The organism is Leucobacter massiliensis (assembly GCF_002982315.1).
Taxonomy (GTDB): Bacteria; Actinomycetota; Actinomycetes; order Actinomycetales; family Microbacteriaceae; genus Leucobacter; species Leucobacter massiliensis.
The window spans coordinates 1-57,006 of sequence record NZ_MWZD01000023.1; the positions used below are offsets into that span (position 1 = coordinate 1).

The window sequence follows — 57,006 nt, forward strand, 5'->3', positions numbered from 1 at the left end:
GGGGGCGGGGCCTTTTAAAAAAAAAAAAAATAAGGTAGAGAGAGGGGACGTCAGTGGGAGAACACGAAAATCAAATCCGTAGTTATGGCATAGTGAGCATGTAGGATCGCGGCGCGGAGCCCCGCTACCCGGCCTCGCCGCCGAGGTGCGAGGGTGCCAGCCGGTAGAGCACCTCGGGCCGCCCGCGGCGGCCGTAGCGGTGGGCGAGGTCGATGGCGCCCTCGCCCACGAGATAGTCCAGGTAGCGGCGGGCCGGCGCCCGGGGGATCTCGCAGGCCCCGGCGAGTTCGACGGCCGAGCGCGCGGCGACCGGATCCAGCGTGGCGAGGACGCGCGCCAGCGTGACCGCCGAGAGCCCTTTGGGGAGCGTCGGGGCGCTCGCCGCGGCGGCCGGCGGCGGTGCGGTCCCCGGCCTCCGCGCCCCCGGCGCCGAGACGGCGGACGCCGCGCTCCCGCCGGGCAGCCGGATCCTCCCCGTCGACAGCAGCCGGTCGATCTCACCCTGCGCGAGCGGCCGATCCCGCGCATTCTGCTCGCGCGCACGCCGCTCCGCGCGGTACACGCCCAGCCGCTCCCGCAGCGCCTCCTGCGTGAACGGCTTCACCAGGTAGCCCACGATGTGCGCCGCCAGCGCCTGCCGCACCGTCACCTGATCGCGGGAGGAACTGATCACGAGCACATCGGGGGAGCGGGCGCCGAGTGTGCGCAAGCGGTGCAGCACCTCGATGCCGCTGATATCGGGCAGCCGCATGTCGAGCAGGATCAGATCCACCCCGCCGCGCTGCCCGCGCAGCACAGCCGCCTCGCCCGTGGCCGCCGTGCCCACCAGTGCGAAACCCGGCGTCCCCGAGACGAAGCGGCCGTGCAGCGCACGCGCCCCCGCGTCGTCATCGACCACGAGCACCCTGATGTGTTCCCCGCTCACCCCGCCACCCCCATCTCGAAGGAGAATCGTGCCCCGCCCAGCTCGGAGGTTTTTTGTTTCACGAGCGCCGCCGCCCCCCGGGATCCCCCGCATATCGTCGGCGGCGTCAGATGTGTAAGGGAGCCAGCCAGGTCCAGGCCCACGCCCCGCCCCGTGCCGGCCGGATCCGGCTTCGAGCTGAAACCGCGCGTGAAGATCCGCTCCGCCGCGCGCGGGTCGACGCCCGGCCCGTCGTCCTCCACGGCGCCCCGCAGCCGCTCGCCGTGCTGCCGCAGCGTGCAGCGCACCCGCGTCGCGCCCGCCTCGCCCGCGTTGCGGCACAGATTCGCCAGCACCAGCAGCGTCTCCTCGTCCACCTCGTCGTCCACCTCGATTTCGGCCTCGAGCCGCGCGCCCAGCGCGCCCAGCTCGGCACGCAGCGCCTCCACGGTGGCCCGCAGCAGCGGCTGCGCCGGCAGCTCGGCGTCGCCGCCGCCGGTGAGCACCGGAGCGACGCCGTCGATGTAGCCGAGCGCCTCGCGGGTGTCACCGTGCGCGACCAGACCGCGGATCACGTGCAGGCGCGTGCTGAACTCGTGCGACTGCTCGCGCAGCGCCGTCGCCGTGCGGCGCAGCTGCTCATGCTCGCGCGCGGCCTCGTCGAGCCGGCGGAGGCGCCGCTCGATCGCGGCCGCGAGCACCGAGGAACTGAGCGTGCCGAAGAGCAGCGCCCCCGCCGCCCAGGGCAGCAGCTGCGCGAGCGCCTCGTCGTAGTCCGAGGCGATCTGCGACTCCAGGATGCCCACCGACAGCGTGCCGATCACGCGCCCGCCGTCCCGCACCGGCACCTTCGCGCGCAGCGTCGGACCGAGCGTGCCCGTCTCGGTGCCCAGGAACTCCTCGCCCGCCAGCACCTCGCCCGGGTCCGTCGACACGCGCTGTCCACGCTCGCCCGGGGTCGGGTGGGTGACCCGGACCCCCGCGGCGTCGGTGATCACGAGGAAGTCGACGCCCGCCGCACCCTCCACCACCGTCGCAAGCGGCTGCAGCTCCGCCGTCGCCCGAGCCCGGGCCGCATCGAGCGCCGCAGTTCCGCCTAGGCCCGCCGCCGCGCCCTCGGCCGCGTCCACCCGCCGCAGCGCCTCGCGCACCTGGCTCAGCTCGGCGAAGGTGCTCGCGACCTCCTGCACCCGCTCGGCCGTCGCGCTGCGCACGCTGCGCTCCTGCACGGTGATCGCGATCCACGCCGTCACCCCCACCGAGAGCAGCACGATCAGGCTCGGCAGCAGCAGGACCGCCAGTCGCACGGCGAACGGCCTCGTGCGCATCCCCACCCCCTCGCGATCCTGCCGCCCGGCCACCCGGCTCGGGCACGCGCCCGGCGCGGCCCCGAGCCGTGAGCATCTAAGAGCACAAATGCGCGCGGGGGCTCGTCCCTTCCCATCAGTTGCCATTCTATGAGTCGCGACCCGATGGACACGGAGTCGACACAAAGGAGTGATCATGACCTCATCAGGAGCTGAAGCCGGCGCGCGTCCACCCGCCCGGAGCAGGACCAGGCGCGCGGCGGCCCGCATCATCGGCGGCGCGGTCATGGTGGCTGCGATCGCCACGGCGTCCTTCGGATCGATCAGCTCGGCCGCGCAGGGGGACGACATCCGCTCGTCCATGACGATCATCGCCCCCGCTGCTGCCGGAGGCGGCTGGGACGGCGTGGCCCGTGAGATGCAGCAGGCGCAGAAGGCGAACGGCCTCATCAACAACGTGCAGGTCGTCAACATGCCCGGCGCGGGAGGCACCATCGCGCTCGGCAACGTCTCGGTGCTCTCGGGCCAGCCGAACAACATCCTCGTCGGCGGCACGGGCCTGCTCGCGGCCACCATCCAGTTCGACTCGGCGGCGACCCTCGACGACGTCACCCCGCTCGCCGTGATCGTCGAGGAGTACAACGTCATCGTCGTCCCCGCCGACTCCCCGTACCAGACGCTGGAAGAGCTGATGGCCGCGTGGAAGGCGGACCCGCGGGCGATGCCCTGGTCCGGCGGCGGCTCCTTCGACCAGCTCGTCGTCACCGACCTCGCGCTCGCAGCGGGCATCGACCCCGTCGACACCACCTACATCCCCTCCGACGGCGGCGGCGAGGCCATCCAGGCGATGCTCAACGGCACCGTCGCCGCGGCTGCCGGCGGCTACCCCGACAACATCGACCAGATCGAGTCGGGCCGCCTGCGCGCCCTCGCGCTCGTCGCGCCCGAGCGCGTCGACGGCATCGACATCCCCACCGCGCGTGAGCAGGGCTACGACATCACGCTCACGAACTGGCGCTCGCTCTCGGCGCCGGCCGGGCTGACCGGCGAGCAGCGCGACGGCCTCGTCGAACTCGTGCTCGAAACGCTCGACACCCCCGAGTGGCAGGACGCCATCGGGCGCTACCACTGGACCGAGAAGGTGATCACCGGCAAGGAGCTCGACCGCTTCCTCGCCGAGGAGCACACGCGCATCACACGACTGTACGAGGAGATGGGCTGATGACACCCCCGAACAACCCCACCTCGCTCGCCTCCGTGGTGGGTGAGGAGATCGCCGAGGAGCGGGCGAGCCACCCCACCTCGACCATGCTCAAGCAGCTCGTCATGCCCGCGATCCTCGCGGCCTTCGCGAGCTACCTGCTCTTCGGCATCGTCACCATGCGGGTGCCCGAGGGCGTCGCATTCCCCGGTCCGCGCTTCTTCCCCCTCATCATCATGGGCGGGCTGTACCTCTTCGCGGTGCTGCTCGCGATCCAGGCGTTCCGTGACCGCAGCTCGGCCCGCGCCGCGCTCGAGGGCACCGCGGGCGACGCAGGAGCCTCGAACGGGCCGGGAAGCGCGGATCGGATCGCGCTCGTCGCCGACGAGGGCGAGGCGGCGGCGGCTCCGCACACTGCCGACGCATCCGATGACGATCCCGCCGATGGCGCGGCACCGCAGCCCGGCATCGACTGGAGGTCGATGGCCTGGATCGTCGGCGCCTTCATCGGCTTCGCGCTGACCCTGCCCTGGCTCGGCTGGATCATCGCCGCCGCGCTGCTCTTCTGGTGCGTCGCTCGCGCCTTCGGCGCCGGGCGACCCCTGTTCAACCTGCTGGTCGGGCTCACCGCGAGCTCGATCGCCTACATCGTGTTCAACATGCTGCTGGGGCTCCCGCTGCCCTCGGGCATCCTGGGCTGGGGGTTCTGAGATGGATACGCTGCAACTGCTTGCCGAGGGCTTCGCCGGAGCGCTGACCTGGCAGAACCTGCTCTGGGTGGTCGTCGGCTGCCTGCTCGGCACCGCCGTCGGCGTGATGCCCGGCCTCGGCTCCTCCATGGCGGTGGCGCTCCTGCTGCCCGTCACCTTCGCGCTCGAACCCACCGCCGCGTTCATCATGTTCTCCGGCGTCTACTTCGGCGGCCTCTTCGGCGACTCGACCATGAGCATCCTCATGAACATGCCGGGCCAGGCCTCCGCCATCGCCTCCACCTTCGAGGGGCACAAGATGGCGCTCGACGGGCGAGCCGCGCAGGCGCTCGCCACCGCAGCGATCGGTGCCTTCACCGGCGGCTTCATCGCCTCCATCGTGGTCGTCTTCATGGCGCCCGCCCTCGCCGAGTTCTCCACCCAGTTCGGCCCCGCCGAGTTCTTCGCGCTCGCGCTCTTCGCCTTCGTGGCCACCTCATCGGTCGTCACGGACCACCCCACGAAGGGGCTCGCCTCGCTCTTCATCGGGCTCGGGATCGCGGTCATCGGCGTCGACGGCATCTCGGGCGCCCCGCGCTTCACGCTCGACTCGCCCAACCTCTTCGATGGCGTCTCGCTCGTCACCGTCACTGTCGCGATCCTCGCGCTCGGCGAGGTGATCTACGTGGCCTGCCTCGACCGCCACATCAGCGGCGGCAAGCTGATCCGCCCCAAGGGCCGTCCGTGGCTCTCCGGGCGCGAGTTCCGTGAGGCGCTGCCCGCCTGGCTGCGCGGCACCGCCATCGGCATGCCCTTCGGCGTCGTGCCCGCGGGCGGATCCGAGATCCCCACCTTCCTCGCCTACGGGCTGGAGAAGAAGCTCGACGCACGCCGCAGGAACCCGCAGTTCGGCAAGGGTGCGATCCGCGGTCTGGCCGCCCCTGAGGCGGCCGGCAACTCGACCACCGGCATGGCGATGGGGGCGCTGCTCGCGCTCGGCCTGCCCGTCTCGGCGACCGCCGCGATCATGCTCGCCGCCTTCCGTCAGTACGGGCTGCAGCCCGGGCCGCTGCTCTTCGAACGCTCCTCCGAGCTGGTCTGGGCGCTGCTGGCGAGCTTCTTCATCGCCATGGTCGTGCTGCTGATCCTCAACCTGCCCTTCGCGATGCTGTGGGCGAAGCTGCTGCTCATCCCGAGGCCGCAGCTCTACGCCGGCATCACGATGGTGTGCGCGCTCGGCATCTACGCGACCTCGGGCAAGACCTTCGACCTGCTCCTGCTCCTCGGCGTCGGTCTCGTCGGCTTCGTGATGCGCGCCTTCGACTACCCGCTCGCGCCGCTCATCATCGGCATGGTGCTCGGCCCGCTCGCCGAGACCAGCCTGCGCGACGCCGCGCTCAGCGCCAACGGCGACTTCGCCGTGCTCGTCCAGGGACCGATCCCGATCGTGCTCTACGCGCTGCTGCTCATCGTCATCGGCATCTCGCTGCGCGGCAAGCTCGTCGAGCGGCGCCGGGCGAAGCGCGAGCGGGAGGCCGTGCCGGCCGGCCGCTGAGCCGCCACCGACCCTCGGGTGATCCCGCGTCCGGCAGCGCGGGATCACCCGAGCTCTTTCCGCGGGGATCAGCCGCTCGCAGGGCGCGGGCGGGATCGCGGCACACGGGCGGCGGTGAGTGCGCTGCTCGCTACGCTGGACGCATGAGCGAGCAGCCGAGCCGCGTGCGGCCCACACACCTGGTGGCCGCGCTGCTCGTCTGCCTGGCCGCCCCCGCCTTCTTCGTCGCCGAGCAGCCCGTGCTCGGCTTCGCCCTGCTCCTCGCGGGGCTCGCCGTCGCCTGGGGCGTCGAGCAAGATCCCGCCCGCGCCGCCCGCCGCACCCCCTCCCTGCTGCGCGACCTCTCGCTCATCGCCATCGGCCTCGCCATCGTCCGCTCCATCCCGCTCGCCGCCGAGCTCGACAACCGGTCCATGCTCGCCTTCACCCTCGCCCTCGGCGGAGCGGTCGCGGTGCCCTACCTCGTGTCGCGCTACCTGTACCGAGACCGCGCCACCGCGTTCCCCTGGTTCGGCTCGGGCCGCTGGGGCCGCCTGCACTGGGGCTGGCTCCTCAGCGTGCTCGTGCTCGGCTGGCTCATCCTGCCCTGGTATTTCATCAGCTCGGGCGTCTACCAGAACTGGCCCGCCGTCGACGATGCGAACCTCATCGCGCGGCTCTTCGTCGGCGTCGGGGCCGTCGGCATCTGGGACGAGCTCTTCTTCATCTGCACCGTGTTCACGGTGCTGCTGCGGCACTTCCCGCCGTGGCTCGCGAACCTGCTCCAGGCGATCGTCTTCGTGTCTTTCCTCTGGGAACTCGGCTACCGCTCCTGGGGGCCCCTGCTCACCATCCCCTTCGCGCTCATGCAGGGCACCATCTACCTGCGCACCCACTCGCTCGCCTACGTGGTGACCGTGCACCTGCTGTTCGACGCGGTGGTGTTCGCGGTGTTGGTCCACGCCCACAATCCGCACCTCTTCGACGTCTTCGTGACGGTCCCGTAGCGGATCGCGGGCGTAGGCGGCCTCGCCCGCCCGCTCAGCCGGCGAGGACGGCGGCGAGGCGGCGCACGGCGAAGTCGTAGCCCTGCACGCCGCAGCCGACGATCACGCAGGACGCGATGCCGGAGATGTAGGAGTGGTGGCGGAACTCCTCGCGGGCGTGCACATTCGAGATGTGCACCTCGGCCACGGGCAGCGCCACACCCGTCAGGGCATCCCGCAGGGCGACCGAGGTGTGCGTGAAGGCGCCCGGGTTGATCACGATCCCGAGGCAGTCCTCGCGTGCGGCGTGGATCGCGTCGATCAGCGCCCCCTCGTGGTTGCTCTGCACCGCGCGCACCTCCAGCCCGTAGTCGCCCGCCACGCGCTCCACCAGCGCCTCGACGTCCGCGAGCGTCTCCGGGCCGTAGATCTCGGGCTCGCGGGTGCCCAGCAGATTGAGGTTCGGGCCGTTCACCAGCAGGATCCGTCTGGTCATGGTGCGTTCCCTCCGCCTTGAATGCCGTGCTCCCATGCTACCGAGCCGGGAGGTGCCGCGCGCGGGCAGGCCCGAGCCGGACGCGCAGGCGGCATGCGAGCCCTCTCCCGCGCCACGGGTGGGCTACCGTAGACGGGTGAGTCACCAGCAGCCCCTGCCGCACAAGAGCTTCGACCCAGGCACCTTCCGCGACAAGCCCGTCTCCTTCGTGCGCCGCAGCGGACGCATGACCCCCTCGCAGGAGCGGGCATGGGAGCAGCATCACGCGAAGTACGTGCTCGACATCCCGCACGGCCGGGCCGCGACGAGCGTCGCGGACGGGGCGAGCGGAGATCCCGAGCGCATCTTCGGGCGCACGGCGCCGCTCGTAGTGGAGGTCGGCACCGGCCAGGGGCACGCGATCCTGCACGCCGCCGAGCAGCAACCCGACACGAACTTCCTGGGAGTCGAGGTGTTCCGCGCGGGCCTGGCGCGTACCATCATCCGCGCCGAGCTCGCGGGCCTCCGCAATCTGCGGCTCGCCGAGGTGAACGCGCCGGAACTGCTCGAGAACTACCTCCCCGCGGGGTCCGTCGACGAGGTCTGGGTGTTCTTCCCCGACCCCTGGGCGAAGGCCCGGCACCACAAGCGACGGCTCGTCAGCGCCGACTTCGCGCGCATCGTCGCGACAGCGCTGCGCCCCGGCGGCGTGCTGCGGCTCGCCACCGACTGGGAGGACTACGCCGAGCACATGCGCGAGGTCCTCGACGCCGCCCCCGGATTCGCCCGCGACTTCGACGGCGAGTGGGCGCCGCGCTTCGCGGGCCGCGTCCTCACCGCCTTCGAGAAGAAGGGCGCCGACAAGGGCCGAGCGATCCGCGACCTCGCCTACCGCCGCGCCTGAGCAGCCCCGCAGCCCGGGCCCGCCCGTGAGGCTTCCGGGCGCGGCCCGCAGCGCGGAGTACGGTGGGGTCATGAGCGAGACGGCGCAGACGGACTGGGCGCGAGATCTGGGGCTCACCGCCCCGCTGGTGTGCGCCCCGATGGGCGGCGTCGCGGGCGGGGTGCTCGCGAGCGCCGTGTCGCGGGCCGGGGCCCTGGGCATGATCGGAATGGGCAGCGCGGGATCGGCTGCGGCGCTGGAGCGCGAGCTCGCGCGGCTCGACACCGGCGGGGCGCCGTTCGGGATCGGGCTCGTCGACTGGGGGATCGCGCGCGACCCGGACATGTTCGAGCGCGCGCTCGCTGCGGGCGCGGCGCTGGTCTCGGTGAGCTTCGGCGACTGGGAGGGCGCGGATCCGCCCCCGTCCTGGATCGAGGCGGTGCGCGCGAGCGGTGCGCTTGCCGTGACCCAGGTGGCCACCGCCGAGGAGGCCCGCCGTGCCGCGGACGCCGGCGTGGACGCGGTCGTGGCGCGCGGCCTGGAGGGCGGCGGCCACGGAGACCACCGGGAGCCTCGGGACGCGCTGCTCGCGGAGGTGCTCTCCGCCGTCGAGGTGCCCGTACTGGCCGCCGGGGCGGTGAGCGGCCCGGAGGAGCTGCGCCGCGTGCTCGACGCCGGAGCGGCTGCCGCCTGGGTGGGGACCGCATTCGCCGCCTGCACGGAGGCGCTCACCGCCGACGCCGCCCGCGACGCGCTGCTCGCCGCCGACGGGACGCAGACGCTCGTCTCCCGCGTGCTCGACGTCGCCCTCGAACGGCCCTGGCCGAGTCGCTTCCCCGAGCGGCTGCTGCGCACCCCCTTCGTGGAATGCTGGCACGGCCGGGAAGCGGAGCTGGCCGCCGACGCCGAGGCCCGCGCCGAGTTCCGGGCCGCCGTCGCGGCCGCCGACTACGCGACCGTGCCCCTCGACGCGGGGCAGGGCGTTGGCGCCCTCACCGCGGTGCGAACAGCGGCGGAGGTGGTCGCGGAGCTCGCCGGCCCCCGCTGATCCGCCCCCGCGGCAGGGTGTGGCCGGTGTCACGTCGGAGGAGGAGGAAGGGCAGTCGGGTCCCCCCAGCCCCTCGGCATACGGTTCTCAGGGGAGGGCGACATGGATGCCGATCTGGCCGGTGCTGCGCACCAGCAGACCGCGGCCGGGTGGGAAGTCCGCCCGCTTGGCGTGCGCAAAGGGGGTGGTGAACACGCTCGGCTGATCGTTCGAGTCCGGCTGGAGGGCGAGTGCCCATCGCGCTCCGCGCAGCGGGCTCGCGAGCTCCCACACGGAATTGATGGTGGCGTTCTCTCCCTCGATCACGGTGGTCAGCTCGCTCCGGCGCAGGAGTTTGAGCAGTGCGGCGAGACGCTGTTCATCACCGGTGCCGTCGAAGCCGCCGATGTCCTCGATCACCACGACGCCGCGACGGCCGGGAATCGGGAACGGCTCCGCCGGAGTGGCCGCGGGCTCCTCCTGAACCGCAACCGGATCGGTGCCGATGAGGGGGAGCAGCGGGAGCCCCGCAGCTTTGGCCGGTTGTCCGCCGAGGGCGACCGTAAGCCGGCCGATGGCGCTTTCGCGCGATGCCGGGCTGTCTGCGACCTCGCTCCATATCGGTAGCTCGCGCAGCGTCGAGCGACGCGGGGAGATGAGCACCGCGTCGAGTCCGTCGCGCTGATCGGCCTGCTCCTCGAACGCGGCGAGCAGCGAGCGAATCGCGGTGGAACGGCCCGAGCCAGCCGGACCGGTGACGAGCAGGAACCCCTGTTCCGGAGCCGGAATCGCTGCCAGGTGTATCGTGTCGATCGCGAAGGGTGCCGCGGTCCCCGACGACCGAGAGAGCTCGTCGCGGCTCAAGGTCTCGGGTACGGGGGGCACCCCGGTTGGCCTGACGGTTCCGGCCCGTCGCTGCGCCTCGGCGAGATCCGCGATCGCGCTGTCGGTGTCGGTGGGCTCGGCTCCTGCGCCGGGCACGGCGAGCTGGATCTCCTCGTCACTGCCGATGCGGAGCGCTCGGCCCGGTGCCGCCTCGTCGAGGACGTCACGTGGAACGCCGAGGAGATTGTAGTCGTTCTCAGAGGGAAGGCGGAGCACGAGCCGCTCTGAGATCGTGGATGCGAGCGACATCGGCATACCGGCCGAGCGTTCCGATGTGAGCAGGACATGCACGCCTGCGGTGCGCCCGCGCTGCGCGATCTCGACCAGGTCCGCGAAGGGGTCGACCCCGCCGCCGGCGTGCTCGTAACTGTCGCGGAAGGCCGAGAAGCCGTCGAGCAGCAGCAGCAGCGGGGGCTCCGAGGAACCGCCGGCCGTGCGTTCCGCCACTACCGACTTCAGCAGGCCGAGGAGCCGCAGCATCCGGTCCCGCTCGTCGAGCAGCACGACGTCACCGGTGTTCGGCAGCTCGGCGAGGGCCGTCAGCCGACCTCCCGCGCAGTCGAGACCGTACAGCTGCACCTCGGGGAAGTCCCTGACGGCGGCGCACGCCGCAGTGATGAGGGCAGTCGTCTTCCCGGATCCGGCGCCCCCGAAGATCGCCAGGTTTCCCGCTTCCGCCAGAGGAAGCAGGTAGGGGGACTGGCGCTGCAGCTGCGGTTCGTCGCGAAGGCCGACGGTGAGTGCGAAATCCTTCTCGGCCGCGCTCGAGCGCGCCGCGGCGCTCGCGACGGCATCGAGCGGGAGCACCTCCGGAAGCTGATCGACCCACGGCTTGCGCGGAGGCCGCGTGGACGCGGCTTCCGCAGCGGAGCGGATGTTCGCGGCCAGCACCTCGATGTCGCGCGGTCCCTTGCGGGCCCGGCGCGAGCCGCGCTGCACCTCCGGCGTCATCGCCCAGGGCGTGTGCTCTCCGAAGCCCAGATCCCGGATCTCCACCGGCTCCCGGTGATCCGACTCCGAGCGCCCGCCGAGATAGCCCGACTGCAGATGGCTCAAGCGCCCGGCACCCACCTTCAGTGCCGCGCGGCCGGGAACCTCCGGTGAGAACTCCGCAGCGTCGGCAACGCCGATGACGTCGCTGCTGTCGGCATGGTCAGCCATGCGCAGTGCGACTCTCAGATTCGTATTCGCGCGCAGATTGTCCTTGATGACTCCAGCGGGTCGCTGGGTGGCCATCACGAGATGCAGGCCGAGGGAGCGGCCGCGCTGGGCCACGTCGATGACGCCGTCGACGAAATCGGGAATCTCGTTCACGAGCGCGGCGAACTCGTCGATCACGATGACGAGCGCCGGCGGTGTGTCTGGGTCACCGCGTCGTTCGAGCGCGATCAGATCTTTCGCACCCTTCTCGGCCAGCAGTTCCTCGCGGTACCGAAGTTCGGCCCGCAGAGAGGTCAGGGCCCGGCGCACGAGGTGCGTGTTGAGGTCGGTGACGAGCCCGACCGTGTGCGGCAGCTCGACGCAGTCCGCGAAGGCCGCCCCGCCCTTGTAGTCGACGAGCAGGAAGGTGAGCCGGTCGGGCGCATAGTTCGCGGCGAGCGAGAAGATCCACGCCTGCAAGAACTCCGACTTGCCCGATCCGGTGGTGCCGCCGACGAGCGCGTGGGGCCCGTGGGTGCGGAGGTCGATCTCGACCGGTCCGGCACTGCCCTGGCCCACGATCGCGGCGAGGCGGCCCGCATCGCGTTCGACGCCCGGACGCCAGCCCGCCACCAGGCTGTCGGTCCCGTGCCAGTTGCGCAGGATCGACTCGGCCCCGCCGAGGATGTCGCCGGGCACGATCTGAGCGAGCGCCACGCTGCGCGGCAGATCGCTTTCGTCGAGCACCCGTGCGCCCGCGTCGACGATGGGCGCCATCGCGCGGCCGAAGCGTTCCGCGACGGGTCGAGGCAGCGATTCGATGCCGCTCATCGCGACGATCTCCCCCTCGCGCACGAAGTGAGCGCGCCAGCCGTCGGCGAGCGCCTCTACGACCGTGCGGCACGCCGCGGGCACCTCTCCGAGTTCGCGGGCGACCCACACGACGTGTACTCCGACGTCCGGCCCATCCTCCGCGAGGCCGACGAGCCGAGTGCGATCCACGATGCGATCTGAGAGCACGAACACGACGACCGCAGGCGTGATCGGTGCGTCCGAGGCGGGGGCGAGACGCTCCTTCGCATCCGCCGCGCTGCCCTCGATCCGCGAGCGCACGACGGCGCGGCGAGCCGCCTCCTGACGACGCTGGATGAGTCCTTCGAGCGCGGTGAGCAGCACGCTGGCGCTCCGCTCGTCCGCCGCGAGGTGCGGTGCACCGAGCGGGCTGTAGGGCGAATCGGCGTGCGGCACCCACTTCAGCCAGGACCAGTCCTGCTCGGCCTGATGCGGCTCCGCGAAGGCGGTGAACACGAGCCCCGCGGGGGAGTGCTGCGCGAGCAGCTGCACGATCATCGCGCGGGCGATTTCCTCTGCCCAGAATAGATCGCCCGCGACTCCGATCGAGCCACTGCGATCGAGCCGTTCGAGCAGGGGGACTTCGGGAATCGTGCGGTAGCGCTCGAACACCTCGCTGAGCCGGTCCCACTCCTCCGCGGGGATCTGCCCGCGCGGGGGAAGCGAGACCTCTTTCCGGCTGGGGAGCTCGGCACTGCCGAGCCGGAGCTCGAGGAAGGCGCGATGCTCCGGACGTCGCGACCAGAGGCGGATGGAGCGCTGCTCAGGCAGTGCGGCGAGCTCGTGGCTGGCAGGCGTCTCCGTGGCGCGAGCCTTCTGTTCCTGCTCGCGGTTCTCTTCCAGTTCGGCGACGGCGAGATCCATGCCGGCCTCGAACTCTCGCTGCTTGGTGCGCTTGGTCTTTCGTCGAGTGAGCCGGTTGTCGAGCCAGGACCCGATCATGATGATCGGAGAGAGACCGATGAAGACCAGGCTGAGCACCGACTGGGTGACGAGATACAGTACGGTCCCCATCAGCAGGGGGGCGGCCATCGCGACCAAGGGGAAGCGGGTCGGCTCACCGGAGTCGGGCGGTGCGGGAAGCTCGATCGGCTCAGGACGGTACACCGGGTCGACCTGCGGCGCCTGCAGATGCGGGATCGTGCTCCGACGCGGCGGGTCGCCCTGCGCGGGAGCTCCGAATTCTATTCGGGCTGAGACCGTGCCGAACTCGACCACGCCCGGCCTCTCGAGGCGGATCACGCCGTCCCGTGTCTCTCGGCGGTTGCCGCGTTCGTCGATGACCGCGATGCCGTTCGCGGAGCCGAGGTCCTCGATCTCCAAGCCGTCACCGCTGGTCCGGATCACCGCGTGCCGTCGGGAGACCCCCGGGTCGTGGAGCTCGACACGATTCCCGCGATCACGCCCGACGGTCGTCTCGCCAGCCACGAGCAGAAACGGGACCCCCTCCTGCTCTCCTCCCAGCACCGTGAGGTAGCCGATCGGGGCTCGTGCCCGCGGTGCTCCGTCGACCACGGAGGCCTCCAGCACCGGCTCGGTGCTGCTGCCCGACTGCAGGCCCGAGTCCCCGATCGCATCGCCCGCATCCAGGAGCAGTCGCGAGCCGTCCGGGTAGGTCACGAGCAGGGTGATCGGGGCGCGCCGGTGCACGGCAAAGGCGTGCAGACGGGGATGCCCGGCACCGGCGCGCACGAGACTGCGTGCCACCTCGCCCACGGTCGCCGTGACGTCGACGGTGAGCGTGATGTCGTGCAGCTCACGGTCCACGTCGTTCGTGTATTTCACCGTGCTGACGCGAAGCTTCACCCTGCCACCGTTCCGTTCCCCCGAGCGGACCTATCGTCCCTGTGCCTGAGGACAACCGTAGTCCTGAATGGGTGCGAGCGCTTGGAGGAAGCCGAAAGACAATTGCGCTTTCCGGCCGACCTGGAATAGGTTCTTGTATGTCGTTCGGTGGGGGGACCGTTCGTGCGGGCCGCATGATCCAGTTTCTGGAGTTCTTCTCGTCGGAGCCGACTGGACCTGCCACGCGAGTGTACGAGGAGAGTACCGATGTCGAATATCAAGGTGAGCTACGGCGAGATCGAGACCGCTGCGACCCAGCTGGGTGCGGGTCGCGAGGAGATCACGACGAAGCTGCAGAGCATGCAGACGCAGATCCAGAACCTGGTGTCTTCGGGGTTCGTGACGGATCAGGCTTCGGGCAAGTTCAATGACGCGTACACGAAGTACACCACGAGCGCGAACACGCTGATCGCGCAGCTCAATGAGATCCAGGCGTTCCTCACGAGCACCGCGAACGCGATGCGCGATCTCGACTCGCAGATCGCCTCCAAGATCAACTGAGGGCCTCAGGGTCACGCGTGAGCCCGGGTCGGGGACGGCTGGGGGAGTGAGCGCCGGCGCGCATCCCCGGCCTCGGGCTCACGGCACATCACAGCTTCGGTGAGGACACAGTGCAAGTCGATTACGGTTCGCTCGAGAGCGCGGCTTCGTCGTTGAAGGCGGCGGCCTCGCAGCTCCGCTCGGATGCGGCGCTCCCCGGCGAGCTCGGGTCCGGGGCCGCCGCACCGGATGGCGCGTACGGCACCGCGGTCGCGGATCGTGGTTCGACGAAGCAACGACTCGCCGAGCTCATGGACGCACAGAGTGCCTCCTGCACCGAAATGGTGACGCTCTTCCAGGTGCTCGACGCGCAAATCGCGTCGCAGCTGAACACGTGACAGAGAGGCGGGGGTCGTGACCGCGGGCCAGGCAGCACTTGCCGGGGATCCCGATGCCGTGCGGCAGGCGGGGTCGCAGTTGCAGTGGCGCACCGTCGGAACCGGTGTGTACACCCAGCTCAATGCCGCCGCGGGTGGTCTCGGCGGTCAGTCGGGCAATGCGATCGCGGTCGAGCGGGTGCTCACCATGATCCAGGCAACCTCCGCGCCTGCGAATCTCATGCAGAGCGCGGACGGCGCCCTGGGCGGCGAGATCGCCTCCTACGGCGGCCAGATGCACGGAATCGCCGAACGTGCTCGCCGCGCACAGCAGGACCTCGCCAGCGCCGAGGGGGCCGTCACCGCCGCGCAGCGCAATCTCCGGGACTTCGACCGCGCCGACACGGATGAGGACGACGCCTGGCACCGGAGATTGCTCGTGAGCTCGGTCACGGGAGCGCAGGAGCGGGTGAGCGCGGCCAAGCTGCGGCTGCAGGAGCTCGACGAAGAGCGCCGGGGCGCCGACTCCTCTGCTTCCTCCTCCATCTCCGCGCAGCGCTCCGTGTACGTTTCGGCGCGCAATGCGATGCCCGAACCGCCGCGTGTCTCGGCGAACGTGCGCGTCTCTGCGACGATGCCGGATGGCTCGGTGCGCTCGGTCACGGCGCTGGAACTCGCGAAGCTCGGTGATCCAGCGCAGATCCGCGCCGTGTGGGACGCACTCAGTGCGGAGCAGCGCGCGCAGCTGATCGGCGACGCGCCACTGCTGCTCGGAAACCTTGAGGGCATCCCTTTGCGGGATCGCAACACCGCGAACGTGATCACAGCGCAGAGCTACCGTGATGAGCTCGAACAGCAGATCAAGATGCTCAAGCTGCTGCAAAAGCAGCAGGGCATGTCGGACGTGTTCGCGGATAAGATCACCGATCTGCAGAGTGAGGTGAAGAGCATCGACGCGATGCTCGGTGATCGCAACTGGAAGTACCGGGGCGAGAACGGCGCTGACGGGCAGCCCTTCGGCACCTACAAGATTTTCGACGAGAACGGCGTCGACACGGACCAGAACGGCCTGGTCCTTGTGGGCTTCAACCCCTGGCGGGACAGCTACATCACCTTCCAAGGCGCCCTCGATCCGCAGACCGGGGACGTGCCGGCATGGATGGAACAGGTCGGAGTGGTCGTGCCGGGCACCAACTCGCGTCTCGCGGGCTTCACCGCCGACCTCGACCGCGGTCAGGATCTCTACAAGTCCTCCGGAACCCGGTCCGGGTACTTCACCTGGCACGGGGCACCGATGCCGCGATTCGATCCGCCCGGCCACATTACCGACGCCGCCCAGCGCGGCTTCGCGGACACCGCCGCTCCTCGCCTCGCCTCCTTCGTGAACAGTCTTTCCCTGCCCGCCAACGTCGATGTCGTGCCCATTGCGCACAGCTACGGGGCAGCGGTGCTCGGCGGAGCGGAGTATCTCGGGCTGCGGGCGGACCGCGTCGTGTACGTCGCGCCCGCCGGTCTTGGCCACAACGTCAGCGGTATCGACGAGTTCCCGAACACCAAGGACGTGCCGCACTTCGTGCTGCAAGCCCGCAACGACCTGGTGGTGGGCTGGAACCAGGGCAAGGCGGGCTTCGGGCTCGGTCACGGCCCGACCAATCCGCTGGAGGCCGACGGCGTAGTGCGCCTGGAGACCGGGTTCCTCAAGCACGGCGACCCCGGCAGCGGGACCATCGAGAGCCCTGGCGGGATGGAGACTCACTCGACGCCGTTCCGCCCCGACAGCACCTCGATGCGTAACATCACGAACGTGGTCACGGGCGATCCGGTGTCGATCTACCATGAGAACGACACCGAGAGGGTGCGCACCGGAGGCCGCGTGCCACGGAGCATCGTGGTGGAGGTCCAGGACAGCGGTGCGGCCAAGCCGGAGGAACTGATCTCGCCCATCGACCTGGAGCGCGTGCCGTGACGAGTCGGGCTGGCGTGCTCTTGGCAGGCATCCTGGCCGCGGGGCTGCTCTCGGGTGTGCTCAGCGGGTGCGCGACGGAACAGAGAGAGGCGGAGCAGGTGGCGACTCAGGAGGCCCAGTTGCGGGGGTACATCGATCAGGCGAACGCGTGGGGGGAGGAGATCGTCGCGCAGCTCCCCGAGGCGGACGTCGAGGAGCTGAGCCCCAATTCGGGCGGCACTCGTCAGTCGAGCGCTCTCTACGAGGACTGGCCTCAGTATTACTACTGGGAGCAGCGGGTTCGGCTCAAGCCCGAGGGTGCGCGCACGCCCGAGCAGCTCGCGGACGAGCTGCAGCCGTGGCTGGAGCAGCAGGGCTGGCAGCGGGCGACGGCGGGGGAGCTTCCTGCGGGCAAGGAGAGCTTCACGCGCGACTACCGGCGGGGCGGCTACTCCCTTGCGGTGGAGGTGTTCACCGAGCCGCCGCCGCGAGCGCAGACGATCAGCTTCCGGATCGTGACCCCGGACACGGTGACACCGGACGCCGGAATCCCCGACGACGACGCTTCCTGAAGGGTGAGGGCGCGCCGTTCCTGGAGCGCCTGTGCGCTGTGCGGACGGCGTATGGCCTGTCCTTCGGGCCGTCCTGCGGGCATCGCTCCGGGGTGCGCTCAGCCACCGATCCGAGCCGTGTGAATGGAGTCTGGTATGTCAGCGTTGATCGTCGATCAGTCGGCCCGGGGTTCGGGCGGCCGGTACGTGCCCGAGGGGTTCTGGCCGGGGTATGCGGACGCGGGGTATTGCGGGGCATCGTTCAACGGGGGTCTGATCCGCTTCCACGACGATGTCACGGGGCCGATGTATCGCAGATTCCTGCTCGGGGCGTTCCCGCAGCTGGCCGCCGGCACGGACGTGCTGGCGTTCGACTGGCACGGGCGGCAGATCGCGACGCAGGGCGGTTCGGATCGTCTGCTGCTCGCCGACCCGGGCACCGGTGAGGTCGTGCAGTTCACCACGGTCGAGGAGTTCAGCACTGCGTTGCGCCTGGATGCCGGCCATGCGGCGCTCGACGGGGCCCTCTTCGATGCGTGGCGGGAGCACGTGGGGCGGCCGGGCGGGCAGCTGCCGTGGGACGGGGCGGTCGCGTACACGGTGCCGCTGTATGCGGGCGGTCAGCCGGGGGTGGAGCAGCTGGAGTTCGCTGATCTCGAGGTGCTGTGGGACTTCACCGAGCAGCTGCTCGATCAGGTCCGGGATCTCCCTCCGGGCACCCCGATCCGCATCAGCATGTGAGCGCAGCAGCGTGGCGAGTTTCGAGTTGACGGCGCGCGTAGCCTCTGCTGAGGAGTTTCGTGCGGTGTTCTCCCCGGAGCAGGCGAACAGTCTTGACAGTATCGGGACGCCGGTTCTGGCGCACGCGCTGGCGAACACGTCTCCCCGGGATCGGTACGAGATCGCGAATCTGCTGCTGGATCACGGGGCGCGGGCAGATTTCGCGTCCGGGGAGGAGCGGGAGCCCGCGTTGCGGATCCTGCTGGGGGCAGTGCGGCACGAGCCCGCGAAGACGACGGCGCTGGTCCGTCGTCTGATCGAGGCGGGTGCCGATGTGAACGCGCGTTCGGCGCGCGGTGACGGGGTGCTCGACAGTCTGGTGGTGCTGGGCGGTGACGAGGGCAGTTGGCGGGAGCTGTACGATCTGGTGTTCGCGCAGGGGCTGACGGGGCTGGACACCCCGAATCGGGCGGGAGTGCGCCCCCTGGATCGCGCCCGGAACCGGGAGCGGACGGAGTTGGCTACGAGGATCGAGGCGGCCCTTGGACGGTAAGCGCACCGAGTTCGTGACGGATGCCGGCGGGGTGATCGTGTCGCGCCGGATCATGTCGGGGGAGAGCCCGTTGAAGTGGGCGTTCCGGGAGACGCCCACGAATCCTGCGGACAACGGCTGGCGGTTTTTCGCCGAGGGCGACGATGACGCGTTCATCAACACGCCGGGCAATCTGGAGGTGGTGGACTTCAACACGGTGGCCGCGGTCGAGCCGGCGATCATCGGCATCTCCCTCTTCCCGGTCGGCTCCGATCTGCAGCTCGTGAGGGAAGCCGATGGGCGACTCGTGTTCTACGACAACGAAACCGGGCGCCCCGTCCCGCTGTGACCATCGTTCCGCTTGTGCGAGAGATGAGCTTTCGAGTCATATGAATCTTGCCGTTGTCCGCCGGATGATCTGCGCGTATGGGCCGGCGGGGGCGGTTCCCGCGTCGGTGCGGGTGGTTCGGGCTGCGTCGCCGCCCGCGAGTGACGCGTACCGGGTCCGTGTCCGGATCCGGGATGAGGAGTTCGAGGGTGCCGGGGTGGATGCGTTCTGGGCGCTGTATGCCGCGCGCGAGCAATTCGAGCCGCTCGGGTGGTTGCTGGGCGTGCAGGGCTGCTCTCGGGTGACCCGGATCAGCGGCATGCTGGGCGAGGCCGGTGAGGGGATGCGCATGTACCGTCCGGAGCCTTGCGGCGATGGGTCGTTGCCACCGCTCGTCGACACCTTCGCTCCCGCTCCGCGAGATGAACTCGTCTCCGCCGACGAACAGCTCGCGCTCTGGCGTTCCGGGGCCCGCGGATTCCGCGGGTGAGCTGTTGGGCGGCATCGTCCCGTGGGGGCATGATCCCGGCACGCGGTATCGTGTCGATATCGATTGGGGTGGCTGATGAGTGATCGTCCGTCGATTCCTGCGAGGGAGTGGCGTGAGCTGAGCGGGCGGATCAGTCCGGAGATGGTCGCTGGCTTCGATGTGGCGGGCTTGTCGGGCCTGTCGAAGCAGCAGGAGCGGCTGCTCTCACTGCCGAAGAACTTCCGGATTCACAAGGTCCAGGATAACTATCGTGTGATCACGACCTCGATGGCGCTGTCAGTGTACGGCGAGCTGGATCGTGCGGTGGCCGGGCTGCTGCCGCTCAAGCAAGTCCCCATCTGGGAATACAACGTCCCAGACTATGGTTCCACGCTGTACGCGATTCACGGCGGCCGGTACGTGCCCGAGGGGTTCTGGCCTGGGTATGCGGACGCGGGGACCTGCGGATCGCAGACCCGGCAACCGGTGCGGTCGAGCTGGAACTGGGGTGGAAAAGTCGGCTCCCTCACCGTCGGCACGAGTTCACTGGACTATATGGGCAAGGTCCTGGCAGGTGATGTCCCGTGAGAGGATGGCTGACCCGGATAGGTGTCGCGGTGGTTATGGCGGTGACGATGCTCGCACTGTGCATGTCGGGATGTTCTGGAATGAAAGGCGAAGCAGTGGACGCTGCAGGCATGACACGGGAAGAGGTGCAGCGCCTCACCCAGGAGGAGCGGTTCGTGGCGCTCGGAGAGCGTTACAGCCGCATGCAGGAGCTCCTGGCGGAAGCTCAGAGGAAGATCAGCGACGAGGAGTGGGTCTGGGGAGACAAGGGCCTGACGCCGAATCGCGGCGGGCCCGGCCAGCGCTGGGCGATGCCGGGATCGACCGCCCGGAACAGCTACCTGCTCACCACCTCTCGCAACATCCGGCCCGCGGGGGCCACGGGCGAGCGGGCGGATGCCGAGCAAATGCGCGAGTACTTCGCGTCGCAAGGCTGGGAGACGAGCGTGGAGGACGGCGTGGCCGGCGACCTCACGGTGCGCGCGAGCACCGATGACGGCTACGGCCTGGAATACCAGGTGAGACGGAACGGCCAGTACTCGCTGCGGGTGATCAGCAGGGTGTTTTGGGGTGATCCGGCTGAGCTCGCCGAGGAGGTCATCGGCCGCATCCCGGAGGAGCGGCTGATGGTCGAAGCCTCACGGCCCGGCGACTACATCGAGTTTCCGAGATGGGATGACCCGATCGTCACCGTCGTCGACTGAGCGCCCCGGGGCGGACGGCGGACGGCGGCACGGTCCGAGCGGCTCCGCCGCGCGGACGCCTCAGCGGGAGGAGAGGAAGCCGCGCAGCAGCGCGGTGGAGCCCTCGATGTGCTCGAGCATGGCTTCGGCCGCGGACTCGGCGCGGCCCGCGAGGATCGCGGCGACGATCGCCTCGTGCTGCTGATGCGAGTGGGTGAGGTTGGGTGCGAGCACCGGGATCGCATCGAGCAGGGCGTTGACGCGCATGCGCAGATTGGCCACGAGCGGCACGAGGCTCGGGGAGCCGGACAACTCGGCGATGAGCAGGTGCAACCGGGAGTCGAGGCGGCGGTGGTCGGACTCCTCGGCGGCCGAGCACTCCTCCAAGGCGAGCGCGAGCGCGGTCCGCTCCTCCGAGCTGAGCTCGCGCGCGGCGGCCTCGCGCGCGGCGCCCACTTCGAGCACGCGCCGCAGCACGGCCGTGTCCTCCACCTCGTCCTCGCCGAAGTCGGTGCGCTCTGCGCCGAGCGCGGAGCCGCTCGGGAGCTCCGCCACGACGAAGGTGCCGCCGTAGCGTCCGCGGCGCGACACCACGTATCCGGCCTCCGCGAGCGTGGCGATGGCCTCCCGCACGGTGTCGCGGCTGACCTTCAGCATCGCCGCGAGGTCCCGCTCGGCGGGCAGCCGCTCGCCGGGCGGGATGAAGCCGAGCCGGATCGACTGCAGCAGGCGCCGGATCGTCTCCTCGTAGGCGTTGCTGGGGCGCACCGCGCCGATGAGCAGCTCGACGCCCTCCGACGGTACGTGCACGGGGTCCTCCTGTCGGTCGGCGCTGCGTCCGATTGTAACCAGCGCCGCTGAGCCGGGATGCTGCCCGGCGCTCACGCTCAGAGCGGAGTCGTGTAGGCGCTCGTCAGGCCGCCGTCGACGAGGAACGTCGACGCCGTGATGAAGGACGCGTCGTCGCTCGCGAGGAACGCGACCGAGGCCGCCAGCTCCTCGGGGCGCGCGAAACGGCCCACGGGGATGTGCACGAGCCGCCGGGCGGCCCGCTCCGGATCCTTCGCGAAGAGCTCCTGCAGCAGCGGCGTGTTCACCGGCCCCGGGCAGAGCGCGTTGACGCGGATGCCCTGCCGCGCGAATTGCACGCCCAGCTCGCGGGTCATCGCGAGCACGCCGCCCTTCGAAGCCGTGTACGAGATCTGCGAGGTGGCCGAGCCCATCACCGCCACGAAGGAGGCGGTGTTGATGATCGAGCCGGAGCCCTGCCGCGTCATGTGCCGCAGCGCGGCCCGCGAGCAGAGGTACACGCTCTTCAAGTTGACGTCCTGCACCTTCTGCCAGGCGGGCAGCTCGGTGATCTCGATCGAGTCGTCGTCGTCGGGGGAGATGCCCGCGTTGTTGAAGGCGATGTCGACGGAGCCGTACTCGCGGGCGGCGGTGTCGAAGAGGGCGTTCACCTGATCCTCGTCGGTGACGTTGACCTGCACGAACAGGCCCTCGACCTCGTCTGCGGCCGCCTGCCCGCCGGCGGGATCCATGTCGCCGATGACGATGCGGGCGCCCTCCGCTCGCATGCGCCTGGCGGTGGCGAGGCCGATGCCGCTGCCGCCGCCGGTGATGACCGCGACCTTGCCGGCGAGGCGCTGGGTGAGGTCGATGGGGGTGATGTCGCTCATGATGGCTTCCTTCGTGAGGCTGAACGGTGTGTGAGGGTTCGGGATCGGTGCGGCACCGCCGCGGCCGCGGGGTCGGCGCCCGGCGCCGGTGCCGCGGCGTGCGCGGGGCTACTCCGTGGCGAAGAACACGTTCTTCGTCTCGGTGAAGTGCTCGGCGGCGTCGGGTCCGAGCTCGCGGCCGAGCCCGGACTGCTTGAAGCCGCCGAAGGGGGTCGAGTAGCGCACCGAGGAGTGCGAGTTGACGGAGAGGTTGCCGCCCTCGACGCCGCGGGCCGCGCGGATGCCGCGGGCGAGATCGCGCGTCCAGATCGAGCCGCTGAGGCCGTATTCGGTGTCGTTGGCGAGGCGGAGCGCGTCGGCCTCGTCCTCGAAGGGCAGCACGGCCACCACCGGGCCGAAGACCTCTTCGCGCACGATCCGCGCGTCCCGTTCGGGAGTGACGACGGTGGGGGCGAACCAGGCGCCCGGACCGTCCGGGCAGGAGCCGCGGAAGGCGACCGGGACCTCGTCGGTGAGGAAGGAAGCGACGCTGTCGCGGTGCGCGTGCGTGACGAGCGGGCCCACCTCGGTCGCTTCGAGCGTGGGATCGCCGACCCGCACGCTCTGCACGGCGCGCTCGAAGTGCTCCATGAAGCGCTCGTAGACGCTGCGCTGCACGAGCAGGCGGCTGCGCGCGCAGCAGTCCTGCCCGGCGTTGTCGAACACGGCGTAGGGCGCGGTGGCCGCGGCCTGCTCGATGTCGGCGTCCTCGAAGACGATGTTCGCGCTCTTGCCGCCGAGTTCGAGGGTGACGCGCTTCACCTGCTCCGCGCAGCCGGCCATGATCCGCTTGCCCACCTCGGTCGAACCGGTGAACACCACCTTCCGCACGGCCGGGTGGGTGACGAAGCGTTCGCCGACGACGGCACCGCGGCCGGTGAGCACCTGGAACAGCCCCTCGGGCAGCCCCGATTCGAGCGCGAGCTCGCCGAGCCGCAGGCTGGTCAGCGGCGTCCACTCGGCGGGCTTCAGCACGACCGCGTTTCCGGCCGCGAGCGCCGGCGCGAAACCCCAGGCGGCGATCGTCATGGGGAAGTTCCAGGGCGTGATGACGCCGACGACGCCGAGCGGCTCGTGGAAGGTGACGTCCATGCCTCCCGCGACGGGGATCTGCTTGCCGATCAGCCGCTCCGGCGAGGCCGCATAGTATTCAAGGACGTCTCGCACGTGCCCCGCCTCCCAGCGGGACTGCGTGATGGGGTGCCCGGAGTTCGCCGTCTCGAGCCGGGCGAGGCCCTCGATGTCGCCGTCGACGGCGTCGGCGAAGCGGCGCAGTGCGCGGGCCCGGTCCGCGGGGGCGACGCGCGCCCACTCGCGCTGCGCTTCCACCGCGCGCGCGATGGCGGCGTCGCTCTGCTCGGTGTCGAGCTGCGCGACCTCGGTGATGGTGCTTCCGTCTGCGGGGTTGATGACGGTGGTGCTCATGCCTGCTCCTTCGCGGTGCTCGGGCGGGTGCGGTCGTGGTGGTGTGCGCGGGCCGCGGCGATGAGGCCGGCGAAGAGGCGCCGGTCTTCCCGGTGCTCCTCCGGATGCCACTGCACGGCGACCCCGAAGGGCACCGTCGGCAGCTCCAGCGCCTCGATGATCCCGTCCTCGGTGCGGCTCGTCACGACGAGATCCTCGCCGAGCGCGTCGATGGCCTGGTGGTGGTAGAGGTGGGCCGTGGCGCTCAGATCATCGCCGTAGAGCTGGGCGATGCGCGTCCCCTCCGCCACTTCGACGCGGATCGGGTTGAAGATGCCGTCGCCGAGCTGGTAGCGCTCGTCTCCGACGACGTCGGGCAGGTGCTGGATGAGGCTGCCGCCCTGGGCGACGTTGAGCAGCTGCGCCCCGCGGCAGATCGCCAGGAACGGCAGCTCGGCACCGATCGCCGCGTCGAGCAGCGCGAACTCGAAGTCGTCGCGGTCGCTGCGGGGAGCTCCGGTGCGTGCGTGGGGCTCCTGGCCGTAGCGCGCGGGGTCGATGTCGGCGCCGCCGGAGAGGACGAGGCCGTCGAGGCCCTCGACGATGCGGCTCGCGATCCCGGCGTCGACGGGCTGGGGCGGGAGCACGAGCGCGATCCCGCCCGCGTCCGTCACAGCGTCGAGGTAGACCTGCGGCAGGAATGCGGCGCGCACGTCCCACACCCCGGTCCGGGCCTGCTCCAGGTAGCTGGTGATGCCGATGACGGGTCGCTGCCCGCCGGTTTCAGAGACGTTCAAAGCCACGCACCCGCTCCCAGTCCGTGATCGCGGCGTCGAAGGCGCGCACCTCGGTGCGCGCCGCGTGCACGTAGTGCTCCACGACTTCCTCGCCGAATGCCTCGCGCGCCAGCGCGGAGTTCTCGAAGAGGTCTGCGGCGTCGCGCAGCGTGGTGGGGACGCGGTCGATGCCGCTCGTGTAGGCGTTGCCCGCGAGCGGCTCGCCCAGTTCGAGCCGCTGCTCGATGCCGGCGAGTCCGGCCGCGAGCATGCCGGCGACCGCGAGGTACTGGTTGACGTCGCCGCCGGGCACGCGGTTCTCGACGCGCATCGCGTGGCCGCGTCCGACGACGCGCAGCGCGCAGGTGCGGTTGTCGTGCCCCCAGGCGACCGCGGTGGGGGCGAAGCTGCCGTCGACGAAGCGCTTGTAGGAGTTGATGTTGGGCGCGTAGAGCAGCGTGAACTCGCGCATGGCGGCGAGCTGCCCGGCGATGAAGTGCCGGAACATGGGCGACATCCCGTCGGCGGCATCGGGGTCGGCGAAGACGGGCTCGCCGCTCGTGCTGCGCAGGCTCGCGTGGACGTGGCAGCTGTTGCCCTCCCGCTCGTTGAACTTCGCCATGAAGGTGAGGCTCTTGCCGTGCGCGTCGGCGATCTCCTTCGAGCCGCTCTTGTAGATCGAGTGGTTGTCGCAGGTGGGGATCGCGTGGGCGTAGCGGAAGGCGATCTCCTGCTGGCCGAGGTTGCACTCGCCCTTGACGCCCTCGCAGTACATGCCGGCCCCGTCCATGGAGTTGCGGATGTCGCGCAGCAGCGGTTCGAGGCGGGTGGAGGCGTGCAGCGCGTAGTCGGTGTTGTAGTCGCTCGCGGGCGTGAGCTCGCGGTAGCCGCTGCGCCAGGCCGAGCGGTAGTCGTCGTCGAAGACGAGGAACTCGAGTTCGGTGCCGATGTAGGGGACGAGCCCCTGCTCGGCGAGGCGGTCGACCTGCCGGCGCAGGATCGCGCGGGGGGAGACGGGGATCGGCGTGTGGTCTGCGGCGGTGGTGAGATCGGCGATGACGAGCGCGGTGCCCGGCAGCCAGGGGGTGCGCCGCAGCGTCGAGAGGTCGGGGATCATTGCCATGTCCCCGTAGCCCCGCTCCCAGCTGGTGAGGGCGTAGCCGTCGACGGTGTTGAGCTCGACGTCGACGGCGAGGAGGTAGTTGCAGCACTCGGCGCCGTGATCCATCACGTCTTCCAGGAACAGCCGCGCCGAGACCCGCTTGCCCACGAGGCGTCCCTGCACATCGGTGAAGGCGACGATGACGGTGTCGATCTCGCCGGCGGCCACCGCCTCGCGCAACTGCTCGGGGCTCAGGTTTCCGCTCGCTGGGATCATCGGGTTCCTCCTCGGCTCTGAGGGTGTGACGCCCGCCGGCAGCGGGCACTCAAAAGGTCTGCAAGACGACCATAGCGCCGATCCCCGCATCCCGAAACCCAGCAGTGCCCGTGGCGCAGCCCGCGCTGGATTTCCCCGGACCGTTACACAAAGGTGGTTGACTCGACCATTGCAGACACTATAGTCGGGTGTCGAAGGGGGATCCGCGGCGTCGGGCCCGGCCCCGGCGGTTCACTGCAATTCACGACGAGGTGAAGAAGGAGGCCGGAATGGCCAAGGACACGTTGAAAGTCTCGGGGGTCACGTACACGACCGCCGACTCCGACTACTTCGAGAAACGCAGGCTCAAGCGCTCCGCGGGGGTCTGGGGCCTGTGGGGTCTCGCGGTCGGCGCGGTGATCTCGGGCAACTTCTCGGGCTGGAACTTCGGGATCGACGCCGCCGGCTTCGGCGGCATGATGATCGCCTTCGCGATCCTCGTGGTGATGTACTACGGCCTGGTCTTCTCGATCGGCGAGATGGCTGCCGCGATGCCGCACACCGGCGGGGCCTACTCCTTCGGCCGCGCGGCGATGGGCCCGTGGGGCGGCTTCATCACCGGCCTCGCCGAGAGCATCGAGTACGTCGCCACCACGGCGGTGATCGTCTACTTCTCCGCCGCCTACGCGAACGGCGTCACCGAGGCGCTGATGGGCTTCACCCTGCCCTCGTGGCTCTGGTGGGTCATCCTCTACGCGATCTTCGTCGGGCTGAACACCGCCGGCGCCGCGATCTCGCTGAAGTTCGCGATCGTCGTCTCGGTGATCTCGATCGGCGTCCTCGTGCTGTTCGGGATCATGGCCCTCGTGAGCGGCGCCGCCGACTGGGGCAGCCTCTTCGACATCGCACCGGATCCCGGCCAGACCGCGTTCCTGCCGCACGGGGTGCTCCCGATCCTCTTCGCGCTGCCCTTCGCCATGTGGCTCTTCCTCGGCATCGAGGAACTGCCGCTCGCGGCAGAGGAGTCCCACGATCCCGTCCGGGACATCCCCCGCGCCGGGATCTGGGCGCGCGGCACCCTGATCGTCACCGGCCTCATCGTGCTCTTCCTGAACACCGCAGTGCTCGGCGCGAGCGCGACGGGCGTGGCCGGCGAGCCGCTGCTCGACGGCTTCCGGGCGATCGTCGGTGAGGACCTGGCCTGGGTCGCCGGGCTGCTCGCGCTGTTCGCGCTCTTCGGGCTGCTGGCCTCGCTGCAGGGCATCATGTTCGCCTACGGGCGCAACATGTACTCGCTGTCGCGCGCCGGTTACTACCCGAAGTTCCTCTCGCTCACCGGCAAGCGCCAGACGCCGTGGGTCGCGCTCCTGGCGGGCGCGCTCATCGGCTTCGTCGCGCTCGTCGTGGTCGACGCGACGGGTGGCGACGGGGGCGTCGCGGGCGCCGTGGTGCTCAACATCGCGGTCTGGGGCGCGGTCCTCGCCTACTTCATGCAGATGATCTCGTACCTGATCCTGCGCAGGAAGTACCCGAACGCGAAACGCCCGTACCTCAGCCCGTGGGGGCGCTTCGGAGCCGTCGCTGCGGCGGTGATCTCCGCGCTCATCTTCCTCGGCTTCCTGCTCAACGAGACCTTCCGCCCCGCGATCATCGCGATCGTCATCGTCTACGTCGTCGCGCTGCTCGTCTTCGGCTTCTACGGCCGGCACCACCTCATCCTCTCGCCGGAGGAGGAGTACGCCGTCTCGGGCGGACTGCACGGCGATCCGCAGGCCGAGGGCTACGGCGGCGAGGTGGAGCGCGAGCTGCTCGCCGCCGACGGGGTCGACGGCGAGGACGGAGGCGGCACCGTGACCCGGCGACCCTAGCGCGGTGACCCGGCCCGCGCCGCCGCTGCGGTCGCGCGGACCGGGGCACCATCGCCCGCAGCGCCCAGCCTGATACGCTGGGCGGACTCGTGAATATCGGCTGACAAGCTGTGGCGGGAGAGTCCGGGATCGGGATCCCGGCGCCGTAGGAGCAAACCCTCCCCGGGAATCTCTCAGGCACCCGTACCGTCACAGCGAGGCAACTCTGGAAAGCAGTGCGCGGATCCCCGGATCCGCTTGCTCACCGACGGTGCAAGGGCGCCCGCCTCCGAGCGGTCGTCCGAAACTCTCAGGTCTCACAACAGAGCGGGGAGGTTCCCACCGCATCCCGCGCTCCCGCGTGAACCCAGACGGAGACCCCCGTGACCACAGCACCGCACGCATCCTCGTTCGCCGAGCGGCACATCGGCACCACCGCCGAAGCCGGCATCTCGCGCATGCTCGCCCCGCTCGGCCTTCCCTCGATCGACGCGCTCGTCGATGCCGCCGTGCCCGCCGGCATCCGCCTCCGGGACTCGCTCCAGCTGCCCGAGCCGCTCAGCGAAGAGGAGGCCCTCGCGCGCCTGCGCGCCTTCGCCGGCCGCAACGAGGTGAAGACCCAGATGATCGGACAGGGCTTCTACGGAACGCACACGCCGCCCATCATCCGCCGCCAGGTCCTCGAGAACCCGGCCTGGTACACCGCCTACACGCCGTACCAGCCCGAGATCTCCCAGGGCCGTCTCGAGGCGCTGCTCAACTTCCAGACCATGGTGTCGGAGCTCACGGCCCTGCCCGTCGCCAACGCCTCGCTGCTCGACGAGTCCTCGGCGGCGGCCGAGGCGGTGCTGCTCATGCGCCGGGCCAACCGCAGCCACGGATCCCGCACGACCGTGCTCGACCGGAACCTCTTCCCCCAGACCATCGCCGTCATCCGCGGTCGCGCCGAGGCGCTGGGCTTCCCGGTCGAGGTGGCCGACCTCGCCGCCGGGCTGCCCGAGGGCGAGATCTCGGGCATCGTGCTGCAGCAGCCGGGCGACGACGGCGCCGTGACGGACCACGCCGCGATCATCGCGGCCGCGCGGGAACGCGGGGCGCTCGTCACCGTGATCGCGGACCTGCTCTCCCTCGCGCTCATCGTGCCTCCGGGGGAGCAGGGCGCCGACATCGCCGTCGGCAGCACCCAGCGTTTCGGCGTCCCCCTCTTCTTCGGCGGTCCGCACGCCGCATACATGGCGATCCGCACCGGACTCGAACGCTCACTTCCCGGCCGCCTCGTCGGCGTCTCGCGGGATGACTCGGGCGCGCCCGCCTACCGGCTCGCCCTGCAGACCCGCGAGCAGCACATCCGCCGCGAGAAGGCCACGAGCAACATCTGCACCGCCCAGGCGCTGCTCGCCGTCACCGCCTCGATGTACGCCGTGTACCACGGGCCCGCCGGGATCCGCGCCATCGCCGAGCGCGCGCACGCCCACGCGCGCACCCTCGCTGCCGCGCTCGCGGACGCCGGCGTGGAGCTGCTGCGCGGCGCGTTCTTCGACACCGTGGTCGCCCGCGTGCCCGGCCGCGCCGACGCGGTCCTCGCGGCGGCCGAGGCGGCAGGCATCAACCTGCGCCGGATCGACGCCGACACGGTGGGCGTCTCCGCCGACGAGACCACGAGCGAAGCGCACGTCGAAGCGGTCGCCGCGGCCTTCGGCGCCACCGTCTCGCGCGTCTTCTCGCCCGGCGAGCTCGGCATCCCGCAGGGGCTCGTGCGCGAGAGCGGATACCTGACGCACCCCATCTTCAACACGATCCGCTCCGAGACCCAGATGCTGCGCTACCTGCGCCGCCTCGCCGACCGGGACCTCGCCCTCGACCGCACCATGATCCCCCTCGGCTCCTGCACGATGAAGCTCAACTCCGCCGCCGAGATGGAATCGATCTCCTGGCCCGAGTTCGCGAGCATCCACCCCTATGCTCCCGCGCACCAGACCGCTGGCTGGCGCGAGCTGATCCGGGATCTGGAGGAGCGCCTCGTCGAGATCACCGGCTACGCGGGTGTCTCGATCCAGCCCAACGCGGGCTCGCAGGGGGAGTATGCGGGGCTGCTCGCGATCCGCGGCTACCACCGGGCCGGCGGTGACGAGGGCCGCGACGTCTGCCTGATCCCCGCCTCCGCGCACGGCACCAATGCGGCCTCGGCGGTGCTCGCGGGCATGCACGTCGTCGTGGTGAAGAACACGGACGCCGGGACGATCGACCTCGACGACCTCGACGCGAAGATCGCCGAGCATCGCGACGCGCTCGCCGCGATCATGATCACCTACCCCTCCACCTACGGCCTCTACGACGCCGATGTGCGCGAGGTGTGCGACCGCGTCCATGCTGCCGGCGGCCAGGTGTACATCGACGGCGCCAACATGAACGCGCTGGTGGGGCTCGCCAAGCCGGGCGAGTTCGGCGGCGACGTGTCGCACCTGAATCTGCACAAGACCTTCGCGATCCCGCACGGCGGCGGCGGACCCGGCGTCGGCCCCGTGGCCGTCGCCGAGCATCTGCTGCCGTATCTGCCGGGCGACCCGGTGCGGGCCGGCGGGGGCCCGGACGGGCAGCGCGACGGCGTCGCCACGAGCGACGGGATCCCGGTCGTCTCGACCCTCTTCGGCTCGGCCGGGGTGCTCCCCATCTCGTGGGCGTACATCGCCATGCTCGGCGCCGAGGGGCTCACCCGCTCGACCCGCCACGCCCTCCTCGGCGCCAACTACCTCGCCGCGCGGCTGCGGGAGCACTACCCGATCCTGTTCACCGGACCGGGCGGACTCGTCGCCCACGAGTGCATCCTCGATCTGCGCGCGCTCACCGCCGAGACGGGGGTCACCGCGGAGGATGTGGCGAAGCGGCTCATCGACTTCGGCTTCCACGCGCCCACCCTCGCCTTCCCCGTCGCGGGCACGCTGATGGTGGAGCCCACCGAATCGGAGGACCTCGCAGAACTGGAGCGCTTCATCGAGGCGATGATCGCGATCCGTGAGGAGATCGCGCAGGTGGCCGCCGGCGAGTTCGCGCTCGCCGACTCGCCGCTGCGCCGCGCCCCGCATACGGCCGCCGCGGTGGTGACGAGCGCCTGGGACCGGCCCTACCCCGTCGAGCAGGCCGCCTTCCCGGTGGCCTCGCTGCGGGTGGACAAGTACTTCCCGCCGGTCGGCCGCATCGACGGCGCCCACGGCGACCGCAATCTGATCTGCTCCTGCCCCGCCCCCGAGGCCTTCGAGAACTGAGGATCGTCATGACCGAGCCGACCGCATCCGAGACCGCGACCGCGCCCCGGCGCACCGCCCTCTCCGGGGAGCACGCCGCCCTCGGAGCCACCTTCACCGACTTCGGCGGCTGGGACATGCCGCTGAGATACGGCTCCGAGCTCAGCGAGCACCGCGCGGTCCGAGAGGCCGCGGGGCTGTTCGACCTCTCGCACATGGGCGAGGTCTGGGTGGAGGGCCCGGAGGCGGGCACCGCGCTCAACACGGCACTCGTGGGGGAGTTCAGCGGCCTGGCCGCGGGCCGAGCGAAGTACTCGCTGATCTGCGAGGAGGACGGCGGCATCGTCGACGACCTCATCGTCTACCGGGAGACCGAGACGCGCTTCCTCGTCGTGCCGAACGCGGGGAACGCCGGGACCGTCGCTGCGCTGCTCGCGGAGCGGGTCGCGGGACTCGACGCCGAGGTGCGCGACGTCTCGGCGGAGACCAGCCTCGTCGCGGTGCAGGGCCCCGCCGCGGAACGGATCCTGCTCGATGTCGTCGTCCCCAGACAGCGGGAGACCGTGAGCGGCCTGCGCTCCTACGCCTGGGCGACCGTGACGCTCGCGGATCCGGCTGGCGACGCCATCGAGGTGCGCCTCGCGCGCACCGGCTACACGGGCGAGGACGGCTTCGAGCTGTTCGTGCCGAACGAGCACGCCGTGCCGCTGTGGGGACTGCTGCGCGCCGCGGGCGCACCGCACGGCATGATCCCCGCCGGCCTCGCGGCCCGCGACTCGCTGCGCCTGGAGGCCGGCATGCCGCTCTACGGCAACGAGCTGAGCCGGGAGGTCACCCCCTTCGAGGCGGGGCTCGGCCGGGTCGTCTCCTTCGGGAAGGAGGAATGCTTCGCCGGCCGCGAAGCACTGGAGGCCCGGCGCGATGCCGGCCCGGATTCCGTGCTCGTCGGCCTGAGCGGCAGCGGGCGCCGCGCCGCACGCGCGGGCTACGCGGTGCTCGCCGAGGGCCGGACCGTCGGACGCGTCACCAGCGGGCTGCCCAGCCCCACGCTCGGTCACCCGATCGCGTTCGCCTACGTGGAGCCCGCGCTCGCCGAGCCGGGAACGCGCGTCGAAGTCGATCTGCGTGGCAAGGCCGAGCCCTTCGAGGTCGTCGCCACGCCCTTCACGCGCCGCCCGGCTCCCGCCTCGGCGTGATCCGCCGGGCCGGGCCGGGACTCCGATCCCGGGCCCCGTCGCCCCCGAACTCCGACCGCACCCACACCCAGAGAAAGAAGCACCCATGAGCAAGGTACAGACCGGACTCCGCTACTCCGCCGAGCACGAGTGGATCGACGACGCCGCGCCCGCCACGATCGGCATCAGCGAGGTCGCCGCCGATGCGCTCGGTGAGATCGTCTACGTGGAGCTGCCCGAGCTCGGCGCGAACATCACCGCCGGGCAGGTGGTGGGGGAGATCGAATCCACGAAGTCGGTCTCCGAGATCTTCTCGCCCGTCGCGGGCGAGGTCGTCGAGGTGAACGAGGACGTCGTCGCGGATCCCGCGCTCGTCAACTCCGAGCCCTACGGCGCGGGCTGGCTGTTCCGGGTGGCCGTCACGGAGGAGGGGCCGCTGCTGAGCGCCGAGCAGTACGCGGCGGACAACGGCGCCGAACTGTAGGCCTTCGCCCGCTCAGGGGCCCGGGTTCTTCCCCCACCCTCCTTCCCCCTCCGGAAACACGGCGAAAGGGCGAAAACGCACGCAGAGCCCGCGAGGATTCGTGCGTTTTCCCCCTTTCGGGGACGCCCGCTGCCGGGCGACCCCGCTCCGAACTACGATGGTCCCCGTGCAAGAGTCACCCGCAGGGCCCGGCCCCACGCTCGCTCAGCGCCTCGACGCGCTGCCGTTCACCCGCAGGCACGGTCGCGTGCTCGGCGGCTCCGGCATCGGCTGGGCGCTCGACGCCATGGACGTCGGGCTCATCTCCTTCGTGATCGCCGCCCTCACCCAGCACTGGGGCATCACGAAGGCCGAGAGCGGGCTGATCGCCTCGCTCGGTTTCGCGGGCATGGCCGTCGGCGCCAGCCTCGGCGGACTGCTCGCGGACCGCTTCGGCCGGCGGCAGGTCTTCGCCCTGACGCTGCTCGTCTACGGGATCGCCACCGGGGCGAGCGCGCTCGCGGGCGGTGTCGCGCTGCTGCTCGTGCTGCGCTTCTTCGTCGGCCTCGGACTCGGCGCCGAGCTGCCGGTCGCCTCGACGTATGTCAGCGAGTTCGCCCCCGCCCGCATCCGCGGCCGGCTGATCGTGATCCTGGAGGCGTTCTGGGCCGTCGGCTGGACGGCGGCGGCCCTGATCGGGTACTTCGTGGTGCCCGCGGACGAGAACGGCTGGCGCTGGGCCTTCGCCCTGGGGGCGGTGCCCGCGGCCTACGCCCTCGTGGTGCGGTGGGGGCTGCCGGAGTCGCCGCGGTGGCTGGCCGGTCGCGGGCGCCTGACCGAGGCGGAGCGGATCGTCGCCGATTTCGAGCGCGCCGCCGCTCCCGCGGGCGGGCCAGCCGTCGGCGCGGTGGCCGCAGCGGCCCCCGCCGCCGAGCGATCCGCGCCACCGCGGCCCGGCCTGGCCGTCTCGGCCCGATCACGCCTCGCCGGCCTCTGGTCGGCTGAGTTCCGTAGCCGCACGGTCGCGATCTGGCTCGTGTGGTTCTGCGTGAACTTCGCCTACTACGGGGCGTTCATCTGGATCCCCAGCATCCTCGTCGACGCGGGCTTCGGCCTGGTGCGCTCCTTCGGCTTCACCCTGATCATCACCCTCGCGCAGCTGCCCGGCTACGCAGCGGCGGCGTGGCTGATCGAGGTGTGGGGGCGGCGGCTCACGCTCTCGGTCTTCCTCGCCGGATCCGCCGTGTCGGCGGTCGTGTTCGGCACGGTCCACGCGGAGGCCGCGATCATCGGCGCGGGCATGGCGCTGTCGTTCTTCAATCTCGGGGCCTGGGGCGCGCTCTACGCGGTCACGCCGGAGATCTACCCGACCTCGCTGCGCGCCACCGGCGCCGGCTGGGCGGCGGGCGTGGGGCGGATCGCCTCCATCGTGGCGCCCCTGCTCGTGCCGGTGCTGCTCGTGGCTGGCGGTTCTGGGCTCGCCTTCGCCGTGTTCTCGGTGTTCTTCGTCGTCGCGGCTGCGGCGACATGGGGGCTGGTGGATCGTCGCGGCAGGGCGCTCGACGACCGCTGACCCGTCCCCGCTCGCGCGCCGGGGAAGCGGAGGCGGCGGTCGCAGGGCCGCGGCGACATGGTCCGCGATCCGCGCTCCCGGACCGCGCTCAGATCTCGCTCGCGAGTCCCTCGACCACCTCGACGCCGGGCAGCGATGCCAGCACCTCCCCGGGCAGCAGGATCTTCGCGCCGCGGATCCCGGCACCGATGATCGCCTCGGGCACCAGCGGCACGCGCGCATCCACGAGGACGCGCCACCCGGCGGGCAGCCCGAGGGGGGTGATGCCGCCGTACTCCATGCCGGTGACCGCCACCGTCTCCTCGACGGGCGCGAAGCTCGCTTTCCGGGCGTCGAGCAGCTTGCGCACGGTCTTGTTGACGTCGGCGCGCGTGGTGGCGAGCACCACGCAGGCCGCGAGGGTGACGTCGTCGCCACGCCGCCCGGCGACCACGATGCAGTTCGCGGAGGCGTCGAGCGCGACGCCGTAGGCCTCGCAGAAGGCAGCGGTGTCCGCGAGTTCCGCGTCGATCTCAGCGACGCGGATGCGCGCGGCGAGGGCGGGATCGAGTCGCGCGATCGCGTCGCGCACGGGCGCGGCGAGCAACTCGGGCGCCTCGGTGGCGGGCAGCGGGTTCAGGGGCATCTTCGCTCTCCGGTGTCTGATCGGGCTGGGTGCTTCCGAGCTTAGGGGACGCCGCTGACGCGCTCGGCGCGGGCGAGCGCGCCCTCGCGGCCTCGGCGTGCACGGCGGGGGCCGGATGTGCGCTAGGCTTGTCGAGGTCGCCGACTGCTCGCCTCCGTAGCTCAGGGGATAGAGCGCCGGTTTCCGGTACCGTAGGTCGGGGGTTCGAATCCCTCCGGGGGCACTGGCGACACGAGGGTCTGACGGGGTGGCGACATCCGGTCAGGCCCTCTGCTCATCTCTCCGCGGGCCGCTCGTCGCCGACCGGGAGCGTGCCAGATCCTGCGCACTAGACTGGATGCTCGTGACGCCTCAAGAACTCGCTGCCGCCCTCGCCCGCATCCTCTCCGAACTCGTCGCCGAACGCGGCGCCGAGCTGATCGTCACGGAGCAGGACACCGCGGTGGAGCGGCCGAAGAACCGCGAGCACGGGGACTGGGCCTCGAACGCGGCGATGAAGTTCGCCAAGCGCCTGGGCGTGAACCCCCGCGAGCTCGCGCAGCAGATCGCCGAGCGTGCCGAGCGCATCGACGGGGTGGCGCGCGCCGAGGTCGCCGGGCCCGGATTCATCAACGTCACGCTCGACGCGGCCAGTGCGGGCGAGACCGCGCGCCGCGTGGTCGAGGCCGGCGAGTCGTACGGCCGCGGCGACGCCCTGCGCGGGCAGAAGATCAACCTCGAATTCGTGAGCGCCAACCCGACGGGGCCGCTGCACCTCGGCCACACCCGCTGGGCGGCGCTCGGCGACTCGACGGCCCGGGTGCTGCGCGCGGCGGGCGCGGAGGTGACGAGCGAGTACTACATCAACGACGCCGGCTCGCAGATGAACAAGTTCGGCCGCTCGGTGCTGGCGGCAGCGCTCGGCGAGGACGCCCCCGAGGACGCCTACCCCGGAGCGTACATCCAGACCCTCGGGGAGCGGGTGCGCGAGCAGATCCCGGAGCTCGCGGAGCTCGCGGCGAGCGACCGGGACGCCGCGCTCGCGCAGGCCCAGGAGCTCGCCTACCAGCTGCAGCTCGCCGAGATCAAGGACTCGCTGGAGCGCTTCAACGTGCACTTCGACGTGTTCTTCTCGGAGCGCACCCTGCACACCCCGGGCGAGCAGGGCGAGCCGAGCCCCATCGCCGCCGCCGTCGACCGGCTGCGCGAGCAGGGGCACGTCTTCGAAGCCGACGACGCCATCTGGGTGCGCACCACCGACTTCGGCGACGACAAGGACCGCGTCTTCACCCGCGGCAACGGCGTGTACACCTACTTCGCCGCCGACGCCGCCTACTACCTGTCGAAGAAGGATCGCGGCTTCGGCGAGAAGATCTACCTGCTCGGCGCCGACCACCACGGCTACATCGGCCGGCTCACCGCCATCGCGGGCGCCGCGGGCGACGACACCGAGACGGACATCACGGTCCTCATCGGCCAGCTCGTCAACCTCAACGGCGCACGGCTGTCGAAGCGCGCCGGCAACATCGTCGAGCTCGACGATCTGCTGGAGTGGCTCGGCAGCGACGCGCTGCGCTACTGGCTCGCGCGCTACCCGGCGGACTCGCCGCTGTCCCTCGACGGCGAGAAGCTGCGCAGCCGCTCCAACGACAACCCGGTCTTCTACGTGCAGTACGCGCACGCCCGCACCTGCGCGGTCGACCGCAATGCCGCACAGGCGGGCGTGGACCGCAGCTCCTTCGCGCCCGAGCTCCTCACGCACGAGACCGAGACCGAGCTGCTGGGCAAGCTGCAGCAGTACCCGGGTGTCGTCGCGGGGGCAGCCGAACTGCGTGAACCGCATCGCATCGCGCGCTTCCTGGAAGAACTCGCCGCGGCCTACCACCGCTGGTACGACAACTGCCGTGTGCTGCCGCTCGCCGGTGAGGAGATCGGTGATCTGCACCGCACCCGGCTGTGGCTCAACGATGCCGCCGGCCAGGTGCTGCGCAACGGCCTCGATCTGCTGGGGGTCTCCGCCCCCGAGAGGCTGTAGCGGGTGGTGAGCCCCGGGGCGCGGCGCAGACCGCGCTGGTGGGTGCGCCTCCTCGCCGTGCTCGTGGGCGTCGGAGTGCTCGCGGGCGCGGCGGAGCTCGCGCTGCGGCTGATCGTGCCGGGAGTGATCGGGGGGATCGTGCGCGAGCAGCTGAGCCTGAGCGACGATCACCCGGTGGAGGTGTCGCTCGGCGGCTCCGCCCTCGCCTTCGCGCTGCGCGGCGGGATCGGGGACGTGACCGTCGAGATCCCGGACGCGCCCCTGATCGAGGGGGTGCCGGTCGACGCCCGCGTGCACGCCGGCTTCTCGCCCTTCAACCCCGCCGAGGGCGAGATCGAGGGCGGCACCGCCTCTCTGACGGTGCCGCGGGAGCAGCTGGGAGCGGTGATCTCGATGCTCACCTCGGGGGTCGCGCAGAGCGGTGAGGTGCGGGACGGGGAGCTCGTCGTGGGCCGCGACATCGAGGTCTTCGGCCAGAAGATCACGCTCACCGCGCGGATCGCGCTGGAGGTGCACGACGGCGACGTGGAGATCGTGCCGCGCGGTGTCAACGCGGCAGGGCTCGACCTCAGCGCCGAGCAGATCTCCCAGGCGACCGGATCGCTGCTCGACCCGATCCTGCAGCCGCAGACCGTGTGCGTGCGGGACCGCCTCCCCGCAGGAGTGACCCTCAGCGGGGTGCGGCTGTCGAGCACCGGATCGGCGAGCATCGAGGCCGTGCTGGATCCGCGGATCCTCTCAGACCCCGCCGAACTGCAGCCCGGCAGCTGCGGCTGAGGGCGGCGGCCGGCACCGCCGGCTCCGGCCGCTTCAGAGACCGGCGGCGCGCAGCGCCAGCCAGGCGGCCGCCCGGTCGTCGGCGCGGTCCATGAGGAGGCCGGTGAGCTGCTCGACGCGGCGGATCCGGGCCACCAGGGTCTGACGGTGGATGCCGAGCCGCGCGGCGCTGGCCCGGTGGGCGCCGTGCGAGGCCAGGAACTCCTGCAGGGTGCGAGTGAGTTCGCCGTGGGCGCCGGATGCGTCGCGCAGCGGGTCCAGGACCGTGGCCAGGCCTCTGCCCGACGCCTCGTCGAGGGTGGCGAGCACGAGGTCGACCGTGGGCAGGCTCGCGAAGGAGACCACGCGCACGCCGTCGGAGAGCGCCGTCTCGAGCGCCTGCCCGGCCTGCACCGCAGTGCGCGACAGGGCCTCGGCCGGGGCGGGAGCCCCGAGCCCGAGGTAGACGCTGTGCGCGGGCACGGCGCCGAAGGCCTCCACCCGGGACGCGAGCTCAGAGGCGAGGTCGTCGCGCACGAAGCCGCGCACGCGCTCCTGCTCGGCGGCGAAGACGTGCTCGGCGCCCAGCTCGTCGAACCAGCGCACGAGCAGCCGTTCGAGGTCGATGGTGCGCGTCTTCGCGCCCAGCTCGAAGCCGGTGAGGCTGGACTCGTGCACCCCCCAGCGCCGGAGCAGCTCACCGGCTCCGGCCCCACCGGCGAGCAGCGTGGCGAGGAGCGCCTCGCGCCCGAGCTGCTCGGTGAGGCCCGGGTCGTGGGAACGCAGGAGCAGGTCGCAGAGCGCGGCCGCGAGCGCGGCGAGGTCGCGCGAGTGGCTGGTGCGACTCGACCGGGTCGCGATGACGAGGTATCCGGCGAGGTCGCGGTCGGAACCGACCTGATGCAGCTGGAGGCCGTCGTGGCGCACGCGCACGGGGCGGCCGAGGGCGAGGGCGGCCGCATCCGAGATGTGCAGGCGGCCGGCGCCGGCGCTCGCGACCAGCTGGCCCTGGGCGTCGAGCAGCACCGCCCAGCCGTCGATCCTGCGCGCGAGCTCGGGGATCACCGCGCGGACACCGCCCCTGCGGGCCACCTGGGTGAGCACGTTCATCCCGGCAGTGACGAGCCGGTCGCCCGCCGCGCGGTCGTCGGCGATGAGGGCGGCGAGCGTGGCGTGCAAGGCGCCGCCGCCGAGCTCCGTCCCGAGGATCGCGGTCACCCCGCTCGCCGCGAGCGCGTCGCGCAGCTGCGGGGTGTCCTCGCCGCTCACGTAGACCGCGCCCGTGAGCTCGCCGGCACCCGGCCGGGTGCCGGCGGCACCGGGTCCGTGACCGGCTCCGCGCGGTGCGATGGTCTCCAGCAGGGCATCCGCCGCTCCGGTGACCAGGGTCGCGTAGCTGGCGTTGCCGACGACGGTGAAGTCCCGGAGGGCGGTGAGATCGTCGACGGGGGTGCGTTCGGGCAGCCCGTGCGGGAGGAGGTGCCCGCCCACGGCGCGCACCACTGCCGCGAGATCGAGGGCCATGCCGGAAGTGTACCAAGTGTCGGGACCCGGGCAGGGAACCCGTCACCCGGCACAGTGACAGCGGGCCGCGCTGCTCCGTAGCATCGCTTCAGTCGCCACCGAGCCGCATCGCGGAGGTGGCGGGGGACCAACCGCTTCCGAACGACACAGGAGTGAACCATGAAAGCCGTGGTGTTTCGCAACCCCGAGAGCCGGGTCGAGATCGCAGACGTCGAGCTCGCCGGCCCGAAAGCCGGCGAGGTGCGCGTGAAGATCGCCGCCGCAGGAGTCTGCCACTCCGATCTGCACGTCAAGCGCGGCGAGTGGACCGCGCCGGCGCCGATGGTCATGGGCCACGAGGGCTCCGGCGTCGTCACCGAGCTCGGCGAGGGCGTCACCTCTCTCGCGGTCGGTGACCACGTCGTGCTCAGCTGGGTGCCGCCCTGCGGCGAGTGCCGCTACTGCCTGCAGGGGCACGAGGCGCGCTGCCAGAAGGTCGCCACCGTCGTCGCGCCGCAGGGCGTGCTCTTCGACGGCACCTCCCGCCTGAGCCTCGGCGAGGAGCCCATCCACCACTACCTCGGCGTCTCCTCCTTCGCCGAGGAGGTGGTGGTGCCCGCCTCCGGCGCCATCAAGGTGCGGGACGACGCTCCGCTCGACGTCATCGCCGTCGTCGGCTGCGCCGTCGCCACGGGCGTCGGGGCGGTGCTCAACACCGCCGCCGTCGAGCCCGGAGCCACGGTCGCCGTGATCGGCTGCGGCGGCGTCGGCCTCAACGTGGTGCAGGGCGCACGCCTCGCCGGCGCCGAACGCATCATCGCGGTCGACGTCGTTCCCGAGAAGACGCGCATGGCGCTGCAGTTCGGCGCGACCGACCGCATCGACGTGACCGAGGGCCGCGACGCCGTCGAGGCCCTCTTCGAGCTCATCCCCGACGGCGTCGACTATGCCTTCGACGCGATCGGCCGCACCTCGACCACCGAGCAGGCCATCCGCATGCTCGGCCTCGGCGGTGCCGCAGTCATCGTCGGCCTCCCTCCCACCGGGGCGCGGGCCTCCTTCGAGCCGCTCGTGCTCGCCGAGGCGGATCAGCGCATCCTCGGCTCCAACTACGGATCCGTGCGGCCCTCGATCGACATCCCCGCCCTCGTCGACCGCTACATGGACGGACAGCTCAAGCTCGACCCGCTGATCTCCGGCCGTCGCCCGCTCGACGCCGCCGCGGAGGCACTCGACGATCTCGAGGGCGGCGGCGTGCTGCGCACCCTCCTCATCCCCGACGCGAACTGACACCACCCCTCGAAGGAGAGACCCACACCATGTCCACCACCCAGCAGCAGGCCCCCGTCGACGCGGGCCTGCGCCGCGGAGTGATGTCGGGGCCGGAACTCGCGGCCCAGGCCATCGCGAACATCGCTCCCAGCGCCGTCATCGCCTTCACGGCGGCGAGCATCTTCCTCGGCGCCGGCAACGGCACCATCCTCTCGTTCGTCCTCGCCACGATCGTGATCCTCTGCGTCGGCTGGTGCGTGGCGGTCTTCGCCAAGAAGAACGCCTCCGCCGGCTCGCTCTACACCTACGTGGCCAAGGGCCTCGGCCCCACCGGCGCCTACATCGCGGGCGTGGCACTCATCGTCGGCTGCTGGGGCATCGCCGCCGGCTCGCTCGGCGGGGCCGTGTCCTACGCCTCAGACCTGCTGCAGTTCTTCGGCGTCCCCGCCTCGGGCGTCGCCTGGCTCGTGGCGCTCGCCGTCGTGATCGGGGGAGTCGCCACCTTCTTCACCATCCGCGGCATCCGCATCTCGGCGCGCGTCTCGCTCGTGCTGGAGCTCGTCTCCGTCGCCATCATCCTCGTCCTGCTCATCACCGCGCTCGTCGCCGTCGGCCCGGCGGCCTGGGATCCCTCCCAGTTCCGGCTCGAAGGCGCCCCCTTCCAGGGTGTCGCGGCGGGCATGGTCCTCGGCATCCTCGGCTTCGTCGGCTTCTCCTCGGCGGATGCCCTGGGGCGCGAGGCCAAGAACCCCTACACGGCGATCCCGCGGGCCATCATGTGGAGCGCCGTGGTCGTCGGCGTGCTCTACGTCTTCGCCGCATACACCCAGATCGCCGTCCTCCAGGAGGAGCTCGGCGAGGTGGCGAGCCCGCTGCAGGCGATCGCCGACAAGGTCGACATGCCCGTCTGGTTCACCCCGCTGCTCGTCTTCGGCGTCGCCGCCTCGTTCTTCGCGGTGGTCGTCGCCCCGCTCAACGTCGTCGGCCGCATCGTCTACGTGATGGGCAAGGAGGGCGTGGTGCCCGAGCGCTTCGGCCGCACCCACGAGACCCACCTCACCCCGCACCGCGTGCTCCTCATCGCCGGGCCCGCCGCCATCGTCCTCGACGTCATCCTCCTGGTCGGCGGCGTGCACCCCATGGACATCGTCGTGTGGGTGGACACCTACGGCACCTACGGCTACATGGTCGCCTACGCGCTCGTGGCGATCGCCTGCGTCGTCTACGTGCGCCGGGAGCGGCTGCGCACCGGGCTCGTCACCTTCTGCGCCGTGGTCGCGGTCGCGGCGATGGCGTACGTGTTCTTCGCCAATGTGTGGCCGGTGCCGGCGTTCCCGCTGAACGTCATCCCCTACCTCTTCCTCGCGACGATGCTCGGGGCGATCGCCTGGTTCGGCTACCTGCGCAAGAACCGACCCGAGGTGATGCGCGCGATCGGCAACACCGAGACCGACATGCTCGAGGGCGTCGGCTGATCGCACGCCGTCCAGCAGGGTCCCGCGCCGCGCAGCCGGCGCGGGACCCTGCTGCGTTCCCGCGGACGCGCTGCGTCGCCCTGCGCGGCATGCTCGGCACGCTAGACTGATCGGGTTCGTTCTGAGAGGCCGCGCCTCCGTGCGCCTGGCTTCAGGGGCCACTCCGGGTCCGCTCGCCACTCGTCGCCGGACGGTCCCGCGGGCGCGGGCGAACAGAGCCACCCGGGGCCCGGTATCGGGCGCCCGCAGACCCCCAGGAGCGAACGATGACGCAGACGCCGACCCAGACCGCTGCCGAACTCGACCGCATCGATCCGCGTGTCTTCCCCCCGACCGCCCGGCGCGGCCGCGACTGCGGTCAGCTGAAGCTCGCCGGGATCCGCGCCACCGAGCTCGTCGAACGCCACGGCTCCCCGCTCTACGTGATCGACGAGCAGGCGGTCCGGGATCGCGCCCGCGAGGTGCGCGAGGCGCTCGAGCGCGAAGCCGCGCGGATCGGCTCCACCGCCACCGTCTACTACGCGGGCAAGGCGTTCCTGTGCGTCGAGGTGGCGCGCTGGGCGGCCGAGGAAGGCCTCGCGATCGACGTCGCCAGCGGGGGGGAGCTCGCGGTGGCGCTCGCCGCGGGCGTCGACCCGGCCCGGATCGGCTTCCACGGCAACAACAAGTCGACGGCCGAGATCGAGCGCGCCGTCGCCGCGGGCGTCGGCACCATCGTCATCGACAGCGAGATCGAGACCGAGCGCGTTGCCGCCGCCGCAGCGGCGGCCGGGGTGCGGCAGCGCGTGCGCCTGCGCGTGAACAGCGGTGTGCACGCCTCCACCCACGCCTTCCTCGCGACCTCGCACGAGGATCAGAAGTTCGGGCAGCCCCTCGCGGACGCTCCGCGCCTGGTGGCCGCGATCCTCGCCCGCGAGAGCCTCGACTTCGTCGGCCTGCACTGCCACATCGGCTCCCAGATCTTCGCGAGCGACGGGTTCCGCGAGTCGGCGCGCCGCCTCATGGGCGCCTACCCCGAGCTCGAACGTCTCGCCGGGCGGCCGATTCCCGAGCTGAATCTCGGCGGCGGCTTCGGCATCGCGTACACGAGCGCGGAGGCCGACGAGCTCCCGGCGATCGGGGACATCGCCCGTGAGCTGGCCGACATCGTCGCCTCGACCGCCGCGGAGTTCGGGATCGCCGTGCCGAAGCTCGCCTTCGAGCCCGGCCGCAGCATCGTGGGCCAGGCCGGGGTGACGCTCTACACCGTGGGCACCGCGAAGCCCGTTCAGCTCAGCGGCAGCGACGCCGACGCCGATCCGGCCGATCAGGGCTTCGCCGAGCGCCTCTACGTGAGCGTCGACGGCGGCATGAGCGACAACGCCCGCCCCGCGCTCTACGGCTCCGACTACCACGTGCGGCTCGCCAGCCGCCGCAGCGAGGCCGCAGCCGCGCTGGTGCGCGTGGTCGGCAAGCACTGCGAGGCCGGCGACATCGTGGTGCGGCGCGATCTGCTTCCGGGCGACGTGCGGCCCGGCGATGTGCTCGCCGTGGCCGCGACCGGAGCTTACTGCTGGTCCCTCGCCAGCAACTACAACTACGTGCCGAGGCCGCCGGTGGTCGCGGTGCGCGAGGGGCGGTCGCGGCTGATCGTCCGCGGCGAGACCGAGGACGAACTGCTCGCGAAGAGCGTGATCGGCGTGACGCCGGTGCAAGAAGAACCGACGAACGGAGAAACCAAGTGAACGGGTACCGTGATCTGCGTGTGGCGCTGCTGGGCTGCGGCTCTGTCGGGGCGCAGGTGGCCAGGCTGATCCTCGAGCACGGCGAGGAGCTCGCCGCGCGCGCCGGGGCGGGCCTGGTGCTCGCCGGCATCGCCGTGCGCGACATCGACGCGCCCCGGGACGTGGAGCTGCCCCGCGAGCTCTTCACCACGGACGCCGAGCGGCTCGTGCAGGGCGTCGACATCGTGATCGAGCTGATGGGCGGGATCGAGCCGGCCCGGACGCTGATCCTGCAGGCGCTGCAGGGCGGCGCCGATGTGGTGACCGCCAACAAGGCCCTGCTCGCCGCGCACGGACCGGAGCTCGAGGCCGCCGCCGAGCAGGTGGGCGCGCAGCTCTCCTACGAGGCCGCGGTCGCCGCGGCGATCCCGATCCTGCGCCCGCTGCGCGAGAGCCTCGCCGGGGATCAGATCACCCGGGTGATGGGCATCGTCAACGGCTCCACGAACTACATCCTCGACCGCATGGACCGCTTCGGTGACAGCGCGGAGGATGCGGCGCGGGTGGCGAGCGAGCTCGGCTTCCTCGAGGCCGATCCGACCCTCGACGTCGAGGGCTACGATGCCGCGCAGAAGGCCACGATCCTCGCCAGCATCGCCTTCCACACCGAGGTGCCCGTCGACGCGGTGCACCGGGAGGGGATCACCGGGATCACCGCGGAGCAGATCGCCACGGCGAAGAACGCCGGCTATGTGATCAAGCTGCTCGCCATCGCCGAGCGCATCACCTCCTCCGACGGGGTCGACGGGGTGTCGGCCCGGGTGTACCCGGCGCTGATCCGCCGCGATCATCCGCTCGCCGCGGTGTACGAGGGCAAAAACGCCGTGTTCGTCGAGGCGGAGGCGGCCGGCGAGCTGATGTTCTACGGCGCTGGCGCGGGCGGCAAGGAGACCGCCTCTGCGGTGCTCGGCGACCTCGTCTCGGCGGCGCGCCGCCACGTCGTCGGCGGGCCCGGCATCGCGGGATCGCTGCACGCCGAACTGCCGATCCTGCCGGTCGGCGAGGTCAACACCGCCTACCAGATCATGCTGCAGGTGCGCGACGAGCCGGGCGTGCTGGCCGCCATCGCGGGGATCCTCGCCGACCACGGCGTGTCCGCGGCGAGCGTGGAGCAGTCGGTGGCGCAGGGCAGCGAGGGCGAGGCCGCGCTGGTCATCGGCACCCACATCTCGCGCGAGGCGAAGCTCGCCGCGACGGTCGAGGCGCTGCGCGTCGCCGACATGGTGCTGAGCGTCACGAGCGTGCTGCGGCTGGAGGGCGGAGAGTGAGCGCGGGATCCGCGGGCCACGAATCGCGGGCGGTGCACGTGCGCGTGCCCGCGACGAGCGCGAACCTCGGCCCCGGCTTCGACACGCTCGGCATCGCGCTCGCATACAGCGACGAGGTCCTTGCGAGCACGCGCGGCGAGCCCGGTGCCGAGGTGCAGGTGAGCGGGGTGGGCGAGGGCGAGGTGCCCACCGACGAGACGAACCTCGTGGTGCGCTCCGCGGCCCACGTGTTCCAGCGGCTCGGACGTGAAACCCCCGGCCTGCGGCTCGAAGCCCGCAACCGCATTCCACACGGCCGGGGCATGGGATCCTCAGGATCGGCCATCGTCGCGGGCGTGATGATCGCCGCCGGACTGCTCGAGAGCGATCCGCTCGATCCGCTCGTGCTCAGCGAAGACCAGCTGCTCGCCTTCGCGACCGAGCTCGAAGGGCATCCCGACAATGTCGCGCCCGCGCTGTTCGGCGGTCTCACGATCGCCTGGAGCACCGAGCAGGGACCGCGTTTCAAGCGGCTCATGGTGCACCGCGGCGTGGCGCCCCTCGTGCTCGTGCCCAGCTTCACCATGTCGACCGAGCTGGCGCGCAGCCTGCAGCCGAAGCAGGTGCCCCACGAGGACGCCGTCTTCAACGTCTCGCGGTCCGCGCTGCTCATCGCCGCCCTCACGCAGAGCCCGGAGCTGCTGCTGGAGGCCACCGAGGACCGCCTGCACCAGAACTACCGGGCCGCGGCCATGCCGCGCACGAGCGAACTGGTGGCTGCGCTGCGCGCGGCCGGGCACCCCGCCGTCGTCTCCGGAGCGGGGCCCTCCGTGCTCGTGCTGGCGAACGGTCCGGCGGAGCGCCTGGCCGCTGCCGACCTCGTCGCCGAGCGCTACCCGGACTGGCGCTCGCTGATCCTGGCCGTCGACACCAAGGGTGCTACAGTGGAGCCGATCCCTTCGTAATCGCGGGATACCGTGCGGCTGATTCCGGTGCGGGTCTTCCGCGAGGCGCCGGAAGAGGCTTGGGGTGGCAATCGCCGCGTGTCTCTGCTGCGTGCCTCCGCCGAACGCGATGTGGATCGATTTCCTCACCGTGACGTTCCGTCCGGTGATCCCGAAGCACATCTGTGCACCGGCGCGGGAAGGCGAGGCCCCATGCGCACGCTGTTCCGGCGCCGCTCCGAAAGGAAGAACGTGGAAAGCAACGAAGAGAACACCAGCACGCCCGCAGAGGAGACCGCGCCGGTGCGGCGTCGTGCTTCGCGTCGCGTGAGCGCGGCCGCCGGAGCGGCAGGCGAGACGGTGGTCACCGAGGCCGCCTCCGCGGCGGCGGACACCGCGTCCGCGCCCGCCGCGGAGACGCCCGCCGCGGAGGCGCCGAAGAAGCGTGCGAGCCGCAGCCGCAAGAAGGCCGCAGAGGAGCCGGCCGCCGAGGCCGCCCCCGCCGCGGCGAGCACCGAGGCCGCGAGCACCGAGGCCGCGAGCACCGACGCCGCGAGCACCGAGGCCCCCGCGAGCACGGAGGCCGACGCGCCCGAGGCCGCGGAGGCGCCGAAGAAGCGTGCGAGCCGCAGCCGCAAGAAGGCCGCGGAGGAGCCTGCGGCCGAGGCCGCCGAGGCCGCCGGCGAGCCCGCCACCGCAGCGGAGCAGTCTCCGGAGGCCCCGGCCGCCGAGCAGGCGCCGGCCAAGCGCGGCCGGGGACGACGTGCCCAGAGCGGCGAGACGGCGGCTCAGGACGCCCCTGCGCGGGCGCAGGCCGAGGACGCGCAGGCCGACGCCGCGCAGTCCGAGAGCGCCCCCGCCGAGGCCGCCCGCGCCGAGGAGGCACGCGCCGAGGAGGCGAAGCCGGCGGCCGCGAAGGGCGACTCGGATCAGGGCTCCGGCGAGAGCGACAAGCCGGGCCGCAACCGCCGTGGTCGCGGTCGCGGGCAGAAGAGCGACGCCGCGGAGAGCGGCGAGGCGGGCGAGCAGTCCGCCGCCGGCGAGGAGGGCAAGGGCCGCGGCCAGGCCCAGAACGGCGAGCGCGGCGAGAAGAACGGCGAGCGCGGCGACAAGAACGGCGAGGGATCTGCGCGTTCGAGCCGCACGCGGCAGCGCGATCGCAAGCGCCGCGGCCAGGGGGACGACCTCGAGCCGGAGATCACCGAGGACGACGTCCTGCTGCCCATCGCGGGCATCCTCGACGTCCTCGACAACTACGCATTCGTGCGCACGAGCGGCTACCTGCCGGGCACGAGCGACGTCTACGTCTCGCTCGGTCAGGTGAAGAAGTACAGCCTCCGCCGCGGTGACGCCGTCGTCGGCGCGATCCGCCAGCCCCGCGAGGGCGAGGGCGGCGGCCGCCAGAAGTACAACGCGATCGTGAAGGTCGACAGCATCAACGGCCGGCCCGTCGACGAGAGCGAGAAGCGCCCCGAGGTGGCGGAGCTGACCCCCGTCTTCCCGCAGGAGCGCCTGCGCCTGGAAACCGGCAAGGACGCCCTGCTCGGCCGTGCCATCGACCTGGTCGCCCCCGTCGGCCTCGGACAGCGCAGCCTGCTCGTGCTGCCCGCGCGACAGCCGGGTGCGCCCCTCCTCGGGGAGCTCGCGCAGGCGGTCACCGCGAATGCGCCGGAGGCGCACCTCATGCTCGTGCTCACGAACGCCCAGCCCGAGGAGGCCACGCAGCTCCAGCGCACCGTCTCCGGCGAGGTGGTCGCGGCGTCCTTCGACCGTCCGGCCGAGGACCAGGCGACCGTCGCGGAGCTTGCGATCGAGCGCGCGAAGCGGCTCGTGGAGCTCGGGCACGATGTGGTCGTGCTGCTCGACTCGCTCAACGGCCTGGCGCACGCCTATGCTCAGGCGCAGCACGCCTCCGCCCGGCCCGCGCTGGGCGAGCTCGACGAGTTCGCGATCGGGCAGGTCAAGCGCCTGCTCGCGGCCGCCCGCAAGGTGGAGAACGCCGGCTCGCTGACCGTGATGGCGACGGTCCACGCGAAGACCGGCGTGGACGCCGACAAGATGCTGCTGCGCGAGGTGCTCGCCGTTGCGAACCAGCAGCTGCGCTTCGAGAAGACCCGGCCGGGAGCCGCGCCGGTGGTGGACCTCGCGGCCTCGTACACGCGCGGAGCCGAGGCGCAGCTGGGCGCGGCTGAGGCCGCGGCCGTCGCAACCGTGCGCGCGGCGCTGCACGAGGACGACGGGGCCGAGAAGGTGCTGGCGCGCCTGCGCTCGACCGATTCGAACGCGGCGCTGCTCGCCGAGGCACAGCGCACCGGCAAGTTCTGATGTTCGAGCAGGTCGAGCAGCTGCTCGTCGAGCACGCGCAACTGCAGGACGAGCTCGCCGATCCGGCGCTGCACGCCGACGCGGGCCGCGCCAAGAAGGTGAACCGACGATATGCCGAGCTGAGCAAGATCAAGGCGGCCTACGAGCAGTGGCAGCAGGCGGGCGACGATCTCGAGGCGGCTCGCGAGCTCGCCCGCGAGGACGAGGCCTTCGCTGAGGAGATCCCGGCGCTCGAAGCCGGGCTCGCCGAGGCGCAGGAGAAGGTGCGCCGCCTGCTGATCCCGCGCGACCCCGACGACGCGCGCGACGTGATCCTCGAGATCAAGGGCGGCGAGGGCGGTGCCGAGTCGGCGCTCTTCGGAGCGGATCTGCTGCGCATGTACCTGCACTTCGCCGAGTCGAAGGGGTGGAAGACCGAGATCCTCGAGAAGGACGAGAGCGATCTGGGCGGCTACAAGAACGTGCAGGTGGCGATCAAGTCGAACGCGAGCGATCCCTCGCAGGGCGTGTGGGCGCACCTGAAGTACGAGGGGGGCGTGCACCGCGTGCAGCGGGTGCCCGTCACCGAGTCGCAGGGGCGCATCCACACCTCCACCACCGGGGTGCTCGTCTACCCGGAGGTGGACGAGCCGGAGGAGGTCGAGATCAACCAGAACGACCTCAAGATCGACGTCTACCGCTCCAGCGGCCCGGGCGGCCAGTCCGTGAACACCACGGACTCGGCCGTGCGCATCACCCACCTGCCCACCGGCATCGTGGTCGCCATGCAGAACGAGAAGTCGCAGCTGCAGAACCGGGAGGCGGCGATGCGCGTGCTCCGCGCCCGGCTGCTGGCGCGGCAGCAGGAGGAGGCCGCGGCCGAGGCGAGCGCGCACCGCTCCAGCCAGATCCGCACCATGGATCGCTCGGAGCGGATCCGCACCTACAACTTCCCGGAGAACCGCATCGCCGATCACCGCACCGGCTACAAGGCCTACAACCTCGACCAGGTCATGAACGGCGCGCTCGATCCCGTGATCGAGTCGTGCATCAGCATGGACGAAACGGAGCGGCTGAAGGCGCTCGGCCAGTAGCGGCGGCGCGGCTCGCATCGATGTGAACGCGCCCGCGTTCACAGGCAAGGCGCGGTGGCGCCACTGCGCCAGCTGAAGGCGCTCGTGTGCGGGTGCGGAGCCCGCGCCCAGATAGCATGGTCTCATGCGAACCGCACGGCCTCTGCTGCCCTGGGTCGTCTGGGGGATCGCGGCGCTCGCCTACGCGGTCGCCGTGATCAACCGTTCCTCCCTCTCGGCGCTGGGCCCCGCGGCGCAGGATCACTTCGGCATCGACGCGACCCTGCTATCGATGTTCGCCATGATCCAGCTGATCGTCTACGCGGCGCTGCAGATCCCGGTCGGGGTGCTGCTGGACCGCTTCGGTGCGACGTCGATGATCCTCGGGGGCGGGCTGCTCATGGTCGCGGGCCAGGCGGTGATGGCGACCGCCCCCGAGGTGAGCCTCGCGATCCTCGCGCGCGTGCTCGTGGGCGCCGGCGACGCCTGCACCTTCATCAGCGTGATGCGGATGCTGCCCGAGTGGTTCGCCCTGCGCCAGCTCGCGACTGTCAGCCAGCTCACCGGGCTCATCGGCCAGGCCGGCCAGCTGGTGTCGGTCGCGCCGCTCGCCGCGCTCGTGGGTGCCATCGGCTGGACCGGAGGGTTCCTCGGGCTCGCCGCGTGCGGGCTGCTCGTGGTGCTGCTCTCCGCGCTGGTGCTGCGCGACCGGCCCGGCGACGGCACCGCCCTGGAGCGCGTCCTCGGGCGGAAGGGGAGGCTCAGCCGCGAGGCGCGCTCGCTCGCGACCCCGCCGCCCACCGGGGTCGCGGAGGTCTCGCCGCCGTCCACCGAGATGATCCCGGTGGTGCGTGAGCCGCGGGTGCGCGTGCTCGGCTTCTGGTCGCGGGCGCAGCGTCTGCTGGCCCTCCCGGGCGTGCGGCTCGCGTACTGGCTGCACTTCACCTCACCGTTCGCGGTGAACGTCTTCCTGCTGCTGTGGGGCACGCCGTTCCTGACCGGGGGCGTGGGGCTGTCGCTGCCGACGGCCGGCGGGCTCCTGAGTCTCACGGTGCTCTCGTCGATGACGGCCGGCCTGCTGCTCGGGCCGCTGAGCTCGCGCTTCGTGGAGCGTCGCGTGTGGATCGCGTTCGGGATCGTCGTGGCCATCATGGCGGTCTGGATCGCGGTGCTGCTGTGGCCGGGGACGCCGCCCCTGTGGCTGCTCGTGATGCTGCTCGTGGTCACGCCGATCGGCGGGCCGGCCTCGATGATCTCCTTCGAGGTGGCGCGCTCGCACACCCCGCGCAGTTTCGCCGGCTTCGGCACGGGACTGGTGAACACGGGCGGCTTCACCGCGTCGCTCGTGGTGATCCTGCTCATCGGCCTGGTGCTCGATCTGCAGGGGGCGGGCTCGCCCGAGAGCTACTCGATGGGGGCCTTCAAGGTGGCCTTCGCGGTGCAGATCCCGTTCTGGCTCTTCGGGCTGACCATGATCCTCATCGAGTCGCGACGGACGAAGGGGTGGATGCAGGAGCACGGCCGCAGCCTCCGCTGAGACCGTGCGGCGCGGGAGTCGCCGCCGACGCTCAGATCACGTAGAAGTCCGCGAGGTCGGGGGTCTCGGCGCGGGGCGCTCCGCGGCGCGGGCGGCCCTGCGCGGGGATGCCCGTGAGCGTCGTCCACGGGGGCGCCGAGTGCACGACGACGGCGTTCGAGCCGACGGCGCTGTCGTGGCCGAGTTCGATATCGCCGAGCACCTTCGCGCCCGCGCCGATCACGACGCGGTCGCCGATGGTGGGGTGGCGCTTGCCGGTGCTGTGACCGGTGCCGCCGAGGGTGACGCCGTGGTAGATGAGCACGTCGTCGCCGATCACCGCGGTCTCGCCGATCACGACGCCCATGCCGTGGTCGATGAAGAGGCGGCGGCCGATCGTGGCGCCGGGGTGGATCTCGATGCCGGTGAGGAAACGCGCGAACTGCGAGAGGGCGCGCGGCAGGAAGCGCTGCCCGCGCCGCCACAGTGCGTGGGAGAGGCGATGCCACCAGACCGCGTGCAGCCCCGAGTAGATGAGGAACACGGAGGCGCCGCTGCGCGCGGCGGGATCCCCGGCCTTCGCGGCGCGGATGTCTTCGCGGATGCGGGAGAAGATGCTCACTCGTGCCTCTCGGAATCAGTCGGCGGGTGCGACGGCGGGCCCGCGCGAATCGTCTCCGCGCGAGCCCGCCGGGTGCTTCCGGGCCGGTGCGGCCCGGAGGCCGGGTCAGACCTCCAGGTCCTCGAACAGCACGGTCGAGAAGTAGCGCTCGCCGAAGTCGGGCACGACCACGACGATCTTCTTGCCGGCGTTCTCGGGGCGCTGGGCCACCTGGGTGGCCGCCCACACGGCCGCGCCGCCCGAGATTCCCGCGAGGATCCCCTCCTCGGTGCCGAGGGCGCGCGCCTTGGCGATGGAGTCGGCGAGGCTCACGTCGATGACCTCGTCGTACACCTCGCGGTCGAGGATGTCCGGCACGAAGTTCGCGCCGAGGCCCTGGATCTTGTGGGGGCCGGCCTTGCCCTCGGTGAGCAGCGGCGAGTCGACGGGCTCGACCGCGATCACCTGGAGGCCGGGCTTCTGCTCCTTGAGGTAGCCGCCTGCGCCGGTGATGGTGCCTCCGGTGCCGATGCCGGCGATGAAGATGTCGACCTCGCCGTCGGTGTCGTTCCACACCTCGGGGCCCGTGGTGGCGCGGTGGATCGCCGGGTTCGCGGGGTTGGCGAACTGCTTCGCGAGCACGGCGCCCGGAGTGTTCGCCGCGATCTCCTCGGCCTTCGCGACCGCGCCCTTCATGCCGAGGGGGCCCTCGGTGAGCACGATCTCCGCCCCGTAGGCGGCGAGCAGCTTGCGGCGCTCGATGCTCATGGTCTCGGGCATGGTGAGGATCACGCGATAGCCGCGCGCCGCGCCCACGAAGGCGAGCGCGATGCCCGTGTTGCCGCTGGTCCCCTCGACGATGGTGCCGCCGGGCTGCAGCTCGCCCGAGCGCTCGGCGGCGTCGATGATGGCGATGCCGATGCGATCCTTCACCGAGCCGGCCGGGTTGTAGAACTCCAGCTTGGCGTACACCTCGGCGCCTGCGCCGTCGGTGACGCGGTTGAGCCGTACGAGCGGCGTATTGCCGAAGGCCTGGGTGATGTTGTCGTGGATGCGTGCCATGTGGGGGACCTCCTGAGCTTCGCGGGCAAGCCACCAAGAACTATAGCGTGAAGTTATCCGAGAGATGCGGGAAAGCAATGGCATATTGCGGCCCGTGACGGCGCCCCGGGCCGCCGCTCCCGGCTGTGGCAGAGTGGGGGAGTGAGCGGAGTCGAAGAGCAGGGGCGGGCGACGGTCCCGGATGTGCTGGCACAGCTGGAGGCCGTGCTGCGCGACGGCGGCATCGAGGATCCGCAGACCGAGGCCCAGTTGATCCTGGGCCACGTGCTCGGCGTATCCCGGGGGCGCGTGCAGGCGCTCGCGGTCCTCGGCGAGGGGCTCGCCGAGGAGGCGCGGCAGCAGGCCGTCGGGCTCGCGGAGTCACGCGCGCAGCGCATCCCCCTGCAGCATCTCACGGGGCGCGCGGCGTTCCGCTCGCTCGAGCTCTCCGTCGGCCCCGGCGTGTTCGTGCCTCGGCCCGAGACGGAGATCGTCGCGCAGTTCGCGATCGACGCGCTGCAGGCCGTCGCGCACCCGGCTCCGCTCGCGGTCGACCTCTGCACCGGCAGCGGGGCCATCGCGCTCGCACTCGCGCACGAGGTGCCCACGGCGCGGGTGTGGGCGGTGGAGCGCAGCCGGGAGGCGCACGCCTGGGCGGAGCGGAATGTGGCGGAGTGGGGCGGAGGGCGGGTCACCCTGCTGCTCGGCGACGCCCGGGACCCGGAGCCGCTCGCGCCGCTGCGCGGCACCGTCGACGTGCTCGTCTCGAACCCCCCGTATGTGCCCGCCGGCATGGTGCCGCGAGACCCCGAGGTGCGCGACCACGATCCGGCGCTCGCGCTCTACAGCGGCGAGGACGGCCTCGAGCTGATCCGCCACATCAGCCGGGCCGGACTCCCGCTCGTGCGTCCGGGAGGCAGCCTGGTGCTCGAGCACGCGGAGACGCAGGGGGCGGCGATCCGGCGCCTCCTCACCGCGGACGGCTGGCGCGCCGCGGCCACGCATCCCGATCTGACGGGCCGGGACCGCGTCACGACGGCGGTGCGCTGAAGTCCGCGCACACGTCACGGCACGCGGCGCGCTCCGCCGGCGGACAGCCCGCGGGAGTAAAGTGGTCGCTTATGGCCGACGTCTTCGATTGCTCCGACAGCTCCCAGCTGCTCGCCGGCACGCGCACCGCGCGCCGCGCGCTCGGCAGCGGACAGCTCGTCGTCATGCCCACGGACACCGTCTACGGCGTCGCGGCCGATGCCTTCACGCCCGAGGCCGTCCAGCGGCTGCTCGACGCGAAGGGCCGTGGCCGCCAGTCGCCGCCGCCGGTGCTGATCCCGAACACCGCGACCCTCACGGCGCTCGCGGCCGAGGTCACTGCGCCGCTCACCGCACTCGCCGAGGCGTTCTGGCCGGGTGCGCTCACGATCATCACGCGCGCGAACCCCCTGCTGAGCTGGGATCTCGGGGAGACCGGAGGAACGGTCGCGCTCCGCATCCCGAACCACCCCCTCGCGCTCGAACTGCTGGAGGAGACCGGGCCGCTCGCCGTGTCCTCGGCGAACCTGAGCGGTGAGCCAGCGGCGCGCACGGCTGCCGAAGCGCAGGCCATGCTCGGAGACTCGGTCGCCGTCTACCTGGAGGCCGGCGCGGCCGGGGGCACCGCGTCGACGATCATCGACGCCACCGGGCTCGGTGCCGAGGGCGGTGAACTGCGCCTGCTCAGGGCGGGCGGGGTGAGCCGCGAGCAGATCGCGGAGGTGCTGCCGAACGTCACCTTCGGCGACTGAGATGCTGTCGTTCCTGCTCGTCGCCGCGGTCGCTGCGCTCGTCACCGCGGCCGCGTCGTACGGGGTGCTGCGGATCAGCCGGCGTTTCCGCCTGGCCCCCGAGGTGCGCGCCCGGGACGTGCACCGCACGCCGACGCCGCGGCTCGGGGGAATCGCGATGTTCGCGGGGATCCTGGCCGCCTTCGCGATCGGCAGCACGCAGGAGCGCTTCGCGCCTCTCTACGACGAGGGTTCGAAGATGTGGGGACTGCTCGGGGCGTGCGCGATCATCGCGGTGATCGGGGTGCTCGACGATGTCCTCGACCTCGACTGGATGATCAAGCTGGCCGCGCAGCTGGCCGCAGCGGGCCTGCTCGCCTGGAACGGGGTGCAGATCGTCTCGCTTCCGCTCGGCGACACCCTCATCGTCGCATCCCCGATCGGCAACTTCATCATCACCGTGTTCCTCGTGACACTGGTGATGAACGCCGTCAACTTCGTCGACGGACTCGACGGGCTGGTGGCCGGGGTCGCGATCATCGCGAACTCGGTGTTCTTCATCTACACGCTGCTGCTGCTGGCCCGGATGGGGCAGTTCGAGTCGGTCGCCTTCGCCGCGCTCATCGCGGTCACCATCGTCGGGGTCTGCATCGGCTTCCTGCCCTACAACTGGCACCGTGCCCGCATGTTCATGGGGGACACGGGTGCGCTGCTGGTGGGATTGCTCATGGCCACCTCGACGATCTCGGTCACCGGGGAGATCAACCCTGCGGCGCTCGATCAGAAGCTGGTCCTCGCCGCCTACATCCCCATCATCCTCCCGGTCGCGGTGCTCGCCCTCCCGCTCGCGGACTTCTCGCTCGCAGTGTTCCGGCGGCTGCGGGCGGGTAAGAGCCCCTTCTCGGCCGACCGGCTGCACCTGCATCACCGGCTGCTCGACATGGGTCATTCGCCGCTGCAGGCGGTGTTCATCTTCTACCTGGGGACCGCGGTGCTCTCCGTGGCACTGCTCCTCGTGTTCACGCTGCAGAGCCTGATGCTTCCCGTGATCGTCCTCGTGCTGGGCGGGATCGCCTGTGCGGTGGTGCTGCTCTTCCCCGCGGGCCGGGTGCGCGCAGCCTTCGAGCAGCGGCGCTTGCTACGGTGGGGTGGGCGGGGCGATCCCGCCGACGACTCCCGCGAGCGGACGCGGCAGACCGCGGAGCCGGCAGACGAAAGGACCCCCGAGTGAGCAACCCCGTCACCCACGGAGCCGAGGCGAACCCCGGATCGCCCGATTCGGGGCCCAGGCCGATGCCCAGCTCGCAGCCGATCCTGCTGCGCGCGCTCCGCTGGGGAGCCATCGCGACGGCGGCGCTGATCGTGGTCTTCGCGGGGATCGGGTGGCTGGTGTCGCAGGAGCGCGGGCTGCTCGGGGGGATCATCGGCGCCGGGATCGGCGGCGTGCTGCTCGGCATCACGGTCGCGAGCATCGCCTTCGCCAACCGTTTCATCGAGAGCCCCTCCTACGTGATCGTCTTCTTCGCCATCGTGCTGGGGAGCTGGCTCGTGAAGTTCATCGCCTTCATCGTCGCCGCCGTGCTGCTGCGGGATCAGCCGTTGCTCGATCCGACGGTGCTGTTCTTCGGCATCATCACCGGTGTCCTCGTCTCGGTCGGCATCGATGTCGCCGTCGTGGCGAAGTCGCGGATTCCCGTGGTGACGGGCGCTCCCTGAGCGCTGCTCACTGGTGGCGGAGAGGAAAACGCTGGGTGAATCCGGGGTGCCCGCATGGGCGCACCCAGGCCCCCGCGATCCGCGTATTCGCGCCGCCGCTCGGTTTCGCCCGCGGCGGAATCCTTGATACGATTGAGAAGTTCCCTGCCGGGTCGCGCCATGCGTGTCTGCCCTGAGCGCCGGGGGCACGACCATCGTTCGACGCTGTGCAGCTGTGTCTGCACCCCGAATCAGGAGAATGGCGCTGTTCGCTAACGCTGTGCAACTCGTGGCCCCAGGTCTGCTTCATGCCGCCGAGGGGGGAGAATTCCACCCGCCGTCGCTGGATGAGTTCTATCCTCCGGCGATCTTCTTCGAGGGCACCCCCTTCGAGATCAACCGCATCATGCTGATCCGCATCCTCATGCTGGTCGTGCTGCTGTTCCTCTTCTGGCTCGGCACCCGCCGCATGCGCGTCATCCCCTCGCGCGGTCAGTCGCTGACGGAGATGGCGCTCGACTTCGTGCGCGTGCAGATCGCCGAGAACCTGCTGGGCAAGGTCGACGGCCGGCGCTTCCTGCCGATCCTGACGACGATCTTCTTCCTGACGCTCGCCTTCAACATCACCGGCGTCATCCCGTTCCTCAACATCGCGGCCTCCTCGCTGGTGGGGTACCCGCTGGTGCTCGCGGTCGTCTCCTACGTGGTGTTCATCTACGCGGGCGTCAAGAAGAGCCCGGGCAAGTTCTTCAAGAACTCGCTCTTCCCGGCGGGCGTGCCGTGGCCGATGTACATCATCGTCACGCCGATCGAGTTCCTCTCGACCTTCATCATGCGTCCGGTGACGCTCGCGCTGCGACTCCTCATGAACATGCTCGTCGGCCACCTGCTGCTCGTGCTGTTCTTCGCCGCGACCCAGTTCTTCCTCTTCTCGGCTGACGGGGCCTTCAAGCTCTTCGGCATCGGCACCTTCGCCTTCGGCTTCGCGTTCACGCTCTTCGAGATCCTCGTCGCGGTCCTGCAAGCCTACGTCTTCACGCTTCTCACCGCTGTCTACGTCCAGCTCGCGCTGGCCGAAGAGCACTAAACCAACCGGGTTCGGCTCCCGCCGCGCTCAACACACGGAAGGAAACACATACTGTGTCTGTTCTCGCTGAAATCTCGGGCAACATCGCTACCGTCGGTTACGGTCTCGCCGCCATCGGCCCCGCCATCGGCGTGGGCATCGTCGTCGGCAAGACGATCGAGGGTGTCGCCCGTCAGCCCGAGCTCGCCGGCCGCCTCCAGGTGCTGATGTGGATCGGTATCGCCTTCACCGAGATGCTCGCGCTGATCGGTATCGCCACGTACTTCATCTTCGTCGGCTAATCATCTTCCTCACACCTCGAAAGGGAGGCACTGATGCTCAACGCAGTGATCTTTGCCGCTGCTGAGGAAGGAGCGGCCAAGAATCCGCTTATTCCGGCGTGGTACGACATCCTC

General features: G+C 71.2%; 51 protein-coding genes, 1 tRNA gene and 1 riboswitch (1 of these 53 only partly in view). Of the genes, 39 read left to right on the forward strand and 13 right to left on the reverse strand.

Annotated features, from left to right (window positions below):
- Positions 1-124: 124 nt before the first annotated feature.
- Both B4915_RS13170 and B4915_RS13175 read right to left on the reverse strand, forming a co-directional pair.
- Positions 125-925 (reverse strand): response regulator, encoded by an 801-nt coding sequence (locus tag B4915_RS13170; RefSeq protein ID WP_105806286.1) that lies wholly within the window; start codon positions 923-925, stop codon positions 125-127.
- Positions 922-2,232, reverse strand: a complete 1,311-nt coding sequence (locus B4915_RS13175) for an ATP-binding protein (RefSeq protein ID WP_245907510.1) — start codon at positions 2,230-2,232, stop codon at positions 922-924. Before B4915_RS13175 ends, B4915_RS13170 begins: the two co-directional genes overlap by 4 nt.
- A gap of 175 nt (positions 2,233-2,407) precedes the next feature.
- Here B4915_RS13175 and B4915_RS13180 point away from each other — a divergent pair, with 175 nt between their 5' ends.
- From B4915_RS13180 to B4915_RS13195, 4 genes are all read left to right on the forward strand, one after another.
- Positions 2,408-3,433 (forward strand): tripartite tricarboxylate transporter substrate binding protein, encoded by a 1,026-nt coding sequence (locus tag B4915_RS13180; RefSeq protein WP_105806288.1) that lies wholly within the window; start codon positions 2,408-2,410, stop codon positions 3,431-3,433.
- Entirely contained in the window at positions 3,433-4,122 is a 690-nt protein-coding gene (locus tag B4915_RS13185) for a tripartite tricarboxylate transporter TctB family protein (protein ID WP_105806289.1), read from the forward strand. Before B4915_RS13180 ends, B4915_RS13185 begins: the two co-directional genes overlap by 1 nt.
- Position 4,123: 1 nt before the next feature.
- The gene (locus tag B4915_RS13190; RefSeq protein ID WP_105806290.1) at positions 4,124-5,656 is read left to right on the forward strand and encodes a tripartite tricarboxylate transporter permease; all 1,533 of its coding nucleotides are present in this window, start codon (positions 4,124-4,126) and stop codon (positions 5,654-5,656) included.
- Between the two features lie 143 nt (positions 5,657-5,799).
- Positions 5,800-6,642 (forward strand): CPBP family intramembrane glutamic endopeptidase, encoded by an 843-nt coding sequence (locus tag B4915_RS13195; protein WP_105806291.1) that lies wholly within the window; start codon positions 5,800-5,802, stop codon positions 6,640-6,642.
- 34 nt (positions 6,643-6,676) lie between these two features.
- Here B4915_RS13195 and aroQ read toward each other — a convergent pair whose 3' ends face one another.
- Complete coding sequence (gene aroQ / locus B4915_RS13200) at positions 6,677-7,117, reverse strand: type II 3-dehydroquinate dehydratase (protein WP_105806292.1); 441 nt, start codon at positions 7,115-7,117, stop codon at positions 6,677-6,679.
- A 136-nt stretch (positions 7,118-7,253) separates the two neighbouring features.
- Here aroQ and trmB point away from each other — a divergent pair, with 136 nt between their 5' ends.
- Positions 7,254-8,000 (forward strand): tRNA (guanosine(46)-N7)-methyltransferase TrmB, encoded by a 747-nt coding sequence (gene trmB, locus B4915_RS13205; RefSeq protein ID WP_245907511.1) that lies wholly within the window; start codon positions 7,254-7,256, stop codon positions 7,998-8,000.
- Positions 8,001-8,070: 70 nt separating this feature from the next.
- Positions 8,071-9,027 carry an NAD(P)H-dependent flavin oxidoreductase gene (locus B4915_RS13210; protein ID WP_105806293.1) on the forward strand — a complete coding sequence of 319 codons (957 nt, stop codon included), beginning with the start codon at positions 8,071-8,073 and terminating at the stop codon, positions 9,025-9,027.
- Positions 9,028-9,114: 87 nt separating this feature from the next.
- On the opposite strand, the gene B4915_RS13215 is transcribed toward B4915_RS13210, so the two are convergent.
- Entirely contained in the window at positions 9,115-13,689 is a 4,575-nt protein-coding gene (locus B4915_RS13215; RefSeq protein WP_105806294.1) for a type VII secretion EssC family protein, read from the reverse strand.
- A 246-nt stretch (positions 13,690-13,935) separates the two neighbouring features.
- Between B4915_RS13215 and B4915_RS13220 the strand changes: the two genes are divergently transcribed.
- From B4915_RS13220 to B4915_RS13265, 10 genes are all read left to right on the forward strand, one after another.
- Complete coding sequence (locus B4915_RS13220) at positions 13,936-14,229, forward strand: WXG100 family type VII secretion target (protein ID WP_105806295.1); 294 nt, start codon at positions 13,936-13,938, stop codon at positions 14,227-14,229.
- A gap of 110 nt (positions 14,230-14,339) precedes the next feature.
- On the forward strand, positions 14,340-14,606 hold the full coding sequence (locus B4915_RS13225) for a hypothetical protein (RefSeq protein WP_105806296.1): 267 nt from the start codon (positions 14,340-14,342) through the stop codon (positions 14,604-14,606).
- Positions 14,607-14,622: 16 nt separating this feature from the next.
- Positions 14,623-16,551: an alpha/beta hydrolase gene (locus B4915_RS13230; RefSeq protein WP_105806297.1), complete on the forward strand. Its 1,929-nt coding sequence runs from the start codon at positions 14,623-14,625 to the stop codon at positions 16,549-16,551.
- A gap of 98 nt (positions 16,552-16,649) precedes the next feature.
- Entirely contained in the window at positions 16,650-17,102 is a 453-nt protein-coding gene (locus tag B4915_RS13235; protein ID WP_146120118.1) for a hypothetical protein, read from the forward strand.
- Positions 17,103-17,237: 135 nt separating this feature from the next.
- Positions 17,238-17,822 (forward strand): hypothetical protein, encoded by a 585-nt coding sequence (locus B4915_RS13240; RefSeq protein ID WP_105806299.1) that lies wholly within the window; start codon positions 17,238-17,240, stop codon positions 17,820-17,822.
- A gap of 10 nt (positions 17,823-17,832) precedes the next feature.
- On the forward strand, positions 17,833-18,354 hold the full coding sequence (locus B4915_RS13245) for an ankyrin repeat domain-containing protein (protein ID WP_146120119.1): 522 nt from the start codon (positions 17,833-17,835) through the stop codon (positions 18,352-18,354).
- Complete coding sequence (locus B4915_RS13250; RefSeq protein WP_245907512.1) at positions 18,344-18,682, forward strand: DUF2185 domain-containing protein; 339 nt, start codon at positions 18,344-18,346, stop codon at positions 18,680-18,682. The genes B4915_RS13245 and B4915_RS13250 overlap by 11 nt, the downstream gene beginning before the upstream one ends.
- A 196-nt stretch (positions 18,683-18,878) precedes the next feature.
- Positions 18,879-19,151: a hypothetical protein gene (locus tag B4915_RS14570; RefSeq protein ID WP_146120120.1), complete on the forward strand. Its 273-nt coding sequence runs from the start codon at positions 18,879-18,881 to the stop codon at positions 19,149-19,151.
- Between the two features lie 75 nt (positions 19,152-19,226).
- A complete protein-coding gene (locus B4915_RS13260; protein ID WP_146120121.1) occupies positions 19,227-19,718 on the forward strand; it encodes a hypothetical protein in 492 nt (163 codons plus the stop codon).
- A 110-nt stretch (positions 19,719-19,828) separates the two neighbouring features.
- Positions 19,829-20,401 carry a hypothetical protein gene (locus B4915_RS13265; RefSeq protein WP_105806303.1) on the forward strand — a complete coding sequence of 191 codons (573 nt, stop codon included), beginning with the start codon at positions 19,829-19,831 and terminating at the stop codon, positions 20,399-20,401.
- Between the two features lie 60 nt (positions 20,402-20,461).
- Here the strand turns inward: B4915_RS13265 and B4915_RS13270 are convergent, their stop codons facing one another.
- The 5 genes from B4915_RS13270 to B4915_RS14985 form a co-directional block, all read right to left on the reverse strand.
- Positions 20,462-21,190 carry a FadR/GntR family transcriptional regulator gene (locus tag B4915_RS13270; RefSeq protein ID WP_105806304.1) on the reverse strand — a complete coding sequence of 243 codons (729 nt, stop codon included), beginning with the start codon at positions 21,188-21,190 and terminating at the stop codon, positions 20,462-20,464.
- A gap of 77 nt (positions 21,191-21,267) precedes the next feature.
- Complete coding sequence (locus tag B4915_RS13275) at positions 21,268-22,059, reverse strand: 3-oxoacyl-ACP reductase (protein WP_105806305.1); 792 nt, start codon at positions 22,057-22,059, stop codon at positions 21,268-21,270.
- 108 nt (positions 22,060-22,167) lie between these two features.
- Positions 22,168-23,523, reverse strand: a complete 1,356-nt coding sequence (locus B4915_RS13280; protein ID WP_105806306.1) for an aldehyde dehydrogenase family protein — start codon at positions 23,521-23,523, stop codon at positions 22,168-22,170.
- Positions 23,520-24,305 (reverse strand): gamma-glutamyl-gamma-aminobutyrate hydrolase family protein, encoded by a 786-nt coding sequence (locus B4915_RS14980; RefSeq protein WP_245907513.1) that lies wholly within the window; start codon positions 24,303-24,305, stop codon positions 23,520-23,522. The genes B4915_RS13280 and B4915_RS14980 overlap by 4 nt, the downstream gene beginning before the upstream one ends.
- Positions 24,286-25,656 (reverse strand): glutamine synthetase family protein, encoded by a 1,371-nt coding sequence (locus B4915_RS14985; protein ID WP_245907514.1) that lies wholly within the window; start codon positions 25,654-25,656, stop codon positions 24,286-24,288. The genes B4915_RS14980 and B4915_RS14985 overlap by 20 nt, the downstream gene beginning before the upstream one ends.
- A gap of 269 nt (positions 25,657-25,925) precedes the next feature.
- Here B4915_RS14985 and B4915_RS13290 point away from each other — a divergent pair, with 269 nt between their 5' ends.
- The 5 genes from B4915_RS13290 to B4915_RS13310 all read left to right on the forward strand — a co-directional run bounded on the left by B4915_RS13290 (position 25,926) and on the right by B4915_RS13310 (position 33,935).
- The gene (locus B4915_RS13290; RefSeq protein WP_105806307.1) at positions 25,926-27,503 is read left to right on the forward strand and encodes an amino acid permease; all 1,578 of its coding nucleotides are present in this window, start codon (positions 25,926-25,928) and stop codon (positions 27,501-27,503) included.
- 104 nt (positions 27,504-27,607) lie between these two features.
- A riboswitch (glycine riboswitch) is annotated at positions 27,608-27,702 on the forward strand.
- Between the two features lie 238 nt (positions 27,703-27,940).
- Positions 27,941-30,745, forward strand: a complete 2,805-nt coding sequence (gcvP, locus tag B4915_RS13295) for an aminomethyl-transferring glycine dehydrogenase (RefSeq protein WP_425436380.1) — start codon at positions 27,941-27,943, stop codon at positions 30,743-30,745.
- Positions 30,746-30,753: 8 nt separating this feature from the next.
- Positions 30,754-31,920 carry a glycine cleavage system aminomethyltransferase GcvT gene (gcvT, locus tag B4915_RS13300; protein ID WP_105806309.1) on the forward strand — a complete coding sequence of 389 codons (1,167 nt, stop codon included), beginning with the start codon at positions 30,754-30,756 and terminating at the stop codon, positions 31,918-31,920.
- A gap of 85 nt (positions 31,921-32,005) precedes the next feature.
- Positions 32,006-32,383 carry a glycine cleavage system protein GcvH gene (gene gcvH, locus B4915_RS13305; RefSeq protein ID WP_105806310.1) on the forward strand — a complete coding sequence of 126 codons (378 nt, stop codon included), beginning with the start codon at positions 32,006-32,008 and terminating at the stop codon, positions 32,381-32,383.
- A gap of 157 nt (positions 32,384-32,540) precedes the next feature.
- Positions 32,541-33,935 carry an MFS transporter gene (locus tag B4915_RS13310; RefSeq protein ID WP_105806311.1) on the forward strand — a complete coding sequence of 465 codons (1,395 nt, stop codon included), beginning with the start codon at positions 32,541-32,543 and terminating at the stop codon, positions 33,933-33,935.
- 88 nt (positions 33,936-34,023) lie between these two features.
- Here the strand turns inward: B4915_RS13310 and B4915_RS13315 are convergent, their stop codons facing one another.
- Positions 34,024-34,560, reverse strand: coding sequence for a YbaK/EbsC family protein (locus tag B4915_RS13315; RefSeq protein ID WP_105806312.1), 537 nt, complete (start codon positions 34,558-34,560; stop codon positions 34,024-34,026).
- A 150-nt stretch (positions 34,561-34,710) separates the two neighbouring features.
- On the opposite strand from B4915_RS13315, the gene B4915_RS13320 reads away from it, so the two are divergent.
- The 3 genes from B4915_RS13320 to B4915_RS13330 all read left to right on the forward strand — a co-directional run bounded on the left by B4915_RS13320 (position 34,711) and on the right by B4915_RS13330 (position 37,351).
- A tRNA-Arg gene (locus tag B4915_RS13320) sits at positions 34,711-34,783 on the forward strand.
- A gap of 120 nt (positions 34,784-34,903) precedes the next feature.
- A complete protein-coding gene (argS, locus tag B4915_RS13325; protein ID WP_105806381.1) occupies positions 34,904-36,574 on the forward strand; it encodes an arginine--tRNA ligase in 1,671 nt (556 codons plus the stop codon).
- Positions 36,575-36,577: 3 nt separating this feature from the next.
- Positions 36,578-37,351: an LmeA family phospholipid-binding protein gene (locus tag B4915_RS13330; protein WP_245907516.1), complete on the forward strand. Its 774-nt coding sequence runs from the start codon at positions 36,578-36,580 to the stop codon at positions 37,349-37,351.
- 33 nt (positions 37,352-37,384) lie between these two features.
- Here the strand turns inward: B4915_RS13330 and B4915_RS13335 are convergent, their stop codons facing one another.
- On the reverse strand, positions 37,385-38,854 hold the full coding sequence (locus B4915_RS13335) for a PucR family transcriptional regulator (RefSeq protein WP_105806313.1): 1,470 nt from the start codon (positions 38,852-38,854) through the stop codon (positions 37,385-37,387).
- 159 nt (positions 38,855-39,013) lie between these two features.
- Here B4915_RS13335 and B4915_RS13340 point away from each other — a divergent pair, with 159 nt between their 5' ends.
- The 8 genes from B4915_RS13340 (at position 39,014) to B4915_RS13375 (ending at position 50,448) form a co-directional block, all read left to right on the forward strand.
- Positions 39,014-40,123 carry an alcohol dehydrogenase catalytic domain-containing protein gene (locus B4915_RS13340; RefSeq protein ID WP_105806314.1) on the forward strand — a complete coding sequence of 370 codons (1,110 nt, stop codon included), beginning with the start codon at positions 39,014-39,016 and terminating at the stop codon, positions 40,121-40,123.
- Between the two features lie 29 nt (positions 40,124-40,152).
- Entirely contained in the window at positions 40,153-41,580 is a 1,428-nt protein-coding gene (locus tag B4915_RS13345; protein ID WP_105806315.1) for an APC family permease, read from the forward strand.
- A 266-nt stretch (positions 41,581-41,846) separates the two neighbouring features.
- The gene (gene lysA, locus B4915_RS13350; protein WP_105806316.1) at positions 41,847-43,304 is read left to right on the forward strand and encodes a diaminopimelate decarboxylase; all 1,458 of its coding nucleotides are present in this window, start codon (positions 41,847-41,849) and stop codon (positions 43,302-43,304) included.
- On the forward strand, positions 43,301-44,611 hold the full coding sequence (locus tag B4915_RS13355) for a homoserine dehydrogenase (RefSeq protein WP_105806317.1): 1,311 nt from the start codon (positions 43,301-43,303) through the stop codon (positions 44,609-44,611). The genes lysA and B4915_RS13355 overlap by 4 nt, the downstream gene beginning before the upstream one ends.
- Positions 44,608-45,555, forward strand: coding sequence for a homoserine kinase (gene thrB, locus B4915_RS13360; RefSeq protein WP_105806318.1), 948 nt, complete (start codon positions 44,608-44,610; stop codon positions 45,553-45,555). Before B4915_RS13355 ends, thrB begins: the two co-directional genes overlap by 4 nt.
- Before the next feature lie 231 nt (positions 45,556-45,786).
- Positions 45,787-47,859, forward strand: a complete 2,073-nt coding sequence (locus tag B4915_RS13365; RefSeq protein WP_105806383.1) for a transcription termination factor Rho — start codon at positions 45,787-45,789, stop codon at positions 47,857-47,859.
- Positions 47,859-48,932: a peptide chain release factor 1 gene (prfA, locus tag B4915_RS13370; protein ID WP_105806319.1), complete on the forward strand. Its 1,074-nt coding sequence runs from the start codon at positions 47,859-47,861 to the stop codon at positions 48,930-48,932. Before B4915_RS13365 ends, prfA begins: the two co-directional genes overlap by 1 nt.
- A gap of 124 nt (positions 48,933-49,056) precedes the next feature.
- Positions 49,057-50,448 carry an MFS transporter gene (locus tag B4915_RS13375; RefSeq protein WP_105806320.1) on the forward strand — a complete coding sequence of 464 codons (1,392 nt, stop codon included), beginning with the start codon at positions 49,057-49,059 and terminating at the stop codon, positions 50,446-50,448.
- A gap of 31 nt (positions 50,449-50,479) precedes the next feature.
- Here B4915_RS13375 and cysE read toward each other — a convergent pair whose 3' ends face one another.
- Together cysE and cysK are read right to left on the reverse strand one after the other, a co-directional pair.
- Positions 50,480-51,049 (reverse strand): serine O-acetyltransferase, encoded by a 570-nt coding sequence (gene cysE, locus B4915_RS13380; protein WP_105806321.1) that lies wholly within the window; start codon positions 51,047-51,049, stop codon positions 50,480-50,482.
- Positions 51,050-51,154: 105 nt separating this feature from the next.
- Positions 51,155-52,090: a cysteine synthase A gene (cysK, locus tag B4915_RS13385; RefSeq protein ID WP_105806322.1), complete on the reverse strand. Its 936-nt coding sequence runs from the start codon at positions 52,088-52,090 to the stop codon at positions 51,155-51,157.
- Positions 52,091-52,231: 141 nt separating this feature from the next.
- Between cysK and prmC the strand changes: the two genes are divergently transcribed.
- The 7 genes from prmC to B4915_RS13420 form a co-directional block, all read left to right on the forward strand.
- A complete protein-coding gene (prmC, locus tag B4915_RS13390; RefSeq protein ID WP_181158600.1) occupies positions 52,232-53,119 on the forward strand; it encodes a peptide chain release factor N(5)-glutamine methyltransferase in 888 nt (295 codons plus the stop codon).
- Between the two features lie 71 nt (positions 53,120-53,190).
- Positions 53,191-53,850 (forward strand): L-threonylcarbamoyladenylate synthase, encoded by a 660-nt coding sequence (locus B4915_RS13395; RefSeq protein ID WP_105806324.1) that lies wholly within the window; start codon positions 53,191-53,193, stop codon positions 53,848-53,850.
- A 1-nt stretch (position 53,851) separates the two neighbouring features.
- Positions 53,852-55,060, forward strand: coding sequence for an MraY family glycosyltransferase (locus tag B4915_RS13400; RefSeq protein WP_105806325.1), 1,209 nt, complete (start codon positions 53,852-53,854; stop codon positions 55,058-55,060).
- Positions 55,057-55,545, forward strand: coding sequence for a Cg1360 family ATP-synthase-associated protein (locus B4915_RS13405; RefSeq protein WP_245907517.1), 489 nt, complete (start codon positions 55,057-55,059; stop codon positions 55,543-55,545). Before B4915_RS13400 ends, B4915_RS13405 begins: the two co-directional genes overlap by 4 nt.
- Positions 55,546-55,783: 238 nt before the next feature.
- Positions 55,784-56,611 (forward strand): F0F1 ATP synthase subunit A, encoded by an 828-nt coding sequence (gene atpB / locus B4915_RS13410; protein ID WP_105806326.1) that lies wholly within the window; start codon positions 55,784-55,786, stop codon positions 56,609-56,611.
- A 53-nt stretch (positions 56,612-56,664) separates the two neighbouring features.
- A complete protein-coding gene (gene atpE / locus B4915_RS13415) occupies positions 56,665-56,892 on the forward strand; it encodes an ATP synthase F0 subunit C (RefSeq protein WP_105806327.1) in 228 nt (75 codons plus the stop codon).
- A gap of 33 nt (positions 56,893-56,925) precedes the next feature.
- Positions 56,926-57,006, forward strand: the 5' portion of a protein-coding gene (locus B4915_RS13420) for a F0F1 ATP synthase subunit B (RefSeq protein WP_105806328.1). It continues 474 nt past the right edge of the window; the window shows 81 of its 555 coding nt (coding positions 1-81); it begins with the start codon at positions 56,926-56,928; its stop codon lies off the right edge, out of view.

Excerpts from the sequence above, each read along its gene's own strand:
- B4915_RS13175 (WP_245907510.1), bottom strand. The coding sequence starts at position 2,232 with ATGCGCACGAGGCCGTTCGCCGTGCGACTGGCGGTCCTGCTGCTGCCG.
- B4915_RS13180 (WP_105806288.1), top strand. The coding sequence starts at position 2,408 with ATGACCTCATCAGGAGCTGAAGCCGGCGCGCGTCCACCCGCCCGGAGC.
- B4915_RS13185 (WP_105806289.1), top strand. The coding sequence starts at position 3,433 with ATGACACCCCCGAACAACCCCACCTCGCTCGCCTCCGTGGTGGGTGAG.
- B4915_RS13190 (WP_105806290.1), top strand. The coding sequence starts at position 4,124 with ATGGATACGCTGCAACTGCTTGCCGAGGGCTTCGCCGGAGCGCTGACC.
- B4915_RS13195 (WP_105806291.1), top strand. The coding sequence starts at position 5,800 with ATGAGCGAGCAGCCGAGCCGCGTGCGGCCCACACACCTGGTGGCCGCG.
- aroQ (WP_105806292.1), bottom strand. The coding sequence starts at position 7,117 with ATGACCAGACGGATCCTGCTGGTGAACGGCCCGAACCTCAATCTGCTG.
- B4915_RS13210 (WP_105806293.1), top strand. The coding sequence starts at position 8,071 with ATGAGCGAGACGGCGCAGACGGACTGGGCGCGAGATCTGGGGCTCACC.
- B4915_RS13220 (WP_105806295.1), top strand. The coding sequence starts at position 13,936 with ATGTCGAATATCAAGGTGAGCTACGGCGAGATCGAGACCGCTGCGACC.
- B4915_RS13240 (WP_105806299.1), top strand. The coding sequence starts at position 17,238 with ATGTCAGCGTTGATCGTCGATCAGTCGGCCCGGGGTTCGGGCGGCCGG.
- B4915_RS13260 (WP_146120121.1), top strand. The coding sequence starts at position 19,227 with ATGAGTGATCGTCCGTCGATTCCTGCGAGGGAGTGGCGTGAGCTGAGC.
- B4915_RS13265 (WP_105806303.1), top strand. The coding sequence starts at position 19,829 with ATGACACGGGAAGAGGTGCAGCGCCTCACCCAGGAGGAGCGGTTCGTG.
- B4915_RS13275 (WP_105806305.1), bottom strand. The coding sequence starts at position 22,059 with ATGAGCGACATCACCCCCATCGACCTCACCCAGCGCCTCGCCGGCAAG.
- B4915_RS13280 (WP_105806306.1), bottom strand. The coding sequence starts at position 23,523 with ATGAGCACCACCGTCATCAACCCCGCAGACGGAAGCACCATCACCGAG.
- B4915_RS14985 (WP_245907514.1), bottom strand. The coding sequence starts at position 25,656 with ATGATCCCAGCGAGCGGAAACCTGAGCCCCGAGCAGTTGCGCGAGGCG.
- B4915_RS13290 (WP_105806307.1), top strand. The coding sequence starts at position 25,926 with ATGGCCAAGGACACGTTGAAAGTCTCGGGGGTCACGTACACGACCGCC.
- gcvP (WP_425436380.1), top strand. The coding sequence starts at position 27,941 with ATGCTCGCCCCGCTCGGCCTTCCCTCGATCGACGCGCTCGTCGATGCC.
- gcvT (WP_105806309.1), top strand. The coding sequence starts at position 30,754 with ATGACCGAGCCGACCGCATCCGAGACCGCGACCGCGCCCCGGCGCACC.
- gcvH (WP_105806310.1), top strand. The coding sequence starts at position 32,006 with ATGAGCAAGGTACAGACCGGACTCCGCTACTCCGCCGAGCACGAGTGG.
- B4915_RS13310 (WP_105806311.1), top strand. The coding sequence starts at position 32,541 with ATGGTCCCCGTGCAAGAGTCACCCGCAGGGCCCGGCCCCACGCTCGCT.
- B4915_RS13315 (WP_105806312.1), bottom strand. The coding sequence starts at position 34,560 with ATGCCCCTGAACCCGCTGCCCGCCACCGAGGCGCCCGAGTTGCTCGCC.
- B4915_RS13335 (WP_105806313.1), bottom strand. The coding sequence starts at position 38,854 with ATGGCCCTCGATCTCGCGGCAGTGGTGCGCGCCGTGGGCGGGCACCTC.
- B4915_RS13340 (WP_105806314.1), top strand. The coding sequence starts at position 39,014 with ATGAAAGCCGTGGTGTTTCGCAACCCCGAGAGCCGGGTCGAGATCGCA.
- B4915_RS13345 (WP_105806315.1), top strand. The coding sequence starts at position 40,153 with ATGTCCACCACCCAGCAGCAGGCCCCCGTCGACGCGGGCCTGCGCCGC.
- lysA (WP_105806316.1), top strand. The coding sequence starts at position 41,847 with ATGACGCAGACGCCGACCCAGACCGCTGCCGAACTCGACCGCATCGAT.
- prfA (WP_105806319.1), top strand. The coding sequence starts at position 47,859 with ATGTTCGAGCAGGTCGAGCAGCTGCTCGTCGAGCACGCGCAACTGCAG.
- B4915_RS13375 (WP_105806320.1), top strand. The coding sequence starts at position 49,057 with ATGCGAACCGCACGGCCTCTGCTGCCCTGGGTCGTCTGGGGGATCGCG.
- cysK (WP_105806322.1), bottom strand. The coding sequence starts at position 52,090 with ATGGCACGCATCCACGACAACATCACCCAGGCCTTCGGCAATACGCCG.
- B4915_RS13395 (WP_105806324.1), top strand. The coding sequence starts at position 53,191 with ATGGCCGACGTCTTCGATTGCTCCGACAGCTCCCAGCTGCTCGCCGGC.
- B4915_RS13400 (WP_105806325.1), top strand. The coding sequence starts at position 53,852 with ATGCTGTCGTTCCTGCTCGTCGCCGCGGTCGCTGCGCTCGTCACCGCG.
- atpB (WP_105806326.1), top strand. The coding sequence starts at position 55,784 with ATGGCGCTGTTCGCTAACGCTGTGCAACTCGTGGCCCCAGGTCTGCTT.